Annotated in this window: 69 protein-coding genes and 1 pseudogene (1 of these 70 only partly in view); 19 read left to right on the top strand and 51 right to left on the bottom strand. The window is 38.9% G+C overall.

All coding sequences use genetic code 11. The features are described 5' to 3' along the window. From pdhA to B3394_RS04070, 6 genes are all read left to right on the top strand, one after another. Positions 1–242: the 3' end of a pyruvate dehydrogenase (acetyl-transferring) E1 component subunit alpha gene (gene pdhA / locus B3394_RS04095; RefSeq protein WP_177732290.1), read on the top strand. The gene continues 757 nt to the left of window position 1, outside the view; 242 of the gene's 999 nt are visible here — the last part of the coding sequence; its start codon lies beyond the left edge, outside the window; the stop codon is at positions 240–242. Positions 243–248: 6 nt separating this feature from the next. Further along, on the top strand, positions 249–1,886 hold the full coding sequence (locus B3394_RS04090; RefSeq protein ID WP_286913248.1) for a pyruvate dehydrogenase complex dihydrolipoamide acetyltransferase: 1,638 nt from the start codon (positions 249–251) through the stop codon (positions 1,884–1,886). Between the two features lie 90 nt (positions 1,887–1,976). After that, positions 1,977–2,945, top strand: coding sequence for a M28 family peptidase (locus tag B3394_RS04085; RefSeq protein WP_177732298.1), 969 nt, complete (start codon positions 1,977–1,979; stop codon positions 2,943–2,945). 45 nt (positions 2,946–2,990) lie between these two features. Next, positions 2,991–3,668 carry an SDR family NAD(P)-dependent oxidoreductase gene (locus B3394_RS04080; RefSeq protein WP_286913247.1) on the top strand — a complete coding sequence of 226 codons (678 nt, stop codon included), beginning with the start codon at positions 2,991–2,993 and terminating at the stop codon, positions 3,666–3,668. Positions 3,669–3,703: 35 nt separating this feature from the next. Further along, the gene (locus B3394_RS04075) at positions 3,704–4,303 is read left to right on the top strand and encodes a SprT-like domain-containing protein (protein ID WP_177732304.1); all 600 of its coding nucleotides are present in this window, start codon (positions 3,704–3,706) and stop codon (positions 4,301–4,303) included. A gap of 46 nt (positions 4,304–4,349) precedes the next feature. Beyond that, the gene (locus tag B3394_RS04070; protein WP_273246427.1) at positions 4,350–5,411 is read left to right on the top strand and encodes a mannose-1-phosphate guanylyltransferase; all 1,062 of its coding nucleotides are present in this window, start codon (positions 4,350–4,352) and stop codon (positions 5,409–5,411) included. 22 nt (positions 5,412–5,433) lie between these two features. On the opposite strand, the gene B3394_RS04065 is transcribed toward B3394_RS04070, so the two are convergent. The 7 genes from B3394_RS04065 to gcvP form a co-directional block, all read right to left on the bottom strand. Beyond that, positions 5,434–6,198, bottom strand: coding sequence for an ABC transporter ATP-binding protein (locus B3394_RS04065; protein WP_177732310.1), 765 nt, complete (start codon positions 6,196–6,198; stop codon positions 5,434–5,436). A gap of 2 nt (positions 6,199–6,200) precedes the next feature. Beyond that, entirely contained in the window at positions 6,201–6,944 is a 744-nt protein-coding gene (locus B3394_RS04060; RefSeq protein WP_177732313.1) for an MlaE family ABC transporter permease, read from the bottom strand. A 72-nt stretch (positions 6,945–7,016) separates the two neighbouring features. Continuing rightward, positions 7,017–7,865 carry a glycosyltransferase gene (locus tag B3394_RS04055; RefSeq protein ID WP_286913246.1) on the bottom strand — a complete coding sequence of 283 codons (849 nt, stop codon included), beginning with the start codon at positions 7,863–7,865 and terminating at the stop codon, positions 7,017–7,019. Beyond that, on the bottom strand, positions 7,865–8,389 hold the full coding sequence (locus B3394_RS04050) for a methyltransferase (RefSeq protein ID WP_286913237.1): 525 nt from the start codon (positions 8,387–8,389) through the stop codon (positions 7,865–7,867). The genes B3394_RS04055 and B3394_RS04050 overlap by 1 nt, the downstream gene beginning before the upstream one ends. A gap of 2 nt (positions 8,390–8,391) precedes the next feature. Next, on the bottom strand, positions 8,392–9,450 hold the full coding sequence (locus B3394_RS04045) for a 3-oxoacyl-ACP synthase III family protein (protein ID WP_177732322.1): 1,059 nt from the start codon (positions 9,448–9,450) through the stop codon (positions 8,392–8,394). A gap of 119 nt (positions 9,451–9,569) precedes the next feature. Beyond that, positions 9,570–9,950 (bottom strand): group III truncated hemoglobin, encoded by a 381-nt coding sequence (locus B3394_RS04040; protein ID WP_177732325.1) that lies wholly within the window; start codon positions 9,948–9,950, stop codon positions 9,570–9,572. A 148-nt stretch (positions 9,951–10,098) separates the two neighbouring features. Further along, the gene (gcvP, locus tag B3394_RS04035; protein WP_286913235.1) at positions 10,099–12,948 is read right to left on the bottom strand and encodes an aminomethyl-transferring glycine dehydrogenase; all 2,850 of its coding nucleotides are present in this window, start codon (positions 12,946–12,948) and stop codon (positions 10,099–10,101) included. Between the two features lie 191 nt (positions 12,949–13,139). Between gcvP and B3394_RS04030 the strand changes: the two genes are divergently transcribed. Both B3394_RS04030 and B3394_RS04025 read left to right on the top strand, forming a co-directional pair. After that, positions 13,140–13,955, top strand: a complete 816-nt coding sequence (locus tag B3394_RS04030) for a hypothetical protein (RefSeq protein WP_286913232.1) — start codon at positions 13,140–13,142, stop codon at positions 13,953–13,955. 194 nt (positions 13,956–14,149) lie between these two features. Then, a complete protein-coding gene (locus tag B3394_RS04025) occupies positions 14,150–15,073 on the top strand; it encodes a jacalin-like lectin (protein WP_286913226.1) in 924 nt (307 codons plus the stop codon). A gap of 155 nt (positions 15,074–15,228) precedes the next feature. Here B3394_RS04025 and B3394_RS04020 read toward each other — a convergent pair whose 3' ends face one another. The 26 genes and pseudogenes from B3394_RS04020 to B3394_RS03900 all read right to left on the bottom strand — a co-directional run bounded on the left by B3394_RS04020 (position 15,229) and on the right by B3394_RS03900 (position 31,649). Next, entirely contained in the window at positions 15,229–15,666 is a 438-nt protein-coding gene (locus B3394_RS04020) for a hypothetical protein (protein WP_286913218.1), read from the bottom strand. A gap of 3 nt (positions 15,667–15,669) precedes the next feature. Then, a pseudogene (locus tag B3394_RS04015) lies at positions 15,670–15,990 on the bottom strand (hypothetical protein); the annotation flags it as partial. 158 nt (positions 15,991–16,148) lie between these two features. Continuing rightward, the gene (locus tag B3394_RS04010) at positions 16,149–16,817 is read right to left on the bottom strand and encodes a formyltransferase family protein (protein WP_286913216.1); all 669 of its coding nucleotides are present in this window, start codon (positions 16,815–16,817) and stop codon (positions 16,149–16,151) included. Then, on the bottom strand, positions 16,814–17,296 hold the full coding sequence (locus B3394_RS18135) for a GNAT family N-acetyltransferase (RefSeq protein ID WP_414654254.1): 483 nt from the start codon (positions 17,294–17,296) through the stop codon (positions 16,814–16,816). The genes B3394_RS04010 and B3394_RS18135 overlap by 4 nt, the downstream gene beginning before the upstream one ends. Next, positions 17,242–17,931 carry a hypothetical protein gene (locus B3394_RS04005; RefSeq protein WP_286913213.1) on the bottom strand — a complete coding sequence of 230 codons (690 nt, stop codon included), beginning with the start codon at positions 17,929–17,931 and terminating at the stop codon, positions 17,242–17,244. The genes B3394_RS18135 and B3394_RS04005 overlap by 55 nt, the downstream gene beginning before the upstream one ends. Further along, positions 17,928–18,056 carry a hypothetical protein gene (locus B3394_RS04000; RefSeq protein WP_286913207.1) on the bottom strand — a complete coding sequence of 43 codons (129 nt, stop codon included), beginning with the start codon at positions 18,054–18,056 and terminating at the stop codon, positions 17,928–17,930. The genes B3394_RS04005 and B3394_RS04000 overlap by 4 nt, the downstream gene beginning before the upstream one ends. Positions 18,057–18,254: 198 nt before the next feature. Next, on the bottom strand, positions 18,255–18,770 hold the full coding sequence (locus B3394_RS03995; RefSeq protein ID WP_286913204.1) for a hypothetical protein: 516 nt from the start codon (positions 18,768–18,770) through the stop codon (positions 18,255–18,257). 4 nt (positions 18,771–18,774) lie between these two features. After that, positions 18,775–19,197 carry a hypothetical protein gene (locus tag B3394_RS03990; RefSeq protein WP_286913202.1) on the bottom strand — a complete coding sequence of 141 codons (423 nt, stop codon included), beginning with the start codon at positions 19,195–19,197 and terminating at the stop codon, positions 18,775–18,777. Further along, positions 19,194–20,069, bottom strand: a complete 876-nt coding sequence (locus B3394_RS03985; protein ID WP_286913200.1) for a hypothetical protein — start codon at positions 20,067–20,069, stop codon at positions 19,194–19,196. Before B3394_RS03985 ends, B3394_RS03990 begins: the two co-directional genes overlap by 4 nt. Continuing rightward, positions 20,060–20,266: a hypothetical protein gene (locus B3394_RS03980; protein ID WP_286913194.1), complete on the bottom strand. Its 207-nt coding sequence runs from the start codon at positions 20,264–20,266 to the stop codon at positions 20,060–20,062. Before B3394_RS03980 ends, B3394_RS03985 begins: the two co-directional genes overlap by 10 nt. 302 nt (positions 20,267–20,568) lie before the next feature. After that, positions 20,569–21,480, bottom strand: a complete 912-nt coding sequence (locus B3394_RS03975) for a hypothetical protein (protein WP_286913189.1) — start codon at positions 21,478–21,480, stop codon at positions 20,569–20,571. A gap of 1 nt (position 21,481) precedes the next feature. Continuing rightward, a complete protein-coding gene (locus B3394_RS03970) occupies positions 21,482–21,766 on the bottom strand; it encodes a hypothetical protein (protein ID WP_286913187.1) in 285 nt (94 codons plus the stop codon). Further along, positions 21,744–22,142, bottom strand: a complete 399-nt coding sequence (locus B3394_RS03965; protein WP_286913182.1) for a hypothetical protein — start codon at positions 22,140–22,142, stop codon at positions 21,744–21,746. Before B3394_RS03965 ends, B3394_RS03970 begins: the two co-directional genes overlap by 23 nt. Positions 22,143–22,145: 3 nt before the next feature. Continuing rightward, entirely contained in the window at positions 22,146–22,373 is a 228-nt protein-coding gene (locus tag B3394_RS03960) for a hypothetical protein (RefSeq protein ID WP_286913179.1), read from the bottom strand. Positions 22,374–22,380: 7 nt separating this feature from the next. Then, on the bottom strand, positions 22,381–22,866 hold the full coding sequence (locus B3394_RS03955) for a hypothetical protein (protein ID WP_286913175.1): 486 nt from the start codon (positions 22,864–22,866) through the stop codon (positions 22,381–22,383). Continuing rightward, on the bottom strand, positions 22,866–23,831 hold the full coding sequence (locus tag B3394_RS03950) for a late control protein (RefSeq protein ID WP_286913172.1): 966 nt from the start codon (positions 23,829–23,831) through the stop codon (positions 22,866–22,868). Before B3394_RS03950 ends, B3394_RS03955 begins: the two co-directional genes overlap by 1 nt. Then, positions 23,831–24,430, bottom strand: a complete 600-nt coding sequence (locus B3394_RS03945; RefSeq protein ID WP_286913168.1) for a DUF6046 domain-containing protein — start codon at positions 24,428–24,430, stop codon at positions 23,831–23,833. The genes B3394_RS03950 and B3394_RS03945 overlap by 1 nt, the downstream gene beginning before the upstream one ends. Further along, positions 24,430–26,256, bottom strand: coding sequence for a hypothetical protein (locus tag B3394_RS03940; RefSeq protein WP_286913163.1), 1,827 nt, complete (start codon positions 26,254–26,256; stop codon positions 24,430–24,432). The genes B3394_RS03945 and B3394_RS03940 overlap by 1 nt, the downstream gene beginning before the upstream one ends. Positions 26,257–26,459: 203 nt before the next feature. Next, positions 26,460–26,999 carry a hypothetical protein gene (locus tag B3394_RS03935; RefSeq protein WP_286913160.1) on the bottom strand — a complete coding sequence of 180 codons (540 nt, stop codon included), beginning with the start codon at positions 26,997–26,999 and terminating at the stop codon, positions 26,460–26,462. Positions 27,000–27,060: 61 nt separating this feature from the next. After that, positions 27,061–27,480 (bottom strand): hypothetical protein, encoded by a 420-nt coding sequence (locus B3394_RS03930; RefSeq protein ID WP_286913157.1) that lies wholly within the window; start codon positions 27,478–27,480, stop codon positions 27,061–27,063. 1 nt (position 27,481) lies between these two features. Next, positions 27,482–28,657: a DUF2586 family protein gene (locus B3394_RS03925; protein ID WP_286913156.1), complete on the bottom strand. Its 1,176-nt coding sequence runs from the start codon at positions 28,655–28,657 to the stop codon at positions 27,482–27,484. Beyond that, entirely contained in the window at positions 28,632–29,126 is a 495-nt protein-coding gene (locus tag B3394_RS03920; RefSeq protein ID WP_286913155.1) for a hypothetical protein, read from the bottom strand. The genes B3394_RS03925 and B3394_RS03920 overlap by 26 nt, the downstream gene beginning before the upstream one ends. Before the next feature lie 10 nt (positions 29,127–29,136). Then, positions 29,137–29,547, bottom strand: a complete 411-nt coding sequence (locus B3394_RS03915; protein WP_286913150.1) for an N-acetylmuramoyl-L-alanine amidase — start codon at positions 29,545–29,547, stop codon at positions 29,137–29,139. Next, positions 29,547–29,786, bottom strand: a complete 240-nt coding sequence (locus B3394_RS03910; protein ID WP_286913148.1) for a hypothetical protein — start codon at positions 29,784–29,786, stop codon at positions 29,547–29,549. The genes B3394_RS03915 and B3394_RS03910 overlap by 1 nt, the downstream gene beginning before the upstream one ends. Before the next feature lie 3 nt (positions 29,787–29,789). Beyond that, positions 29,790–30,629, bottom strand: a complete 840-nt coding sequence (locus tag B3394_RS03905; RefSeq protein ID WP_286913146.1) for a hypothetical protein — start codon at positions 30,627–30,629, stop codon at positions 29,790–29,792. Positions 30,630–30,653: 24 nt separating this feature from the next. Beyond that, positions 30,654–31,649 carry a hypothetical protein gene (locus B3394_RS03900; protein WP_286913141.1) on the bottom strand — a complete coding sequence of 332 codons (996 nt, stop codon included), beginning with the start codon at positions 31,647–31,649 and terminating at the stop codon, positions 30,654–30,656. 168 nt (positions 31,650–31,817) lie between these two features. Between B3394_RS03900 and B3394_RS03895 the strand changes: the two genes are divergently transcribed. The 8 genes from B3394_RS03895 to B3394_RS03860 all read left to right on the top strand — a co-directional run bounded on the left by B3394_RS03895 (position 31,818) and on the right by B3394_RS03860 (position 37,632). Beyond that, positions 31,818–32,105: an oxidase gene (locus B3394_RS03895; protein ID WP_286913137.1), complete on the top strand. Its 288-nt coding sequence runs from the start codon at positions 31,818–31,820 to the stop codon at positions 32,103–32,105. Next, positions 32,089–32,580 carry a terminase gpP N-terminus-related DNA-binding protein gene (locus B3394_RS03890; RefSeq protein ID WP_286913134.1) on the top strand — a complete coding sequence of 164 codons (492 nt, stop codon included), beginning with the start codon at positions 32,089–32,091 and terminating at the stop codon, positions 32,578–32,580. Before B3394_RS03895 ends, B3394_RS03890 begins: the two co-directional genes overlap by 17 nt. Further along, a complete protein-coding gene (locus B3394_RS03885) occupies positions 32,573–34,129 on the top strand; it encodes a hypothetical protein (protein ID WP_286913130.1) in 1,557 nt (518 codons plus the stop codon). The genes B3394_RS03890 and B3394_RS03885 overlap by 8 nt, the downstream gene beginning before the upstream one ends. Before the next feature lies 1 nt (position 34,130). Further along, positions 34,131–34,619, top strand: coding sequence for a hypothetical protein (locus tag B3394_RS03880; RefSeq protein ID WP_286913125.1), 489 nt, complete (start codon positions 34,131–34,133; stop codon positions 34,617–34,619). Between the two features lie 4 nt (positions 34,620–34,623). After that, positions 34,624–35,055: a phage protein Gp36 family protein gene (locus tag B3394_RS03875; protein WP_286913124.1), complete on the top strand. Its 432-nt coding sequence runs from the start codon at positions 34,624–34,626 to the stop codon at positions 35,053–35,055. Then, a complete protein-coding gene (locus tag B3394_RS03870) occupies positions 35,056–35,550 on the top strand; it encodes a phage morphogenesis protein (RefSeq protein ID WP_286913122.1) in 495 nt (164 codons plus the stop codon). 4 nt (positions 35,551–35,554) lie between these two features. Further along, on the top strand, positions 35,555–36,829 hold the full coding sequence (locus B3394_RS03865) for a phage portal protein family protein (RefSeq protein ID WP_286913115.1): 1,275 nt from the start codon (positions 35,555–35,557) through the stop codon (positions 36,827–36,829). 89 nt (positions 36,830–36,918) lie between these two features. After that, on the top strand, positions 36,919–37,632 hold the full coding sequence (locus B3394_RS03860) for a phage minor head protein (RefSeq protein WP_286913114.1): 714 nt from the start codon (positions 36,919–36,921) through the stop codon (positions 37,630–37,632). A 321-nt stretch (positions 37,633–37,953) separates the two neighbouring features. Here the strand turns inward: B3394_RS03860 and B3394_RS03855 are convergent, their stop codons facing one another. Then, positions 37,954–38,535 carry a hypothetical protein gene (locus B3394_RS03855; RefSeq protein WP_286913112.1) on the bottom strand — a complete coding sequence of 194 codons (582 nt, stop codon included), beginning with the start codon at positions 38,533–38,535 and terminating at the stop codon, positions 37,954–37,956. Between the two features lie 238 nt (positions 38,536–38,773). Between B3394_RS03855 and B3394_RS03850 the strand changes: the two genes are divergently transcribed. Further along, a complete protein-coding gene (locus tag B3394_RS03850) occupies positions 38,774–40,282 on the top strand; it encodes a hypothetical protein (protein WP_286913105.1) in 1,509 nt (502 codons plus the stop codon). Between the two features lie 34 nt (positions 40,283–40,316). Next, positions 40,317–40,964: a DUF6705 family protein gene (locus tag B3394_RS03845; RefSeq protein ID WP_286913099.1), complete on the top strand. Its 648-nt coding sequence runs from the start codon at positions 40,317–40,319 to the stop codon at positions 40,962–40,964. Between the two features lie 54 nt (positions 40,965–41,018). On the opposite strand, the gene B3394_RS03840 is transcribed toward B3394_RS03845, so the two are convergent. The 11 genes from B3394_RS03840 to B3394_RS03790 form a co-directional block, all read right to left on the bottom strand. After that, entirely contained in the window at positions 41,019–41,465 is a 447-nt protein-coding gene (locus B3394_RS03840) for a hypothetical protein (RefSeq protein ID WP_286913095.1), read from the bottom strand. Continuing rightward, positions 41,462–41,794, bottom strand: a complete 333-nt coding sequence (locus B3394_RS03835; RefSeq protein WP_286913091.1) for a hypothetical protein — start codon at positions 41,792–41,794, stop codon at positions 41,462–41,464. Before B3394_RS03835 ends, B3394_RS03840 begins: the two co-directional genes overlap by 4 nt. Positions 41,795–41,933: 139 nt before the next feature. Then, positions 41,934–42,188: a hypothetical protein gene (locus tag B3394_RS03830; protein ID WP_286913088.1), complete on the bottom strand. Its 255-nt coding sequence runs from the start codon at positions 42,186–42,188 to the stop codon at positions 41,934–41,936. After that, positions 42,189–42,377 (bottom strand): hypothetical protein, encoded by a 189-nt coding sequence (locus B3394_RS03825; RefSeq protein WP_286913084.1) that lies wholly within the window; start codon positions 42,375–42,377, stop codon positions 42,189–42,191. A gap of 28 nt (positions 42,378–42,405) precedes the next feature. Next, on the bottom strand, positions 42,406–42,597 hold the full coding sequence (locus B3394_RS03820) for a hypothetical protein (protein WP_286913081.1): 192 nt from the start codon (positions 42,595–42,597) through the stop codon (positions 42,406–42,408). A gap of 63 nt (positions 42,598–42,660) precedes the next feature. Further along, on the bottom strand, positions 42,661–43,290 hold the full coding sequence (locus B3394_RS03815) for a DUF3164 family protein (RefSeq protein ID WP_286913079.1): 630 nt from the start codon (positions 43,288–43,290) through the stop codon (positions 42,661–42,663). 31 nt (positions 43,291–43,321) lie between these two features. Next, positions 43,322–43,585, bottom strand: a complete 264-nt coding sequence (locus tag B3394_RS03810) for a hypothetical protein (protein WP_286913074.1) — start codon at positions 43,583–43,585, stop codon at positions 43,322–43,324. Between the two features lie 113 nt (positions 43,586–43,698). After that, a complete protein-coding gene (locus B3394_RS03805; protein ID WP_286913070.1) occupies positions 43,699–44,049 on the bottom strand; it encodes a hypothetical protein in 351 nt (116 codons plus the stop codon). Positions 44,050–44,052: 3 nt separating this feature from the next. Continuing rightward, the gene (locus B3394_RS03800) at positions 44,053–44,682 is read right to left on the bottom strand and encodes an AAA family ATPase (RefSeq protein WP_286913066.1); all 630 of its coding nucleotides are present in this window, start codon (positions 44,680–44,682) and stop codon (positions 44,053–44,055) included. Between the two features lie 2 nt (positions 44,683–44,684). Further along, positions 44,685–45,563: an ATP-binding protein gene (locus B3394_RS03795; RefSeq protein ID WP_286913062.1), complete on the bottom strand. Its 879-nt coding sequence runs from the start codon at positions 45,561–45,563 to the stop codon at positions 44,685–44,687. Between the two features lie 11 nt (positions 45,564–45,574). Beyond that, complete coding sequence (locus B3394_RS03790; protein WP_286913060.1) at positions 45,575–47,608, bottom strand: hypothetical protein; 2,034 nt, start codon at positions 47,606–47,608, stop codon at positions 45,575–45,577. 336 nt (positions 47,609–47,944) lie between these two features. Here B3394_RS03790 and B3394_RS03785 point away from each other — a divergent pair, with 336 nt between their 5' ends. Continuing rightward, positions 47,945–48,580, top strand: a complete 636-nt coding sequence (locus tag B3394_RS03785) for a S24 family peptidase (RefSeq protein ID WP_286913057.1) — start codon at positions 47,945–47,947, stop codon at positions 48,578–48,580. Between the two features lie 633 nt (positions 48,581–49,213). On the opposite strand, the gene B3394_RS03780 is transcribed toward B3394_RS03785, so the two are convergent. The 6 genes from B3394_RS03780 to B3394_RS03755 all read right to left on the bottom strand — a co-directional run bounded on the left by B3394_RS03780 (position 49,214) and on the right by B3394_RS03755 (position 54,774). After that, positions 49,214–49,561 carry a hypothetical protein gene (locus B3394_RS03780; protein ID WP_273246421.1) on the bottom strand — a complete coding sequence of 116 codons (348 nt, stop codon included), beginning with the start codon at positions 49,559–49,561 and terminating at the stop codon, positions 49,214–49,216. Further along, the gene (locus B3394_RS03775) at positions 49,491–50,270 is read right to left on the bottom strand and encodes a YqjF family protein (protein ID WP_286913054.1); all 780 of its coding nucleotides are present in this window, start codon (positions 50,268–50,270) and stop codon (positions 49,491–49,493) included. The genes B3394_RS03780 and B3394_RS03775 overlap by 71 nt, the downstream gene beginning before the upstream one ends. A gap of 57 nt (positions 50,271–50,327) precedes the next feature. Then, positions 50,328–50,831, bottom strand: coding sequence for a GbsR/MarR family transcriptional regulator (locus B3394_RS03770; protein WP_273246419.1), 504 nt, complete (start codon positions 50,829–50,831; stop codon positions 50,328–50,330). A 92-nt stretch (positions 50,832–50,923) separates the two neighbouring features. Then, positions 50,924–52,951, bottom strand: coding sequence for a M3 family metallopeptidase (locus B3394_RS03765; protein ID WP_286913052.1), 2,028 nt, complete (start codon positions 52,949–52,951; stop codon positions 50,924–50,926). 158 nt (positions 52,952–53,109) lie between these two features. Further along, complete coding sequence (gene purE / locus B3394_RS03760; RefSeq protein WP_177732355.1) at positions 53,110–53,595, bottom strand: 5-(carboxyamino)imidazole ribonucleotide mutase; 486 nt, start codon at positions 53,593–53,595, stop codon at positions 53,110–53,112. A gap of 21 nt (positions 53,596–53,616) precedes the next feature. Continuing rightward, the gene (locus B3394_RS03755; RefSeq protein WP_286913048.1) at positions 53,617–54,774 is read right to left on the bottom strand and encodes a 5-(carboxyamino)imidazole ribonucleotide synthase; all 1,158 of its coding nucleotides are present in this window, start codon (positions 54,772–54,774) and stop codon (positions 53,617–53,619) included. Positions 54,775–54,858 lie beyond the last annotated feature (84 nt).

Here is a 54,858-nt window from a genome sequence, read left to right as displayed (position 1 = left end):
ACAGAACAAAAGAAGAAGTAGAAGAATACAAAAAAATAGATCCGATTACTCAGGTATTGGATGTGATTAAAGAAAATAACTATGCTACCGAAGCAGAAATCGAAGCGATTGATCAGCGCGTAAAAGACTTGGTTGATGAGTGTGAGAAATTTGCAGAAGAATCGCCATACCCGGACTTAAACGTAATGTATGACGTAGTATATGATCAGGAGAATTACCCATTTTTACCACATAAATTATAATCGATTATGGCAGTAGTTATTACCATGCCACGTTTAAGCGACACCATGACAGAAGGTGTTGTAGCGACCTGGTTAAAGAAAGTAGGAGATGTTGTTAAAGAAGGCGATATTCTTGCTGAGATAGAAACAGACAAAGCGACCATGGAATTTGAATCATTCAATTCCGGTACCTTGTTACATATAGGAATTCATGAAGGAGAATCGGCACCGGTAGATGCATTGCTTGCAATCATCGGAACACCGGGAGAAGACATTTCGGCACTATTGAATGGTGGCGGAAAAGAAGCCACAGCGCCTAAAGAAGAAGCTCCGGCAAAAGCGGAAGAAACCAAAACTTCCGATAAACCACAGGCAGCTGCAGCTATTCCTGCAGGTGTAAAAGTGGTAACCATGCCGCGTTTAAGCGATACCATGACAGACGGAACAGTGGCAACCTGGTTGAAGAAAATCGGGGATACTGTTGCGGAAGGCGATATCCTTGCTGAAATTGAAACGGATAAAGCGACTATGGAGTTTGAATCGTTCAATTCCGGAACACTATTGTATATTGGTGTTGCAGAAGGACAAACAGCTCCGGTAGACAGTATACTGGCAATCATCGGACCTGCGGGAACAGATGTTGCCGGAATTGCAGCCAATTATACTTCTGGAGGAAATGTTGAAGCTCCGGCTGAAGAAAAAGCAGCTGAGGTAAAAACAGAAACAACAGCAGTAGCAGCGGAATCACACGCAGCGGATCACAGCAGAATCTTTGCTTCTCCGTTAGCGAAAAAAGTAGCTCAGGAAAAAGGCGTTAATCTTTCTCAGGTAAAAGGTTCCGGTGAAAACGGACGTATCGTTAAGAAAGACGTTGAAAATTATACACCGCAGCAAACTGCAGCGGCAGCACAGCCACAAAAAGCAGCAGAACAAACAACTGCAGCGGCTGCACCACAGGTGAAACCATTTGTTCCGGCAGGAGAAGTTTATGCAGAAGAAGTGAAAAACTCACAAATGCGTAAAACAATTGCCCGCAGACTGGCCGAATCGAAGTTTACAGCACCACACTATTATTTGACCATTGAAGTCGCTATGGATAATGCCATCGCTTCCCGTGAAATGATCAACGGATTGCCGGAAACGAAAGTTTCGTTCAACGATATGGTTATCAAAGCCTGTGCCATGGCATTGAAAAAACATCCGCAGGTAAATTCACAATGGAAAGATGATGTAACCGTTATCAACCACCATGTGAACATCGGAGTAGCAGTTGCTGTTGAAGACGGATTGGTAGTGCCGGTATTGCGTTTTGCAGACCAGCTGACGTTGTCTCAAATCGGGGCTAATGTAAAAGATGTTGCCGGAAGAGCAAGAAACAAAAAATTACAGCCTGCAGAAATGGAAGGAAGTACATTTACCGTTTCTAACCTGGGAATGTTCGGTATTACTGAATTTACATCAATCATCAACCAGCCGAACTCCGCTATTCTTTCGGTAGGAGCTATTGTTGAAAAACCAGTAGTTCGTAACGGACAGATCGTTGTCGGGAATACAATGAAAGTAACGTTAGCCTGCGATCACAGAACTGTTGACGGAGCTACCGGAGCACAGTTTTTACAAACACTAAGACAATATTTGGAAAATCCGGTGACAATGCTTGCCTGATTCCGGAAATTATCACAATAAATAAAATCCCGTCCTGAATTTCAAGACGGGATTTTTCTTATTTTAGCAAAAGTGTAAAAAATATTTTCAATGAGAAAAATACTCTACTTTTTGCCCTTTTTGTTTTTAGGATGTTCAACATCCAATACTAAAAAAGCGGATGATAAATCGGTTACGGCTGTTAAAACGGCTTATCAGGTACAACAGAAATCGGTTTCCGGTACTTTGGAATACCTGGCTTCAGATGAACTACAGGGACGTGATAGCGGAAGTGAAGGAATCGAAAAAGCGGCGCAGTTTTTAGAAAAGATGCTTAAGGATAATAATATTAAGCCCTATTTTAAAACCTATAGAGATACTCTTGGAAACTTCGACAAACCGGCTTATAACATTGTAGGGGTGATTGAAGGGAATGATCCGAAACTAAAAAAGGAATATGTGATTATCGGGGCGCATTACGATCATATCGGATTGGCACAAAAAGCGATCAATGGCGATAATATTGCAAACGGGGCAAATGATAATGCCTCCGGAACAACGGTAGCTTCCGAAGTCGCTAAATACTTTGCAAAAAATAAAACCAACAAAAGAAGCCTGCTGATTGTTTTTTTCTCGGCAGAAGAGAAAGGATTGCTGGGATCGTATCATTTAGCGAAGAAACTGAAAGCACAAAACTTTAACCTGTATTCCATGCTGAATTTTGAAATGCTTGGCGTACCGATGAAAAGAGATTTTGCTTCGTATATAACCGGATTCGGAAAATCGAATATGGCTAAAAAAATAAATGAATATACCGGAAAGAATACGGTAGGTTTTTTACCGGTTGAATTGCAGTACCGCCTGTTTATGGCATCGGATAATTACCCGTTCTTTGTGGAATTTCATGTGCCGGCACAAACAGTATCGACATTCGATTTTGAAAATTTTGAATATTACCACCATGTTTTTGATGAGTTCAAGCTGATGGATACGGCACACATGGCTGCCTATGCACAGGAAATTATTCCGGCTGTAGAAGGTATGACCAACTCTAAAGAAAAAGAAATCAAATTAAATTAATGCAAAAAAGGAGGTGTTGCAGCATCCTTTTGATTACCATAAAAAATGAAAAATATTATAATAACAGGAACCAGCAGAGGGATAGGATATGAATTAGCCTTGCAGTTTGCCAAAGCCGGACACAATGTTTTAGCTATTTCAAGAAAACAACCGCAGGCGCTATTGGAAAATGAAAAGATTACGTGTTTAAGCGTTGATTTATCAGTAGAGGCAGAACTGGAAAAGGTGAAACAGTTTATCGTGACCTCCTGGAAAACAGTAGACATCATCATTCATAATGCCGGTTCTTTATTATTAAAACCGTTTGCTGAAATTGAAGCTCAGGAATTTGAAAATATCTATAAAGTAAATGTTTTTGGTGTTGCTAACCTGACCAGAATTTGTTTGCCCTATTTGCAAAAAGGAAGCCATGTGGTCACCATAAGCAGTATGGGAGGGATTCAGGGAAGTATGAAATTTGCCGGATTGGCGGCTTACAGTTCCAGTAAAGGAGCGGTGATTACGTTATCGGAATTACTGGCAGAAGAATATAAGGAAAACGGTATTTCGTTTAATGTTCTGGCATTGGGTGCGGTACAAACCGAAATGCTGCAGGAAGCATTCCCGGGTTATGAAGCCCCGGTTTCGGCAACGGAAATGGCGGATTATATCTATAATTTTGCCCTTACCGGGAATAAATATTACAACGGAAAAGTGTTGCAGGTTTCTTCTACAACACCATAATACAACGAGAAGAAAGGTAAAAGCCAGGAAAGAAGATGAAAGAGAAATTAGCTCCCTACATACCGGAACATGCTTTGGACAATATCTTTGAGCTTATTAAGGCAAATCGTGTCCATCTGAAAATTGTGAATGAAAGGGTAACCCGTCATGGCGATTACCGAAAACATCCCGACGGTTACCATCAGATTACCGTAAATGCCAGTTTGAATAAATACCGGTTTTTGATGACATTGATTCATGAGATTGCCCATTTGGTTGCTTTTGAAAAATTTGGCAGAAATATAAAACCGCATGGCGATGAATGGAAGCTTACTTTTCAGCGTTTAATGGTTCCCTATTTGCGTCCGGAGATTTTTCCGGGTCAATTGCTGCCGTTACTGGCAAGACATTTCCGGAATCCGAAAGCGAGCAGCGATACCGATGCAACTTTAGCATTAGCCTTAAAACAATTTGACCCCGCAAACGATAAAAATTATATCTTTGAGATTCCGTATGGAAGTGTTTTTCGTATTCATAATGGCAGGATCTTTAAAAAAGGAGCGCAGCGAATCAAACGTTTTGAATGTATGGAAGTGAGTTCGGGAAGAGTATATCTTTTTAACCCCAATGCAGAAGTAGAATTATTGCCGAACTAAACGAACAGAAAATAAATAAAAGCCACGTGCAAAGTGGTGCTTTACAATGAATAAAAATTATTACGCAATATTAATGGCCGGTGGAGTCGGATCCCGATTCTGGCCAGTCAGTACTGTCGATTTCCCAAAGCAGTTTCACGACATGTTAGGAACCGGGGAAACATTAATTCAAAAGACCTTTAGCAGACTTTCCAGGATAATTCCCGCAGAAAATATTCTGATTTTAACCAATGAGCGTTACAACCAGCTGGTGCTGGAACAATTGCCTCAGGTAAAGCAGGATCAGGTGATTTTAGAGCCTGTAATGCGAAATACGGCACCTTGTATACTGTTTGCTTCTTTAAAAATTCAAAAGCAAAATCCGGACGCCTTAATGGTGGTTGCGCCAAGCGATCACTGGATAGAGGATGAAGAACAATTTATAGCAAACCTGGAGCGGTCGTTTGAATGTTGTAAAAAAGACAATGTGTTGATGACTTTAGGGATTTTGCCGACTTTTCCGAATACCGGTTACGGTTATATCGAGTTTAATAAACTGGATAATAATCCGATAAAAAAAGTCGTTCAGTTTAGAGAAAAACCAAACTATACCACTGCAAAAAGCTTTATTCAAAGCCGAAACTTTTTATGGAATGCCGGAATCTTTATCTGGAGCGTACAGTCCATTATAGAAGCTTTTGATACCTTTTTACCGGAAATGGTAAGTTTGTTTGAAAAAGGAAAAGCCTATTATAATACTCCCCGTGAACAGGAGTTTATCAATGAGCACTATGCTGATGCCGAAAATATCTCGATTGATTATGCGGTATTGGAAAAAGCAAAAAATGTATATGTATTGCCGGCAACGTTCGATTGGAACGATTTGGGTACCTGGGGTTCATTACATGAAAAACTACCGAAAGACGAACAGTTTAATGCGGTTGTAAATGCGACCATGATCTTGGAGAATGCATCCAATAATATTATTCGTACCGAAGGAAAGAAACTGGTTGTAATTAACGGGCTGAGTGACTTTATTATTGTGGATAAAGACGATACGCTGTTGATCTTTCCTAAAGAGAAAGAGCAGGAGATTAAGAAAATCAGTGTCCTGTTGGATAAAAAATAAAAAGAGCCGTATGGCTCTTTTTTTATGATTCTCTGTTTTGTGCTTTTCGTACCTTTTTAAACAGGTTCGAAGAGTATACGAAATCAACAATGGCTTCATTGTCGGTTTTGAAAATTTCTTTTTTGGTTCCTTCCCAGGCTAAGACACCTTCTTTCAGGAAAATGATCTTTTCGCCAATTTCCATAACGGAGTTCATATCGTGGGTGTTGATCACCGTTGTAATATTGTATTCTTCCGTAATTTCCTTAATTAGGTTGTCAATTACAATAGAGGTTTTAGGATCTAACCCGGAGTTGGGCTCATCGCAAAACAGGTATTTCGGATTGTTTACTATTGCACGGGCAATGGCCACACGTTTCTGCATACCTCCGGAAATTTCGGATGGTTTTTTCTTATGGGCATCAATCAGTTTGACACGCTCAATAACAAAATCAACGCGTTCCTGGATTTCTCTCGGACTTTTGTTGGTAAACATTTTTAAAGGGAAACCAACATTCTCTTCTACCGTCATCGAATCAAAAAGCGCACTGCCCTGGAATACCATTCCGATTTCGGTACGCAAATCACGCTTTTCATCGTTGGTAAGATCGGAATAAATTCTGCCGTCAAAGGAAATGGTTCCTTTGTCGGGCGTGTGAATTCCCAGTAAACTTTTTAAAAGTACCGTTTTTCCGGAACCACTCTGTCCAATGATAAGATTGGTTTTTCCGGTTTCAAAAATGGCAGAAATGCCTTTTAGTACTTTGGATTCACCAAATGATTTTTCTATATCTTTTACTTCTATCATTTCTAATTGGTTAAAAGTAATTGTGTTAAAATATAATTGGCCAGAATAATAGCCACACTCGTCCAGACGAATGAAGTTGTACTGGCTTTACCTACTTCAAGAGCACCGCCTTTCATGTAATAGCCATGGAAGGAAGGGATCGTTGCCAGTAAAAGAGCGAAAACAACCGTCTTGATAAAGGCGTAGGTAACGTGAAACGGGTTAAATTCTACCTGTAACCCGGTCATAAACTCGTCACTGGAAGCAAAACCGCCGTAAACACCGGCAATCCAGCCGCCTAATATTCCTAAAAACATACTCAGTCCGATAACGAACGGATATAAGAGTAAAGCAATTACTTTTGGAAAAACAAGGTAGTTCAGGGAGTTTACACCCATTACTTCCAACGCATCAATCTGTTCGGTAACCCGCATTGTTCCAATACTGGAAGTGATAAAAGAACCCATTTTACCGGCCATAATGATGGAGATAAAAGTAGGGGCAAATTCAAGAATCACCGATTGTCTTGTAGCAAAACCAATAAGGTATTTCGGGATTAACGGATTGGTTAAATTTAAAGCCGTTTGTATGGCGACAACACCTCCAACAAAGAATGAGATAAAAGCAACAATTCCAAGAGAACCGATAATCAAATCATCTATTTCTTTAAAAATCAGCTGCTTCATCGCCGACCATTTTGTCGGTTTGTTGAAGACTTCCTTCAACATCAGAAAGTATTTTCCTATTTGAGATAGATATCGAATCATAATGTTTAATAAATCTTGGCTAAAATACCAATAAGTTACGAGTTATGGGGTATGAATAGGGAGTTTTTTGGCTTACAGCAACTTCGATTTCATTTTCTGCAAGCGGTATTTCCGGATAAAACGGCCTTGTTCTGGAGTAACCAGATAAGCCTTTTTATGACGCCATGCTTTGAAAAAACCAACGATATAATCCACGAATAAAAGCGGCTTCTTTTTTAATAAAGCCAGCTTTAAGGAAGCAATGGCAGTAATGAAAAAACCATAACGAAGACTGTAAAAAGCTTCTCCCTGTTTGTAGCGGGCTGTTTTGTTATAGTTGGCTCCGGTAGGTTTTAAATGCTTAACCTTTAAAGTGCTGTTAGTAACAACTTTCCAGTTGTAGAATTTGCACAGCAATTCGTCAACAGTGTCCCATCCCATAGCAGGTTTTAAACCGCCTATTTGATTGAAACACGCTTTTCGGTAGGCTTTAAAAGCCCCGCGGATGTGGTCTTTATCGGTCAGGTTTTCCAATATCCAGTCGCCGTTTTTTTCAATATACGCAAATCCGCCGGCCATGCCAACGCGTTCGTCTTTTTGGAAAGCAGCGATTATGGTTTCAAAATAATTATCGGGCAAAATTAAATCGGCGTCCAGTTTTACAAGAATGTCATAATTGTCGTCAATAACTTCCAGTCCTTTTTGAAATGCCTGGATGACTTTGCTTCCGGGTAAATGAATCGCATCCGATTTTTTTTCAATCACAGAAATCCAGGGATATTTCCGGGATAAATCGTTTACAATTGCTTCGGTATCATCGGTAGAATTGTCATTCACCACCACCACTTTTTCGGGTAGCACTGTCTGCCTGGCTAACGATTGTAAGGTTAAAGCGATATAGGCTGCTTCATTATGTGCCGGTATAATGATATAATACCTCATTATTTTACTTTTTCAGCGTAAACAATGTAATATCTCGGCGTGAAACGGCGGAGTAAAGGGCGGATTCCGATTTGTTTTACCGGATTGGTGAATTTTTGACGGTCCAGTACTTTCCAGCCTGTTTTTTCTAAAAGCCAGTCCAGCTGCCAGTCTTCAAATTCATGGTAATGTCTGTCCCACATATCTGTTTTGCTGCGATAAGCAGGCGAAAACCAAAGGCGTAACGGAATGGAAAGTACCAGTTTATCGGATTGGATGTTTTCCAGTATTGTATACGGATTCAGTAAGTGCTCGAAAATTTCAAAAGCTGTGGTAACGGTGTATTCATTTTGATGTAAAGAAGACTGATCGATGTCCAGGTCTTCCCCTGTGGTATTGGATACGCTATAACCGTTTTCTTTCATGATCTTTGAAAACGGATTTTCTACTCCCAGGTCTAATATCGACTCGGAAGTAGAAATATGTTTTTGAAGGAATTCTAAAGTGTGTTTAAATCTTTTGTTCGGAAATGTTTTTTCGTACATAGTTATAATCGATAAACGAAGGCGTTTATGTTCATTCCTGCGCCTACGGATGCAAAGATAATAACATCTCCTTTATGAAGTTCCTGATTTTCAATTTTTCCTTTTACGAGTAAGTCGTACAGGGTTGGAACCGTCGCAACGCTGGAGTTTCCTAATTTGTGGATGCTCATCGGCATAATGTCTTTGGGTGTCGGTTCCTTGTACAGGCGGAAAAACCGCTGTATGATCGCCTCATCCATTTTTTCATTTGCCTGGTGGATCAGTACTTTTTTAACCTCCGATATCGGAATGCCGCTTTTGTCCAGACATTCTTTCATTGCTTTCGGTACCTGGCTTAAGGCAAACTCATATATTTTACGGCCGTACATTTTAATATAGCGTACATCCGGATCGTGTGTTTTGTTAAAAGAATTTCCGAAATACAGGAAATAGGCTTCATCATAGGTAAAGGAAGCAGTTTCGTGTCCTAAAACACCAACTTCTTCTTCTGTAGCCTCGATAACAGTGGCACCGGCACCATCGGAATAAATCATGCTGTCCCTGTCGTGTATGTCCACCACACGGGATAATGTTTCGGCTCCGATAACCAGGCATCTTTTTGCCATACCGGCTTTTATATAGGCATTTGCCTGAATAACTCCCTCAATCCAGCCCGGACATCCGAAAAGGATATCATAGGCAACACATTTGGGATTTTTAATCTTTAAGCTGTGCTTTACTCTGGAGGATAAGCTGGGTAATATATCCGTTTGAATAGCGCCTTGTTTTACATTTCCAAAATTGTGGGCAAAGATGATGTAGTCTAAGGTTTCGGGATCGATACCGGCATCTTCAATTGCTTTTTGTGCAGCAAAATAGGCAATGTCCGAAGTTAAGAGATTGCTTTCAACATACCGGCGTTCTTCTATACCGGTTATTTCCAGGAATTTTTGAGCAACTACGTCATTTGGATATGGAAAAGGGGAGCCGTCATCGTTTAGAAACTGATGCTTTGCGAAATCCAGATTGGTTACCGTGATATCTGGGATATAACTTCCGGAACCTATTATTTTACTATTCATATGAGGAAACTTTATACTAAGTTATTGATTTTAAATACTCCCTGATAATTAAAAATTTTGTTTAAAATAATTATTACGGAATAACGGTAGAAAAGAGTGTAAAATTATCGAAAGTGAAATTAATTGTTATTTTTTTGAGAAATCTTTATCTGCATTATCGTGGCAATGGAAAGGGCGCGGGTTTTTATAAGTTCTGCGTTTTCTCCTGTAAAGTTTTCGGTGACGGTTTGATCGAAATACTGCAGCCAGGTGTTAAAATGTTCAGTGGTGAGCGATTCTTTTGCATCCAGATCCAAATGGAGCTGTAATACATTTTTTTTATAGCTTCCGGTATGTAAAAGGGTTTGTTCCCAAAAATCGGCCAAATGGGGCAGGTGTGCTTCCAGGTCTATTTTGGCAACTTCTGTGAATATATAGCTGATGCTGTCGTCTGTTAAGAGTTTGTTGTAAAACTTCCGCATTAACAGCAATAGATCTTCTCTGTTATTAATATCATTCATCTTGTAAAGTTATTGAATCATTACAGGAATTAAAATTAATTGACGGTCTTTTTGCGCTATAATGATTATAGCTTACGGTTTCTGAAAATGATTTGGCAGTATAAAAAAAAGCCGCTTTATCAGCGGCTCTTTTCATTTGTATTTATTCTTAGTGTTCCATGTAAGCCTCAATTGGCGCGCAGGAACAAACTAAATTTCTGTCTCCGTAAGCATCGTCTACACGACGAACAGATGGCCAGAATTTATTTTCAGCAATATATTCTAACGGATAAGCTGCTTTCTCTCTTGAATAAGGGAATTCCCAACGATCAGTTGTCAGCATTGCCAGCGTGTGCGGTGCATTTTTCAATACATTGTTTGTATCGTCTGCTGTGGCTGCTTCGATTTCTTTTCTGATGGAAATCATCGCTTCACAGAAACGATCCAATTCTCCTAAATCTTCACTTTCTGTCGGTTCGATCATCAAAGTACCGGCTACCGGGAAAGAAACCGTTGGCGCATGGAAACCATAATCCATTAAACGTTTTGCAATATCGGTAACTTCAATTCCGTTTTGTTTGAAAGAACGGCAGTCCACGATCATTTCGTGAGCAGCACGACCGCATTCTCCGGTGTATAAAATAGGGTAATGCTCTTCCAGACGTGCTTTCATATAGTTAGCGTTCAGGATAGCAAACTGAGTAGCCTGTTTCAGCCCTTCTGCACCTAACATCGTGATATAACCGTAAGAGATCAGACAAACCAAAGCAGAACCGAAAGGAGCTGCTGAAATAGCAGTGATAGCCTGGTTGCCGCCTGTAGCAACTACAGGGTTTGTAGGTAAGAACGGAACTAAATGTTCGGCAACACAAATTGGGCCAACACCTGGTCCACCACCTCCGTGAGGAATCGCGAATGTTTTGTGTAAGTTAAGGTGACAAACGTCTGCACCAATAGTAGCTGGATTGGTTAATCCAACCTGAGCATTCATATTTGCACCATCCATATATACCTGACCACCGTTTTCGTGGATCAGTTTTGTAATTTCAATGATAGAACTTTCGTAAACACCGTGTGTAGATGGATACGTTACCATTAAACAGGATAAATTGTCTTTATGCTGAATGGCTTTTGCTCTTAAATCTTCTACATCGATATTTCCTTCCGGAGTGGTTTTGGTTACAATAATGTCCATTCCTGCCATAGCAGCAGAAGCCGGATTGGTACCGTGTGCGGAAGCCGGGATTAAACAAACATTACGGTGTCCTTCACCTCTTGAAATGTGGTAAGCACGGATTGCCATTAAACCGGCATATTCTCCCTGCGCACCAGAGTTAGGTTGTAATGATGTTCCGGCAAAACCGGTTACCACGTTTAATTGTTGTTCCAGTTTTTTAAGCATGGTTAAATAGCCTTCCGCCTGATATGCCGGAGCAAAAGGGTGGATGCTGTTCCAGTTAGCCATACTTAAGGGTAACATTTCTGCCGCAGCATTTAATTTCATCGTACAAGAACCTAAAGAAATCATGGAATGATTTAACGCTAAGTCTTTACGCTCTAATTTTTTGATATAACGCATTAAAGCCGTTTCAGAATGATGGCTGTTAAATACGTCATGTTGTAAGAAAGAAGACGTTCTGATTAATTTCTCAGGGAAATGCACAGCGTTGTCTAATGTTGTTACCGTGATGGTTTCTTTTCCGGCTGCTTCAGCAAAAATAGCGATTACCAGATTGATGTCGTTTAAAGAAGTGGTTTCATTAAAAGAGATCGAAATAGTATCGGCATCGGCATAGAAGAAGTTAACATCGTTTTTCTCAGCGATTGCTTTCACTTTGGCAGCATCGGCTTTAACAGCGATAGTGTCAAAGAAAGCTGTGTTTAGCTGGCTGATGCCTAATTTTGTTAATGCATTGGCAGTTGTAGCTGCTGCTGCATGAACTTTTTCGGCAATATATTGTAATCCTTTTGGTCCGTGATATACGGCGTACATTCCGGCCATTACAGCTAATAATACCTGAGCGGTACAAATATTAGAAGTCGCTTTTTCACGTTTAATGTGTTGCTCACGTGTCTGTAAAGCCATACGAAGCGCACGGTTTCCGTTAACGTCCTGCGAAACACCGATAATACGTCCCGGCATACTGCGCTTGTATTCTTCTTTAGTTGCGAAGAAAGCTGCGTGAGGTCCTCCGTAACCCATCGGGATACCAAAACGTTGTGAAGTACCCACTACCACATCAGCACCTAATTCTCCCGGAGAAGTCAGTTTTACCAAACTTAAAATATCAGCAGCAACCGCTACTTTAATTTCTTTGGATTTACCCGTGTTAATAAAACCGGCATAATCATAAACCTGTCCGTATTTACCTGGATATTGTAATATCGCTCCGAAGAAATCTTCAGCGAAATCAAATGTTTCGTGATTACCAACAACTAATTCAATACCAATTGGCGTTGAACGTGTTTCTAAAACCGATAAGGTTTGTGGTAAAATTTCTTCTGAAACGAAGAATTTGTTGGCATTATTTTTCTTTTGATCTCTTGTTCTTACATCAAACAACAAAGCCATTGCTTCTGCTGCCGCTGTTCCTTCATCAAGAAGAGAGGCATTTGCAATTTCCATTCCTGTCAATTCAATTACAGTAGTCTGGAAATTCAATAAAGCTTCTAAACGACCCTGGGCAATTTCTGCCTGATACGGCGTATAAGCAGTGTACCATCCCGGGTTTTCGAAAATGTTTCTCTGGATAACCGGAGGAACGATAGCCGGATGATAGCCTAAACCGATATACGATTTGAATACTTTGTTTTTAGCACCCAATTGCTGGATGTGTGTCAGGTATTCGTATTCGGTTAATGCCGGGTCTAATTGTAAATCATTTTTTAAACGGATTCCGTCGGGGAAAGTTTCATAAAGTAGTTGGTCCATGTCCTTAACACCAATGGTCTTGAACATGTGTTGAAGGTCGCTCTCTCTTGGACCTAAATGTCTTAAAGCAAATGCATCTGTTCTCATCAGTTCTTATGTACTGTTTATAGGCGTTTGAAGTATCTGAAATACAAATATGTCAAACGGTAATTAAGTTGTGTATTTAAGCGAACAAAAATAGCTATTAATCTCTTAATAAAGTTCTTTTTTAACGCCATTTTTTACCGAATTTTCAACCAAATACAATAGTTGTTAACATATTGATTATTTTTGTAAGTATGCAACTACTCAAGAAATTACTTGATTTTTATATAAACGGAAGCATTCATGTTGCCTTTGCTGTTTTTGCACTGGTACAAATGACCTTTCATTTTTTTCATATTCCGTATGATAATCCAATGGCAATGTTCGCTTTTCTGGGAACCATTGTGGGCTATAATTTTGTGAAATACGATGCGTTGGCGCGTTCTAAAAAGCTGACAATGAGCAGGCAGCTCAAAGCAATAGTGCTGCTTAGTGTTCTGGCTTTTGCCGGCACAATTTATTATTTCTTTTTGCTGAAAAGGCAAACGCAGCTACTGGCTTTCGGGTTCCTGTTGCTAACATTGCTGTACACACTGCCTTTCTTTCCGAAACTCGGAAATGCAAGAAACTGGGCCGGGGTTAAGATCTATATTGTTGCCTTTTGCTGGGCCGGAATTACACTGTTTCTGCCCATTTTTAATGCCGATCTGCCGCTTTCCCAAGATGTGTTTCTAAAATTCTTCCAGCGTTTTTTACTGGTCATTATCCTGATTATGATTTTTGAGATAATCGACTTAAAAAATGACGACCTTTCTTTAAAAACGGTTCCGCAGCGCCTGGGTGTTTATAGAACAAAAATGCTGAATCTGTTTTTACTCATTCCGTTTTACTGTCTCGAGTTTTTTAAAAGCGATTTTCAGATTATCCAGCTTTGGATTAACCTGATACTGATAGCGGTAATTGCCCTTTTTACCGTTTTTTCAAGTCCGAAGCGTTCGGAATATTATACTTCTTTTTGGGTAGAGAGCATCCCTGTTTTCTGGTGGATTCTCGTTTTGGTTTTTGCTTAGTTGAGGAATATTCTTACTTTTTGTAGGTTTTACTTGTTTTGTTTTTAGCGTATTAATGCGCTGTTGCAGCCATTTTTATCTTGATAAGTTTGGAAGACAATAAAAACGAATAAAGTGAGCCGGTATGCACTTCAACAAAACGGGGCGGAAACTGAAAAGCCTATGAGTAAGTAAAAAAACCAAATCGAAACATTATGGAAGTAGAATTAGTATCAGTATCGGAAGGAATGGTTATCAAAGCCTTTGGCGGCGATGGCGGTTCGGAATTTGCGGCAGATTATATTCAGTCAATTGGAATATATGCCGGGAAAGAGGTAGATTCAATTACAATAAACGGAAAGAAACACGGCGGTGGCGGTGGCGGAGATACCGGAACATTAATTTTAAGTTCTGATGAATATATTTCAGAAATAACCATCCGTTCCGGAGCACGTATCGATAAATTAATGCTGACAACAAACAAAGGAAGAACCATCGGCGGCGGCGGCGGTGGAGGCGGAGAAACCGTTCTTAAAGGAATACGTGTAGTCGCCATTGGCGGTAAATCCGGTTCCAGAGTTGATAAATTGAGAATAACGTATGTTGAAGATTATAAGCCTTCAACGCTGATTGAAAAGAGAGGCCGTTTTATTATCGGTTTTACACCACAGGGAACCGTTCTTAAAGAATATACGGAATCGACATCAAATACTTCCGACAGTTATGAGAACATTACCAGTACCATGCTTAGCCAGCAGTATAATGCCAGTGTTGAAGCCGAGTACTACGCTAAAGTGTCCTTTGCTACCGAAATTAAGTATGAAACAACGCAGTTAACCACTGTTAAAAGAGAACTTTCCACACAGCTTGTTAACCAGCAGTCGAAAGAAATTACAATTGCTCAGGGAATGGTAGGCGTTCTTTTACTGAACGGAAGCGTTATGCAGGGTTCAGACGGCGTGTACTGGATGTTTCCAAACAGCGTGCTGAGTTATGCCGTTATCGCTGTTACAGATTATCAGAATGTACTGGATCATTATGATTTAACAGGAGAGCTGTCTACGCAGATGCCGGAACTGTTGAAATATAAGACCGAAAAGAATGATTACGTTTTTTACCAAAAAGCACCCTTGCGTTAATTGATTTCCAGTTAACAACAGCTGTCATACAGCTACATATCTTAAAACCACGATGTTTATTCGTGGTTTTTGTTTTTAATTAAGGATAAGGATTTGATTCCCGGATGGTTTCTTTCCGGCATCCGTTTGTTGCGGTGTTTCACAGCAACAAACGGTTATGATAACAAGGTGCTTAACTTTAAAACAAGCAAACCGGTAAATACGGAAGCGAACAGCAGAAAAAGGGCATTCATAAAATAACTTCCGATTTTAAAGTGGATTTTCTGAGGGATTTCATACATAGGATAATAGGCAATTTGTGTCGCCACTTTACCCACCCAGTAAGCCGCTATTAAGGCTGTAACAGCAAAAGCCAACCGGGTGTTTTGCTGCAGGTCTTCCCGGAGAAAGATGGTAATGATGCCAAAGGAAAAATTCAGTCCCTGTATATACCTGCCGTATGTTTTGGCAATTTCCTGGTTGAGCGGTTTGAGTTGCTTAACATCGTTGTACCAGTCAAAAACCTGGTGCCGGATATACGGATATATCATAGCGGTAAAAATCTGGCCTGTTCCGGCAGCTATCCATAAGCCGTCTGGTATCTGAAAGTTCATGATTTATGCTTTAAAGATTATTTTTTCCTGCTGTTGTGCCTCTCTTGCTTTTCTTTTACCTCTGAAAAAGAAATATAAATTGATGAATAACATGATGCCGAGATAAATGGCAAAACCACCTATTTTATAGCTCAACAACTCGATCAGGGTTTGATAGGTATTGTCATAAACATCCATTTCCAGGATCATAAGGGCAAAGCCAATGTTTAAAAGATAGAATCCGGTTTCGAATAATTTGTTTGTGGCTTCGGCAATTTCTTCCCGTCCTTTAAAAATGTCCAGCATGTAAATTTTTCCGTTTTTAAATAATGTTTTAGAAACATAATTATAATCGCGAAATCGAAAAGTGATAAATTGTAAATTGGAATGTGCCGTTTTTTGGTAAATAATCGCGTTTTTGATAAATCGCGTTTGAGCGGCAAATATACTTAAAACTTTAAAACCCGTTTAAACATAATTTAAAAGCCCCATATTGGGGCTTTTTAGGTACTTGGAGAGCCGTACTGCTCAATCATTAGTAAATCAGGCTTAAACACGTCTTTAACGTCTGTATTAGGCTCAAAAGTGCTAAATTCTTTCCGCTGCGGCTTCTTTTTAATTATTCCCCGGTGAATGTCTGTAAGAGCTTGCTCTATAAGTTGCAGCCCCATTGCCTGTAGCTCATGTTCCCACAGCAATTTTGCGGCCTTTTTAGGCTCCATAGCGTACGTTTTTGGGTCAATAAAGCAAAAATCCTGATAGGCAATATCGCCTCTGTCGATTCCGTCATTTAACCAAAAAACAGTTCCACCGGTTATTGCGTCGCGCATTCGCACCGCCCATTCAATTGACGAACGCCCACGGTGGCGAGGTAATAAACTAGGGTGGTAACCAATCCACCCGATTTTAGCTTTATACCTTGTCTTACGCCCTATATAGTCGAATGAATGAGCCGTTATTCCTATATCGACGTTATCCGGTAAAGTGTCACCCGTCAAAGTTCCCGCCGGTACATGCTTAATTCCGAAAGTATGAGCGGTTTTAGTTAGATACTTATCGTCTATTGGCGAGCAAACGCCCACAATCTCGATAAAATCTAGCCTATTGCATAACGCAAAGACTTGTTCGCCAAAATATTTTTGACCTGATATAAAAACCTTTAATTTTTTCATTTTCCTAAATATTTGAATGCTTGAATTGCTCTAAAGTGGCCGCCATAACCGCAGCCCTGAATACCGCCTTTTTTTCCTGTTTTTTCAATACTTTTTATGCTTCGCGTCTTATTGGAACCGTATAATTTTGCCCCTGTTTGTTTCCATAATTTGGAGTGGCGTAAATACCCGCATAATTGGGGGTGTGAAGTATGAAAAAAAGTGTGGTACTTATGCCCACACCGACCGTTGCCCTCTAAATGATATTGCATCACCTCATTTAAAAACGCGGTTCCAACTCCCGCGCCTTGCCATTCGGGCATAACAACGAGGCGCGTTGCCCGGTATGCCTTTGCCGTAAACAAAGGCGTAACCGCTAAATGGGCGACAAGCTCACCGTTTACCGTGGCAACAAAATACTCAGCGGCCGGCGGGTGAGGTAAATCTAAATAATAATGCTCTTTAAAATATTTCCAATAAGTGCCGTTTGTCTTCCAAATGTCGAGTTTAATAGCCGGTCGTTTTTGGATTTTTTTTTTACTTCACCGGTTCGGGTATCGTAGACCCAATCCGGTTGCAGCCATTCAACAACATCGTAATGACAGGAAAGCAATACAATTTGTTTGCCGGTATTTCGCCTCCATGATTTAGCAAAAGCTGCCGCCCCAATTTGCGCAATTTGGCGATCTACGACGCTCGTAAATTCGTCAATTACTACTTTGTCCGGGGCGTCACAGATTAACCGGGCTAATCCGGCGCGGTATTGTTCACCGTTAGATAAAGCTCCGAAAGGTCTAAGCCACGCCGGTACATTACCTAGCCCAACGGCGGACAATGCTCCCGTAACTTCATTTAAAGGTTTTTCCGGGGCGATATTTTCAACGATAGGTAAATTATTATCCCAACCCGAATAAAGGTCGTGTATAGCCTCATTTGGCCAAATCTGTTTACCTATTGACGTTTTGCCGGAGCCTGACGAGCCTACAATAAGCCCGATTTGCCAATCTTGCCCCTCAATCGGTAATTCGGCCGTGTGCTTCCATTCGTGGCCATTTTCAGCGTTAAATAATGATTTTACTTTTTGTGCGCGAAAGCTGCTAAAATTTTTAGAGCTGTGGTTTACTTCAATTCTCATACGCTTACCACTTTTAAATCATTAAATCCCATTTCTTTAAGTTTGTCGAAAATTTGTTTTTGTTCGACCTCGTTACCGCATTTCACAATTACGGCGTGTTGTTCTTTGTAATTAAAACTTGCCATTCGTTTTTGATTGATGATTGATTTTTTAAAATTGATGGTTATATTTGCAGCTCCTACGATAATTTATAAAATAGCAAAGCCACAACATTAGAAGACTTATGTCCTCCAACGCTGTGGCTTTGTGCTATAATAAATTACCGTAGGAAGTATTTATTTGTTGGAGGGCTTTTTTCAAATCCCCCTCCCGGATTTTTTCTTTTATTTTCCGCCGTCTGGAATTTCCGGAAACTCGGTAATTTGATCAAAGTGAGTGACCTCAAGATATGCGCCCTCAAAGATGTTTTCAATTGAATCTGAACCGTCAAATCTATTTCTTACTCGAATTTGGTTAGCTTCATAAGTAATTTCTACAGCTTTTCCCTGATGATCAAGATTTGAAATAATCGCGGTTGTGTTGTATTTGTGATAATTTGGAAACATAATTGACCATGAAGTAGAATCGATTTGTTGTACTGTAACTTGACCGATCGTATTTTTTAACTCAAAAATTTCAGGAACACAACCTTGACGGTCAGGGTCAAGTTTTAACAATTTTGCTCTGTAGACTTTTTCGTGTTCCGTGGTTTCGGAGTCGTCAAGGTCTTTTAAGTAGTCAACAATTGCGTTAATTTCATTCGCGAAAAGAACGTACTTCTTTGGGGTATTTGCTACTGCCGCTAATTTTTCAGGGCTGTCTTGCTTAAAACCGATTTCATTAATTGTAATTTCTGCCATTTTATTATAATTTATTAGGGATTAAAAATTCTGCTGTTTTTTGGTACTTTACCGATTTGTATTCTTTTGTTTTAACTTCAAATTCATTTTCTAATGTTTCATAGGGCTCCTCTATTTTTTTTAACACCTCTATTTTACAGCAAATAGAGCACAGCTCATTTAACAATTTGTCTAACTTTATCTGTAATTGATAGTTATTGTATTCTGACTCGTAAACACGCATTTGAGCACAGCTTACCTGGTGTAATTCACCGTCAACAATTTCTAAAGGGCATACGCCAAAAATAAAATCAGGTATTTTATCCTCCGGTAAAACCAGCGGATCATTATCGAGTCCTAAAAAAGTTAACTCATTGAAACAATTTGCCACACTTTCCCATTGAATAAATGGTTTGTGGCCAAGTTCTGTGGCCTTGTAATATATCATAGTGCAATTATTAAATATTCAAATCTTACGTTTTGCTGACCGGAAAATGGCTCATACGCGCCAAGCCTAAATCTTGTGGGTTCATGGCCGGCCGTAAACCAAACTAATAAATCTTGGGAGGCGTTTCCCATAGGTCTAAAAGAATGAAAAGTACCTAACACCATGTAATTACTTGTACCCACGTTAGGAAAATTTATATAAACCGTTGCCGTTGTGTCATTAGGAAAGTCGCCCAAAATCGCCACCCCTTTATGCAAATAATTAAGAATATTTGTGGGCTTATTTTTTATAAAAGATGCACTGGCAGAATTTACGGTATTCCAATCCGGTTGTACATTTTTTTGGGCGCCCTCCTCAATACTGTTTAGCTTCTGTAATAGCGCAAGCGTAAAATTATAATCCGTGTGGACATAAAGCGGGTCTATTACAGTAGCAAACGGCAGTTCAAAACTGGAAAGTTCTTTTATTGTCTTTAGTTTGGTTAATTCAGAAAAGTTAAATAAATCAATTCCGCCTGTTCCACATTTTGCGTAAATTGTTCTATATGCCGGTAAGCTGTCGAGTTGTAGGTCATTGTCGGCGTCAGTGTTGTATAAAACGTTTTCTATTTCCTCAATGATTGTAACCGTGCCCGTAAACGAGCCCCCAACAAAAGGGATTATCTCCCCGTTATACGAAATAAATCCATCGGAAACAGTTACGCCGTGCGAGTTAGAGTTATTAATCGTAACGCCCGTTATAATAGTTTTATCTCCCGCTAAATGGGCAAGCGCGCCGAGAGGTTCGCGAAAGGCGTCTTGCACAAATCGCCATGTTTTGTTCGTACCCGGAAAACCTGATGCCGACACAATCAGTTTATTACCTAAACCCATACAATTAAATAGTTTTTAACATACAATTTATAATAGTCGAGCTGCGCTCTAATTTTAATCAAATAAGCATTTTCCTCTTGGTCATTGCTTGGTTTTAAATCTCCGGGAATCAACACTAAAAAATCTGCACCGTCGCCTATAAATTCGCTTTCTTCCCGGTAATACACCGGCTTATTATCCGGTTCCTCGTAGTGCATAACCGGTTTGTTTTCTTCGGGTTCATAAAACCAAATAGGCTCACGCAAAACGGCGTTAGCGATTATAATTCGCCTGTGGTTGTTATCAAATGCGTCATTTAACACCGCCTGCAAATAACAAATCTGGCTGTTATGGTTTAATTTGTAAAGAGCCTGTTTTCTAAACTCTAAAAACTCGAAATGCAACCATATAATCGGGGTAAAAAAAACCTCTAGTAGCCTTATAAACTTAAATTTTCGTAGAAATACCGGAAGATTAAGTATTATAAAAGTGCGCCAATTTATGTTGTACACGTTATCCATTATTCCGAATAGGGGATATAATTAATTAAAAGCTCATTTTCGTCTAGTTTCATGTATCCGGCGTCGGCTATTCTGATCTGTTGTATTATGCCGACGTTTTGCACATCTGTCGTCAAATAATCATAAATACCGTATTTGGAATAGGCTGCTATTACATCCGCTATTTTTACCCCCGGAACTTCTTTTAATCTATCTTCCAAATGCTGCAAAACCAATTTGCCGTTTTCAAAATCAATCGATTTTAAGTATTGTTTAATTTGATTTATTACCGGTGTTTGGTCGGTTCCGTCCGATCTTGATCCGTCGGCATTTAATACAAGTGCGTCGTAATGAATATTCAAGCGGATTTTTAACAAATCGGCTTCACCGGTTGTTATTTTTACAAGTGTTCCGGCGTCAGCGATATTTTGATTAAAATATACGTCCAATGCGGTAACCTGTTCCGGGGTTAATGGGCTATATTCTCCGTCAACTAATCGTACTACTTTTAATCGCAATGTTCCGTAACCGTTTTGAACTACCCTAATAGATGCCGCATTTGCAACAATACGTGCCCCTGATATTTGGGCATTGGACAAACCCGTTAAATCATAGTAATCAGTTTCCGGAACCAAAGGGACACCAAACATAAAATTGAGGGCTTTTTCGCGATACCATTTTGGGGTATGTATCCTTGATTCGGCAATACGTTTTTCCATTTCTTTTTTGAAAGTGTCCCAATATTGCTCTTGCACAAATTGTGCAAAAGCGATCACCCAAACCCAAAGCCTCCAAATTGCGACTTTACTGGTGCTACTGACGTCGGCTAAAGTTTGTTCCTGGTCTATTAAAACTTCCAAAGGCGAAAGCTCAACCGCCTGTGCTTTTGCGGACAAAATAGTTTGTTGAATTTGTTTTATATCTCTCGCCATTTTATAAACGTGTTGGTAGCTCATAGCATAACACAAATTCCGGCGCCGATTGGCTTTCTAATGTGCTAAAACCGGAAGCCGGTATTATTTTTTTATTTTGGTAAAACTCTACTATATCGTTGGCTTTTGCGGCTTCACTTGGTATGCGTAATACGTCACCCGGCGATAGCATTTCAGTTATTGCGATATTATTTTCTATGGCTATATTAATTATACCCTGAAGCGTCCCGCAATGTTGTAAGGAAAAATCTAAAAGGCTCTGATTATGTAGTAGCGTTTTTTGCATTTCTTAGCTGTTTATTTTCTCTTTTTAGTTCCGCAATTTCCCTTTCTAAGAGCTTAATTTTTCGATCGCGCATTGTTATTTCTGATTCTAAGACCTGTACTTTTCGGTTTGACATTGCCTCGAACTCTTGAAACCTGATTTCATAACGATTTTCTAATTCTTGAAACCGGATTTCGTAACGACTTTTTAGATCGTCGAGAAGCTCTTTATAATAGCCCGACAATTTTATGTCGTTGTCTATTTCTTTTGACTCATTTTCGGCATTCATACCGGTCACCTCGGCTTTTAGCTTTTTTCGGCCAAAGAACCAGCCAATCGCAGCGGCAATTAAAGTCTGTATGAATTCCCCGCCGTATTGTAGAACATAATCTTTCATGCTTTAAGTTATTGTTACGCTGTTTAAGTTACCGGTAACGGTTCCGCCGCCGGATGGGGCAATAAGCCCGCCCGTATAGTTGATTTGTAACTGTTTTATTTCCTCGATAATCGCCTGAGCAATTCGGTCGCTTATTCGGTCTAAAGACGCGTTATGATCAACTTCTTCCGTTTGCTCCGCCTCTAAAGCGGCTTTTATTTTGTTTTTTAATCTGATATGGTTTAAAGCCATTTTAAAATCATTTTAAAAGGTTATTAAATCGATTTTCAAGTTGAGTGAATTGTTCCCTATTAATTAATTTAATAGTCGGACCCGCATTGGTTGTAAACCTCATTGCCTTTATAGCCGCTATCAAATCGGCCATCACTTTTTTTAATGATTCGTTTTCTTTTTTTAGTAAAAAGCCCTCTTGGTCAATTTCAAATTGTACGTTTCCAATTTTTAAATCCAAGCTCTCAATTTCTGAATAAGCTTCTACATAAAGTTGTTTTAAATCTTCGTTTATTGGGCTTACCAGTACGGAGCTTCCAATTTTAGGAAAAAGAAAAAAGGCTTTTCCGGTTCCGTCGATTACAGATGATAGCCTCACTTTTGTATATTCGAGTTCGTCGTCTTTTACCGTACAAACTCCGGCCTCTTTTTGAACCGATATTACCTCGACGGGGAAAGTATCAACGTCTCTTTGCTTCAATTTTCTAAATGCGTCTTGTAATTCTTTCTCCATTATAATCTATTACCTATCGTTATTTTTCGTCGCGCTCCTCCGGTTCCAAATGTGGTAACCACTTTTTTGATAAAATAGTTGCCCTCTCGATTAGGATGTTCGCCGTCCAAAATTTTTGCTTTCATTCCTCTTGTGGCAAACGGAATTAAAAAACTTGTGATGTCGCCCTCGAATCCGTCATATTTTAATTTTTCAATTTCGGCTTTAGCCATTTCTTCCAACTTTTTAGTATCAGAAATTACGGAGGTATGGTACGTTCTTTGCTCCCCGTCAGGGTCGCCCACCTCAATACTTTGCCTTTTGTTATCCTTACCGATGTAGGTGTACTTTATTTTTATTTTCCGATCTTCTTTAGACTTAAATTCGAGATTGTTTTCGACCAGATTATAGTTTAAATCATAAACGACCGTTTGGCCAATGTTAGTAAGTTGTTGTAAGCCACAATATAACTTGCCGGAGTCATCAATAAATACGCTCATTAGTAAGTCCTTTTTGAAACTCTCCAAAACTTGGGCTCCGTTCGCGCCTTTAATAATCCATTTGTCCAGGTGTACCTCCGGAATATTATCGGCCAATTCAACGTTAGTATCTTTGACAACCTCCCGCAAAATCTCTTTCATCGTTGTGCTTTCCCAGCTCTTTGTAATATTCTTTCTACGGAGTAGCCAAAGCGCGTCCTCGCAATGAATTTCTAACGGAATTTTAGGGCTAATTTTTTTTACAAAGCCCGTAAATTCTACACCGGAATATATGCCCTCGTAGGCTAATGTGATTTTAACTTTATCCCCAATCTTAATAGCATCTTCCGTAAATTTTTGCTCATCGTTTTGTCGAACTTTAAAGCGAGTCGGTAATTTAATCACCGCCGTATCGCTCATTTCCTCAACCGATTTTGTAACCTCGATTTCGTGGATTGAGTTAAAAACGTAATCGCCTATTTCTACTTTAGAATCAAGTATGTACATTATGCCAATAAGTTGTTTTTTTCTGTGTCTTTTTCGTTCAAATCTGCGTAAAAATCTTGATCGCTTACGGCGGAAATAGAGTACGTTTGTAACCCCGATTCTCCCACCATTTCGTCAAACTTTGTTTCTAAAATAACAAGTTTCCTAACCCCGAATAATTCAAAAAAGGCGTTCGATTCAACCTCTAAAGCGTCGTTAATGTCGTGCATTTCTTTTAGCATTGCGACCTGATCAGCTGGGTATAAATCCGTATAATTTGGGTTAAAACAAACGCCCTTTATTGAAATTATATCGTCTTCAGCGCAGATGTATTCTTTAACCGTTCCTTTGCGATATTTACCTACTGTGGGCGTCTGTACAATTGTTTTTGATAAACCGATCGAAATTAGCGGCTCATTAGGCAGCTCAAAAATTTGTCCTTTATATGACAACTTTAGTTGCATGAAGTACTTTGCTCCGTTTAACTGTTTGCTGTTAATACCCCGCAAGTCCGGTAAATCAAACTTTTTTTTATTGCTTTTCCACCATTCAGGAAAATTCGGGCCGATATAATCAAAAATCGTACGGGCTGCTATCTCTCGTATATTAAATTCCGCCATTATCCTGTTTGCATTTGGTTTACACTATTCACGGCTCGCAGTAACATTTCCTGTACCTTTTCGCCTAAATTATTTAGCCCTTTTTCTGTACTTTCTACATAAATTTTAGTATCGTCTTGGAGCTTTTCAATGTTGATTGTTATGTGGGTTATTTTTGAACCGCCGGAAACAATAGAATCCTTTTTATCTTTTCCGTCCGTTTTATCCTTACCCAAACCGGCTCCTTTCTGTTTACTTAGGTAGTCATCATAAGCCGCCGTACTTCCGTCTTTTTGGCCAAGCCCGCTAAACTTATCTTTAATCCCTTTAAAATCTTTTTTAATCCCCTCGGTATCTACTTTTATAGCTATTTGGCCGAACTCGTTTTTAGCTTTACCGAAATTATCGTTCATCTTTTGGTAACCGTCGGCGACGGCCTTTTTACGGGCTTCAATGTCGCTATTGAGTTGGGCGAGCATTTTTTGATTTTCCGAGCTGTCGCCCATTCCCACGGCTTCTTTAAACTTGTACCAACCCATTTTAATTTTGTCGATGCCGTTCATTAAAGAGCTAGTTACGTTATTCCAATTTGCGCTGATAAAATTTCCGAATGTTTCCCACAATAGTTTAGCGCCGTTTACTGTATGCCTCCAACTATCTCCCCAACCGCTTGTGTATTTTATCACCATTCCAATTACCATGATCAGGGCTATAATACCAAGTACAATCCATGTTGTAGGATTTACAAGCATCAACGCGTTATAAATCCCGATTGCGTTATTCCAAAGCCACCAAGCGGCGGTTATTATCATAATCTCTCGTGCAAATGGGGAAAGTAACGTAATAACGTTGTTTAGACCAGTCGTAAACCAATCAACAACCAACAAGACGCCCGCCATTATATTACCGAACGTACCTAATATGTCGCTTACTCTTGAAATACCGAATGCAACTCTTATAAATACCTGTAGGGAAACCACAACGGGTTCAATCATTGCCCATAATAACTCAAACCATTTCGATACATACGGCAAGTAAATCGTTAAAAATTCTATTGCCTCACTGACTCCTATTAAAGCGGCGGTGAATAGCCCCGCTGATTCGCCGCCCACGGCCACTAAAAAGCTGTTCCACTGGTCTTCTAAATTTGATATTTTCCCCCCTAATGTTTGTGATATTGCTTCCATTGAGCCCGCGACGCCCGTCATTTCGCCGTATTGGATTAATGCGTTTCGGATGGCCGACTCATTGTTGTTTATTTCTTTTGTAACGCCCTTAAAAGCGAGTGTAACTTTCTCTCCGTTTTTACTGGCCTTTATTCCAAATTCTTTTAGCCTCTCAAACTCCCCGGATTGGGCGTCAAGTATGGCCTCTGTAAGTTGGTCGAAACTTTTACCTTGTGAACTGGCTAAATCACCGAGTTTTGTTAATTCCTGTGTTGTGGGGGCGAATCCCCGGTTCACTAACTTTACAAACGCCCCGGTTAGCTCGTTTAATTGGAAAGGCGTTTTGGCCGCAAAATCAGTAAGCATGTTCAGCGCGGCGGCTCCAATTGCGTCCGATTGAAAAGTATTTGCTAATACAGCGTTGAACTTTTCATATTCGGAGCGCGCCTCGACGACCTTATGTGTAAAGGCAATCATTACACCGACGGCAAAAACACTCGCGAGTAATGATTTTATTCTACTGTAAGTATTAGCCATATTTGAGGCCGCCCGTTGGTTTTGGGATATGGAGTTTGTCAAATTAGCGATCGAGCTACGCACCCCGCCAACGGATTGGGCGACATTTCTTAGAGTGGCCGAAGCCATATCGCGCATTTTTACCACAAATTCGTATGCGTTCATCTTTTAACTTGGTTGGGAGCTTTCCTTTTCGTTTGTTCTTATATAATGGAGGTTTTGTATTTCCTCCGCCCATTCCTCGTCGTCTAAAATGCTTGGGTTTGGGACGTGTAGATAGTACTTTAAGTAGGCGTCATATAGTCTAAAGTTGATATATTCGGCCAACTTAAAGGCTGAGGCGTCATTCTTATCGATGACCGCCTCGTTTAGAGCTTTTTTATTGTCGCTACTTTTTTATTTTGCAATTTTTCGATTGCCTGATAAAGCGGAAAACGGATTTTCGCGTTTTCTTTGTCGTTAAAAGCGTCGTCCTTCTCAACACAAATACGCTCGAATAATTTTTCTTGCGTAACAAAGGCTTTATTCGACGGGTTTTTCTTTTCCGCAATCTTTATGTCATCGCGGCCAATGATCCTAACTTTACATTTTGCCTCGCCAATGGTAATAATTGACGCGTTACCGTCTGGAGTAATTTCGGCGTCGTCATAAATAAAGAATTCTTTTAGCTCTTTTCGCGCTGCAAAGAAATACTCATCAACGGTTTTAATGTCTTCATCACCGCCAATGAATAGAGTATTTAACATAACTTCTCCGAAAGCAATCTCCCCGTCGTTTTGTAACGCGGTAAACGCTCTTTTGAAATCGGCCATTTTTGGCAACCGTAAGTATGCCGTTTTATCTTCTACCGGGAGTAAATAAACCTCCCCGTATTGTTCTTTCCACTCTTGAATTTGTTTTTGTGTCATTTTTAAAATTGTTTAAAAAGCCGTCCGGTTGAACGGCTTGTGTAATTGAATATTTGATAGTTTATTGTTGGGGCTTAAATTCTAGTCCCATGAACGGTAATTCAACTAGCATATTTTTGTCGCCCTGTTTCATACTTTTTTTATACTCTAAAAATTCGCAGGTCTTAATAATGTCTGTTACCGTTGGGTCGGTTGCCGACGCGGCATAAGTCCACACGATGTCAAATTCAATAGAGAGAACATCTTTACCCGGTGCGTCTTGTATCATTGATTCAAGCTCACTTTGCCAAACGGTTAATTTACCCTCAACGCCGACATTTCCCCGTAAAATTTTGTGGCCTTTTTTACCTCGCCCCCTCAATACCTCTTTATCCTGTTTTACGGTACATTCAATGTCCGTAACCCCTTCAATTATTCTGCCTCCAATTGCAATTGTGATGTCATTCCACCCGTATTGCCTGCTGCTATAACTTTCCGCCATTTTAGTCTAATTTTGTAGTGAATCCAATGTTTATAGTGATAAAGTCGCTATAACCAACAGGTAACAACTGTAATTCTATTACGACATTTTCCGTAGTTAGTACGTTCTGTTTTTCGTCAATAAATGCCTTCACGCTTGAGAGCTTACCTTGTTGTACCATGTTTTGACCGATATTACTTTCGATCTTGTTTTGCCAGCCTTTAATAATCGCCGGGTGTACGGTTCCCGATTCTGTTACCGGTATTTCGTCCGACAATTCTTCAATCATGGTATCGTATGCAATTAATACCGCCTCGTCCATAACCATACCACGCGCTTGTGTTTTAAAATCATCTGTCGGGAGGGTGAGCGTTTGATCACCGGTAAACCAGTAGCCGGAGCGATTAGCAAACCCACGTAAAAAGATGTAATTCTTTTTTGCAATAGCGTCCCAAGTAGTGTCTAAAGTTTCGACCGGTTCCCCGTTAGTAAAATATGCGGTAAGCGTTTCAACCGCCCCGTCTTTTACCCTTGAAACTTTCCTTTGGCTTGGGATTACGGCCGACCTCCCCAAATACATCCCAATAGACGCATCTTTGGAGCCGTCATTATTGGCCAGTAAAATAGATACCCTGTTAAATTCAGTCGTTGCGTAGTCTTTTAGATCGGCGACAACCCCCGAAAACTTATTACCGGAAATGATTGTTCTAACCGGGTAATATCTTTGGGCGAAGTCATCCGCTAAAGCCTGAGTTTTCGGTACGGCCAAATGCACGTCTTCGTCTAATCCGTCGGTTATGGTTTCTCCGGATCCGGGTTTTTTGACAAATCCTAAAATCCTGATTTTCCCTTTTGCGTCGGATAACAGTTTTTTTGCATAGGAATTTGTTAAATCCGCCATTTCAGTTAATGTTACGGCGGCAGGAACAACCATAAACCACAACTCCGCACCTTTTTTCGCTTGTTCATAAAATGCCGCGATATGCTTATGCGCAAAAGAGTTGGTTCCTGTAGCTTCTATACCTAAATTTTCGGCTTCCTCAAGCGAAAAAATTTGATAAGAGATACCGGTAGTTACTTTATTTGTTCCCGATATAGTAGCACCGGTTAAAATGATCCCCGGTATTTTTAGGATTTCAGCCGTGGCAAGTCCTAAACCGTTTTTTGAGATGTTAAATTTTATGTTTGGTAAACTCATACGATTTTAAAAAATTAAGTAAATAACCGGCCACAAAGCCGATAAAAAACGCGGCAAAAACATGGAATAGTGAAAGCCCCGATTTGCTGTTAATATTTGTGTCGCTTTTGTTGTGTTGGCTAAAGGTTTCTCTTTGAAGCTCTTTTTTTATTTTGGCAACAATAGCCAAGCTGTCACACGTTGCAGTCGCCTGTAATGTGTCGCCAACAATCTTAATTTTAACTTTTGCCTGGCCGTTGGTTTGCGTATATATTTTTGGCTTTAAAATGTCTTTTAAATCGCCTTTAAATCCTATTTCACTGACGGGGATTTTAAGGCTCGTTTCGGCCTTTGGGGCAAAAATTGTAGTGTCTTTATACGTTACGGTTCTCTCGTTTGTAGACTTTGTTTCGTTTTCTGTTTTTTGAATTTCCTGCCGCATTGTCCGGCAGGAAATCATTAAACAACTAAAACAAAACACTAATAACATGAGTGCTTTTTTAAACATCTTTATACTCGTTTTTTGCGTTAAAACTTGGACACGCTTTTGCCACATTTGGAAAATCTCGGTGGCCTTGTATTACCGCATTTGGAAATTTCTTTTTTAACTCTTTTAAAAGCTTTAATAAGCTCTCTTTCTGTTTTGGAGTCCTGTTATCCATTGGCGCTCCTTTGGCGTCAATTCCACCTAAATAGGCTACATTGATAGTTTCACTATTATAGTTTTTTACGCCGTTTGATACTTGCTCAATGGGTAACAATTGGACTGCGTCACCGTTAGGTAGGATAATAAAATGATAGCCGGGCATCTTCCAACCTAAATTGTTTCTCCAGTAATTCTGTATGCTACTGATTGTCGTTGTTTGGGGGGTTGCTGTGCAATGCACGGCTATAAATTTTATTTTTCTCATTATTCTTCGGTGTCTTCTTCGGTTTCTACTTCAATATAGTTTGGGTTTTTATGGCACTTTGCCGGTTCTTCGCCTAATGTTTTGGCGTGGTCATTAGCAAATTTTAGGTTTGTAAATAGAAAATCGTCAGGAGTTGTATATACTTGTTTTGCTTTCGGATTCTCAGTAAAAAACGTGGTTACTTTTTCTTTAAGTGCCCCCGTAACTTCGGGGGCATTTTCTTTTTTTTTCTGTGCCATACTTTATAGGATTGCGCCTAAATATTTAGGGTTATTAGCTCGAATATTCCCCACTAAGGCTCGTTGGGCAAATGAAATCTCGTCTGCTTGAGAACTTGCCGCGCCTAACGTTGCATACATTTTGGTATCCCCGAAACATCTAAATACCTCGTCTGAACACCATGTAAAAGAGGCTTTTTTGTCCCCGGCTTCTTTTACAGAGCCATAAGGTTTTTTAGCTCCCGCGGATGTATAAAGTGGATTTTTAGAATATCTCCACAGCTTAAACCCGTAGATTTCCTTTGTCTGCAAAATTTCTTTATACAGAGTTTTGTTTTCCTTTTTGATACGCGCCATGTGTTCGGCGGTTAAGCAGATATTTAGATTCTCTGTTAAATCTAAATCCGCGTAGAACGCCTCTAAATCGATAATTGCGTCAATTACTGATGCGCTAGTATCTAAATTTGTAATTTTATTGTAGGCGTTATTTGTTGCGGGCGACCAGGAATACGCAGCTCTAACACCAATATTTTTAGCTAATGATGTTTTGTGGCGTTTGATTACTGACTGACGCTTTGGATAGGATAACTCAATTTCCTGTAATTCTCGGTGTCGGGTTCTTGACGTAGAGTATGTTTTAAGTACTACCTCGTTAGGAATATCCGTAATTGTTTGAAGCGGTAAATCGTCTTCGCTCCCCTCGAAGTAGTCTTCGTGAACATCCGGTTCAATCCCGGCCTCCGCCAAGTGTAATGTATTGTTTTCAACATACTCGGATTTATCCACAGATGCAAAAACGAAACTGGTATCAGGTACTGGGTTCTCTTGGAGGTCACCAGTCCACACTTCTTTTTGTAATGACATTTTTTATTTTTTAATGATTATTGATTATTTTTTTTCGACATGTCTAACACCTTTGGAATAATCTTTTGCCAGTTGTTCATATTTGGCCGGTTCCTCGTCTCTGATTTTTCCTAATTTTACGGTATCATATTTTTGTAAGTAGTCGAAAGTTTCTTCGACCGGTGTTGCGGTGCTATCGCCTTTTTTACCTAGTACAACCTCCTTAATAACTTGACTCGTGGCCGACTGGACTCCGGTTGCTTCTTTATCCGATATTAATTTTGTTAGGATTGCTTTTTGCCCCTCGTGGTCGCCGTTAAATGCTTTAATTTGGGAGGCGGTTAGGCTTTCCGGGATTAACCCTAGCGTTACGGCTTTACCCACTAATTCGGTTGCCTCGGCCGTTTTGATTCCGTTTAATTGCGTTTCTAATTCCGATACTTTTCGGTCGGATTCCTGTTTGGATAATCGTAACTGTTGTACTTCCCCTAACACCTTATCTTCGTGGCTATCTGCGGGTAAGGATAATGCTAATGCAATTGTTTTTAATTGTGACATATTTAGATTGTTTGAATTAACCTCTTTAAGTTTTATCGGTGCGCCACCTCTTGATAATCTGATTGCGCCGTCATTGCCGCCAATATCGACGATTGAAATCTCGACCAGCTTGCAAGCCGTTACGGTTTCGTAAACCTGTCCCGGCATCATTAAGTCCGGTTCTGATGACGTTGATTTTACGTCGGCGTACATTGAGGCCATACGGATATACCCTCGCTCAACTTTTCCGGCAATTGCGGCGGCAAATTCGTCGCCCATATCGAATTCAATTGTAGCAACTAAGTCTGTCCCTTTTTTCCAAAGTTTTACGCATTTCCCTATTACGGCCGTTCCTTTTTTATCGTCTTTTTTATCGAATTCTCTTTCGTGCATAAATAAGACAACCGGATTACGCATGTATTGTTTGTAATCAATTCCGTCAGTTAAAACCCGATAGTAGTACTCATTAACATTTTCGGTATTTATGATAAAATCGTAAGTCATTTACGGTCTGTTTTTGTTTTGATTTCTGAGGCAAAATTGAGTGGTTTTGAGGGCAAAAAAAAATCGCTTTCCAACGCTTGTACCCTTTAAATACAAGGGTTGTACTGTTTTTACACAACCCTTGAAATTGAAATTTTATAGTAGAAATTGAAAGCCGAATTTTGCTCTATGACAGATATAATTTTAGACGATAAAGGCGATTTAAGTTTCAAAAATGGAGACATCGAAATCGGGTATTCCGATAACCAGCACCAAGAGCATATATTACTTGCCAACAAAGGCGAGTACCGCGAGTTTCCGGAGCTTGGTGTCGGAATTGTTCAAATGCTAGACGACGACGACTACATGAGCGTACTTATCGAGGCTAAAAAAAATCTCGAATACGACGGCATGAAAATCAGTAACATAAAATTTGAAGAAAACGGAAACTTAACTATTGATGGAAAGTACAAATAAGAATAAAGGCGGGCGCTTAACCGCAGTTGAACGCGACTATAAGAAAAGCCAGGGGAAAGACTTGTATATAAAAGGATTTTCGATAACTAACATTTCTGAGATTATAGGGGTTGGTATTAAAACACTTTCCGGGTGGCGGGATAGTGACGATTGGGAGAAAGAAAAAGAGTTGAATAATATTAGGCCGTCAGAAATAAAGCGTATGATATTGGAGTATGTACGTGATTTAAAAAACGGTGAAACGCCACTATATAAAGCTGATGACCTTTCTAAAATTTCCGCGGCTTTCGACAGGCTAAATGATAGCCGTAAAAAAGCGGTCTATACTATGGAAAGTTTTGACGGTTTTTGCCAATTTATGATGGTACAAGCCGGTAATAATACCGGCAAAAAACGCGAGACTCATATAGACCTTTTAAAAACCGTTAGGCCATACTTTGATAAATATATAACGGAGCTTTTACAAAATGACTAAGACGGAGTTAAAGGATGCTAAAGAGCGTTATTTCCAACAGTCTAAAGTGATTCAATTATTGTCCTATCAATCATTGTTTAAGGAAAGCTCTCAGGAACAAGAAGACAGAATTAAACGACTTTTAAAACCCGAAAACTATTTGGAGTTTTTCGAGTATTACTATGGCGTAAATTCCGGTTTAGCTTTGGCCGATGCCCCATGTGCCAAATTTCATTTGGATAGTTATTTAAAAGTATTTAAAAACCCTTTAATAAAGCAGCAAAGACGTTGGTTTCGTGGCGCGGCTAAATCTATTCATACCATTGTCGGGAACCTTTCACATTTAAAACAGAACGGCGAGGTTAACTTCGGGTTGGTTATTGGTAGAACTGAGGGGCACTCAAAATTATTGCTATCCGATTTACAGCTCCATTTAGAGAGCAACGAACGGTTTATAAAAGACTTCGGTATGCAAATGCAATACGGCTCTTGGGCGGACGGTCAATTTGAAACCAACGACAAAAAATTCTTTATGGCGTTAGGTCTTAATCAGCCCTTTAGAGGGTTACGTAATAATGCCGATCGGCCGGACTGGGCGGCAATGGATGACTTGGAAGACAGAAAGCAAGCTAAAAATATTGAGCTTACAAAAGAGAATGTACAAAAACTTACCGGAGATTTAGGCAAGGCGGGACAAAAAGGAAGATTCCGACAAATAATGTGTAACAATTACATTGTAAAAGACGGTATAGTTGACGGGTATGCGGAAAAATATAAGGGCTCTAAAAATTTAGATATTTCCACGGTCAATTTGTGCGACAAAGATTTTAATCCGTCATGGCCGGAACGTTATACGAAACAGGAGTGTATCGATATTGTTAATGATACTGATTATCACACGAGCCAAAGAGAAGACTTTAACAACCCGGTTGAGGAGGGTAAACGAATTAAAGCCGAGTGGATTCACTATAAAAAAACGCACGGTAACCAAATACACAACGGACTTATTAGCCATTGGGATTTATCTTATTCGGATGAAGGGGATTATAAATCCGGTGCGGTTGTTTCAATAGACAAAGGGAGGGCGCACGTACTTAATATTTTTAATAGGCAAACGGCTCGACCTATTGCCATGAATATGCATTATGAATGGCAAAAAGAATTCAACCAAAAGGGGATGTCGATTATTTCTTTTTATGACGCGACAGCCTCACAAAAAGTTGTTTATGAACCGGATTGGTTAATTGCTTGTGAAGAAAATAACGCCGTTGACATTCCTTTCCCCGATCACGCGTCGGGGGACAAACATGACCGTATTGATGCAACTTTAACGAGTGCGTTTATGCGGGGGCTTATCACATTTGACGAAAAACTAAAGGGTACTCCCGATATGGAAAAAGCAATTGACCACATCTTATCCTTTGAAAAAGGGTGTAAAACTCCTGATGATATTTTAGATGTATTGGAAACCTGTGTAAGAAAAGGCCGCCTTTTATTCGGTTATTCAAAAAAAGAAGAAAATACCGGTAAACCTAAAATCGGTAAACGCAAAACAAAACGTAGAGTATAGCATGACACCACGTAAAGAACTATTTATAAAAATTCAAAAAGCATTGGCCGATAATATCCCCGAATTGGAGCTTGTGGACTTACAGCGGAAACAGTTTTCAAATCCCGAAAAGGGTTATCCTACTTATTGGACGGCGGCATTAATCAGTATCTCAAAAATTGATTGGGAGACTATGGTAGAAAATAAACAAGAGGGCGCCTGTACCGTTGAAATTACGCTTTATTGTAAAGACGGTTGGCTTGATCAGCATTTTGGAACCGGTGACGCCGAACACGGTTTAATTGAGGTTGACTTAATCGACAAAATAGTGGAAAATCTACAATTTTTAGAGGGTGACTATTTTCGAGTATTAGAATTGAGCGACGAAAGCTCCGGCGATGAAAGCGACGAAATTATGACCTACACGCTCACATTTACAACAAATATTTACAGGAGAATTAACCCTAAATATAAACGGGTTTCATTAACTATAAATCAACCAAATAATTAAAACTATGTTTTTAGATAAGTCAGAATTAAAAACCGTTTCGACAGAGGAAATTATTAATAGAATCATTAGTAACGATGATGCTATTATAGTAGATATAATCGATGAAAGTATTGATTTAATGGCGGGGTACTTATACCAATATTACGACACGGAAGCTATTTTTTCGGCTACCGGAGAAAATCGAAATAAAACGATTTTAAAGCACTTAAAAGGGGTTGTTATACACGAAATATACATTCGTAGAACAAAGGCATTTAACGAGGTGGCAAAAACGCGCTATGACGAGGCAATGCTATGGCTTGAAAAGATTTCAGAGGGAAAAATAAAGCCGCCGTTACCAATACGAATACTTGATACCGACGGGGACGGTATTCCTGACACCGAAGCCACTTTTATGAAAGTTGGCGGAAGAAAAAATTATCAAAATCATTTTTAGATGTCAGATTTAGCCGAGTTGCAAAACCTTTTAAATAAGGCCGCAAAACAAATACCGGAAAAAGCGCTACAAATTATCGGTGTTGAGGGTATTAAATTTATTGAGAAAAACTTTAGGGATGGGGCTTTTACGGATACAAGTACCCGTAAATGGGAAGAAAGAAAAACCGAGGACAATCAGGGACAAGATATTACTCGGTATAGGACTAATCGTGTGGGTAGAGCCGGTAGGCTTAACAGATATGGGAGTAAAATTCAAGATCGTGCGTTATTAGTCGGTTACGGAACCGGAGGAGATAAATTAAAAAACTCTTTTAGGTATCGTATAAATCGCGGCAGTAGAGCCGTTCAATTTTATACATATAAGAAATACGCCCAACGACATAATGAGGGCTTAGACGGTATGCCAAGACGCCAATTTATGGGGAAATCGGCTTATTATAATCAGCAGATTTTTAAAAAGCTAAAAAAGGAAACGGACAAACTATTAAGATAATTCTATGCACAATAAATTAAAAAACGCAAGACAAAAGACCGCGATTAAGGCGGCCAAAAATACTGTTAAACTATCCGGTAATGCTGTAGGAAAGAAAGTAAGCCTTTCCGGCGCAGACGCGCACAATATCGAAAAAGTTACGAGCTTAATGGTTGACGTTATCCGCCGACAAAAAAGACTTTGGCGTAAAGAAATAACGGACTGGCAAGCCGCGAGATATGCTTATTATAACTCCCAAATACCAAGAAACTATCAAATGCAGGAAGTTTACGACGATATCGAACTAGACGGGCATTTAACGGGTATTAGCGAAGACCGGACATTAAGCTGTACAAATGAAACTTACGTCTTTGGAGTTGACAAAATTAAAGACGATGAGCTAACCAAATATATTGAAGACCAGGAATGGTTTGATTATTTAATTGAAGCGGCGCACAAATCAATATACCGGGGTGAAACGTTTATATGGATCAAGGATTTTGAAAAGGGGAATATAAAAGAAGTCGAGGTAATAGATCGTAGCCTTTTTGTTCCCGGACAAAAAATTTTACTATACGACATTAATAGTAATAAAGGCCTTGATGTCTCAGAAATAGACGATATTTTGTTATACGCTAAACTTTATAACAATATTGGTTTATTTGAAAAAGCGGCCGTATATGCAATTCTAAAACGGCATTCGTGGGGAAGTTGGGACGAATTTGAAGAACTTTTCGGAATTCCAATCAGAATTGCAAAAATTGCCTCGCAATCCGAAAAAGTAAAAAATGAGGTAGCCGGGTGGCTTGAGGAAATGGGCTCCGCGCCGTATGCCGTTTTTCCAATGGGTACGGAGGTCGATATAAAAGAAAATAGTAAGACTGATGCATTTAACGTCTTCTTTCAAAAAATTAAAGCCTTAGACGCCGAATTATCAAAATTAGTGTTACACCAAACTATGACAACCGAAAACGGGTCAAGTAAGGCACAAGGAACAGTTCACGAAAACACGCTGAATAGGCTTATCAAAAGCGATAAAAAGAAAATGCTATCATTTCTTAACAAAAGACTTGTTCCGGCTATGCGTAAATTAGGGTATGTAATCCCCGAAAACGCTAAAATTATGATTGAAAAACTTAAAGACCCGAACGAACAAATTACAATTGACGGCCAATTACTCTCAAACGGTTATATCCTTAAAAAAGATTACATCGAGGGGACTTATGGCGTAGAAATTGAGTACATGCCCACACCCGGAGCCGTTAATAATGAAAAGACGGACACGGCAAAAAAGCACTAAGCCTACTTAAATTAAATTATCGAAGTCAATGCTGCGGTTCTAATCCGGAGCCAATTAAATTAAACAAAGATGATTTTTTAAGTAGGCTAATGGATGACTATTTAAGGCAATTGTTTGATGACCGAATAGTATCAAAAGAGAACAGGAAGAAATTATTTCAATATTACTATCAGGAATTTTCAAAAGCCGTTGACGTTGGTTATAGCCCTGATTTAGAAATGTACGACCCCGCAATCGGACACTCTCTAAAATATAGTATGGCCGAGTTTTCCGCATTTAAGGAAACCAGTTTTAAAAAGCAATTAGAGGCCGCACTAACAAAGAACGGGGAAATAGTTAGCTGGGGAGAATTTAAAAAAGCGGCAGAGGAGCTAAACATCGACTACAATATGCGTTGGCTTAAAACTGAGTATCACCAAACAATCGCAACGGCCAATATGGTCGAGAAATGGAAAGATTTTGAGGCAGACGCAGACCTATATCCTAACCTAAAATTTGTGACTGTGGGGGATGCAAGAGTAAGAGAACTACATAAGGTATTAGACGGGTTAATTTTACCTATAACACACGATTTTTGGAAAACTCATGTACCGCCGTTAGATTTTGGTTGTCGATGCACGATTGAGCAAACGGATGAAGACGCAAGCGAGAAAATACCGGATTTAAAAGTTAAACCGGCTTTTGAAAATAACGCCGCATTAAGTGGAAAGATATTTGACGAAATACCCTATATAAATGGCCTTAGTGATTCAGAAATTGAAGAAACTAAAAATAATATAGATGACTTTTTAAAGGACGTTTAAAAAACAAAAGCCCCATAAAGGGGCTTTTGTTTTAAATGATATTTAATAGCTTTTTAAAAAAGGTTTAATTGCGAGGCTTTTCTCGTTTCTCTTGATGCATCTCTATAAATACCCTCGTAGTTTATAATTGCGTCGACTGTGCGGCTTGATAAAAACACTTTTTTTGCAACTTCATCAATTACCGCGTCGATACGCCATTTAGGGTTTTTAGCCTGTAAATCGTAAAACATTTTACGTACAACGGTGTTTCGTTCGTTAAGTCTTTCTGTCCGAGTCATAAGACAAAGATAAATAAGAGTTTTCAGACTAACAAAACGAATTTTATTCTTGTACTTTCTCTGCAATCAATTTATTAAAATACTCTTTGAAATCTTCTATATTTTTATAAGTGGAGTTACTGACCGTTATAAAAGGCACTCCCTTATTAAAATAGAATTTCGCCACATCTTGCCCGGTTCGTAGTGAAACATCGGACTTCCCGGAGGGTTTCTCAAAATTTATTGAAGTTTGCCAAAACTCAACAAAAAAACTAATCAGCCTCTCTTTGGAACCGGTTATTTTAAGCGACTTTATGGTATATATGTCATTTACTTTTCCAACGTTATATGTGAAAATCAAATTTTTGCTACCGGAAAAAGACAAACGGTCTGTATATTCAATTTTATAGGTTCCCCCGCTGTGTAGTAGTTTTGAATCATCGGTATTTGTAACCGTCATATTTAGCCTATAATTCATAAACTCACTTATATTGTTAGTAATATAATTCATATCAAAATATGTTATTTGGCTTGTAAAATGATACGGGTCTTTTACAACATTTTTTGCTGGGTAAAATGGTGAGACCTCTTGTGCTTGTATCATACACCCAATTAGAATGGCGAGTAACGTAATGATATTTTTCATGTTTAATAATTAATTTTTACAAATCTAATATTTTTAAATACTGCAACTTTATGGATTTCCGTAAAAAAATAATGAAGGCTTCTAATAACTTTGCTATCGCCATAAACGCGTACAAAACACAATAATTAAAATACGTATTAATACGTATTTTTAGTACTAAATGTGAAGTTTTACGGAAATCCGTATTTTAAAAAAAAATAAAATTATATTCTTTGCGAGATCAAATTATGTATTAAATATGAACAATAGAAAATTACGAAACCGTTTTCCCGTGTTTGTTTTTATGCTGATCGCGCTTTTTGGCTGTGAGCTTGAGCAAGATGCAATACAAAAAAACAGCTATCAGGAAAAGGTAAAGATTAGGCATAGTACTTTCGATGCGCTATTAAAAGAACAAAATTTTGTTAACGCATTTTCAAAGTTAAGTAAAGGCAAAAATAAGGGCACACAATCAAAAACAGTCATGGAGGCCGAATATGGTTTTAGTATTGTCCCTAATACGGCGAATGTTATAGAAAGTGGACACAGCACTTCTTACACCTTTAAAATAACCCGGCAAATTAACAACCCTGAATATTTCGAAAACTTAGTTATTAATAGAGACAGTTTGAGTGAAATAACCGCATATATTTTAAAGTACATCCCGTCAAAACCATTAAGTCCAAGTGGCATACATCAATCTTTCCATTTTGAGGGAGGTGTTAGTATTACTCCTATTGTATATAACGGGTCGGAAATAAGCAAAACAACTATCTGTATAACGGCTCAAATATTAATGTGTAATCAGGCATGGAGCTCAACAAACACCGGCGTACACGTTGCGACTAATGATTGTCAAGACCAAAACCATTTATTTTACTCTCCCGTTACGACCTGTTACACTACTAATGGAAATATTGGTGGCGGTGGTGACGGTGATCCGGGGGTAACTGTTCCTATTGGTGACGATGGCGGCGGCGGCGGCGGCGGCGGTGGTGACGCGTCAACTGGAGGGGGTGCTCCCCCTAATAATTGCCCGCGATGTCCAATTTTTGTTACGGCTCCTATTGAAGAAATAGACCCCGTAACTCCAACTCCGCCTACGCCATGTAACCATTTAAAAAATTTAACCGCATCCCCGGCCGTAAAAAGTTCTTTTAAAACCTTAGACGGTCGCAAGAGCCAAGACGGTGAATGGGGGTTCGGCTTTCAGACCTATAATAGTACTTCGAATTCTATTATGCCACCAAATGTCATTGAGGCCACATACAATGACCCTAACAAATTGAATATGGAAAAAGCAATTGGAGGAAACTATATCGGCGCGTCCCATACGCACCCTCACATTTCCTACGGTTATTTTCCTATGTATAGTTATGACGATCTACTATATTTAATGAAAGTAGCGGTTAAGCACAATAATGGCGGACAGCCTAAGGACTGGACAAAATACGTATTAACTTTGACAACCTATGACGGTATATTTGCAATTAAAATAAAAGACCCTAATAAATTTTTTACGGCTATGGGGCAAAAAGGGGACGCCATAAAGGAGCGTATTCAAGATGATTATCGCGCGCTCTCTACCGGGGCGTCTATGGATACGTTCAAAAAAACATTTCTTAAAATCTTAGCGGATTTTGATTTAGGAGCCGGTTTATACGAGGGAAGTGTCGATTTGAGTTCGGGAGACTTAGCAAATACTAATTTTAATTGGGGCGAATTATCTCAAAGCAAAGGAAAAATTGTTAACACACCGTGCCCTTAATAAAAAAAAATTGTATCTTTTAAAAATGAAAAAAATGAAAAAAATCATATATAGTACAATAGCAAGTATGGCCACTTTTTATGGGTGTGCCCAAAGCCCAGTAATTGATAGATTTGGGGGCACATCTGCTGACAAAGTTGAAAATGCGTATTACAAGGACGTTAATGGCCTATTGAATCAATACGTTGGAACTTGGATTTATTCTAACGGAAATAAGACGTTTAAAGTTGTTTTTGCTAAAAAACCGATGATGTATGTGTCCAGTTTTAAAAATTATTACGAGGACTATTTAGCCGGAGAATTTCAATATATAGAAAATGGAGTTGAAAAGGTTAACACATTAGCTAATTTAAGTAATTCTTATTCAAATATTAGGGATTATAATTTGTATTCGGTGGCTATGATGAAAAAGGATTCATACCCTTTATGCCCGGAATGTGGGGAGAATGAAAAGCGGCTGTTAATGTTTTTTAATGAGCCCTCGCGTAGAAATATTTGGAGCGGGATAAGTAATAATTTTGTGATCAGAAGATTTGTAGAGAATGGCCAAGAAAAACTTAAAGTACAATTTGTATATACCGGAAACGGCCTTGAAACATTAAACTCGTTTGACGGTGAATCCACAAATATAAATACTTTTAATGTCCCATACGGCGAATACATTTTGACTAAGCAGCCTTAACGTTATATAATTTAACGATACAAAAAAAGCCAAGTAATTTACTTGGCTTTTTTTTCAATTATCCCACCAACGCTGATTTATAAAAACTTCTGCGTATGGGTAAGGAGTTCCCTCCTTTGTTTTAAGTTTTTTGTATTCGGGTAGTTTCATTAGTAATTTAATCTTTTCGGCGTCTTTTAGCTTTTCCCACCGTTCACGTGCTATTTTCTTTTTGGATAAAGCATTATACGGATAATTAGGCCAAAAAGCTGTATCAAACCCTAAATCAAGTTCAGATTTAATAATCTCGAAATTTTCTTTTAATTTTTCCCGCCAAGCATCAATTAGCATCTGTTGGCCGGGAAAGTGACCGGTCTTGAAAAGCCAGTTATACTGTTTTAAGGATAACTCACCGTCTAACACTTCAAAACTTCTAAAAGTGCCGTTTAAACCGTATTTAAAAACCCAAATATACCCGTCTTCTTTACTTCTTACTGTATAAGTGGTTAATGGTTCCGTCATACTAATTTTTGGTGTAATTCATTTGTCAATTTATTTAATATTACTCGGGTGTAATCATCTTTAAGTAATGGCCAAAGCTCCCGCAAGATATTTAACAAACCGTGTGCCTCAAAGTATTTTAAGGTTACTTTTCGTTTTTCCTCACTGAATAAGGTATGGTTTTTTACTTCTTTCTTTTTTAAGGTTTGGAACTTATCCCAAACCTCAAAAGCAATCGATCTTGTTAGTTTATCTTCGGGTTTTGTGCAAGGCTGTAGACACTCCAGTAATTCAAGCATTTTACACACGGCCATTATTTGGTCAACTGTTAATTGCAGCGCTATTTTCATATACATTCTATTTTAGGTTCGCTTAATATTTGCCCACATGATTTACATACTAACACCGTTGTTTCACAGTTTACACAGGATTCAACTACTCGCAAATACTTATCATTATGGGGGCAATCAATCTCGATATTGTCTCCCATTAACTATGGCGTTTAGCGTTCATAATTTCTAAAGCGGATATTATTTTACTCACCTCCAAAGAGCTCATTTTTTTAAGGGGTTTCCTTACCGGTGATTTATCTGATTTAAGCCAATTACTAAGTCTATCTAAATCCGCAATTTCGCCATAACGATCATTTTCAACGCCCCAACCTTTTTGAATACACAATGAAAGTATATACTTATGCTGTTTGTTTTTTGGGTTGAAAATAGCCCAATTATCCTTTTTTATCATCTAAGAAATAAGTTTAATTGTGTGGGCGTTTACCCTTATAAATTTTGCCCCCGAAGCTATTTTCTGTGATTCTATCTTCTTTGCCTTTTCCAAAATGGTGGCGGCTTGTTTTTTTTCGTACTTCAGTTCGTCGTGAATTGACAAGTGCTTTGTCATAGCTCCACTTGGTTTTACTTTTCTTGTTGCCATGTTTTTTTAATTGATTATTCTTTATTTTTTAAAAAATTGGATTTTGAGAGAGCCCGTAGAACTCGTTATTGCCGCATTTAGGGCATACGTTCTCTCTCCATCCGTCGCCGATTTCTTTCTCCGTTTTTTCGGCAGTAGTTCCAATCCATTTGCATTTTTTATTTGTGCATTCATAAGCCTTTGGGGATTCACCCGATTTAACGTATTTTCTATTTTTCATTTTGAGAAACTTTAATGTTTAGTAATAATTAATAGCAGTATAAAATGGCGGCTAACGTGAATGTTATATATTAGAAAATTGTAAATTTATTGTTTGCCATTGGCCGTTCTCATCGCGTTTTTCGAAATTTATATAGTCCTTTGAATGCGAGTATTGATAGCTTTCTTTTAATAGTTCAATTCCGCGTTTCCAATTATTATCATTAAACCGATTTTCCATAGCGTATAATTTTTGTACTAAATGAATATCCAATTCCCCTTTTTTTCTTTCCAATAAGGACATGATTAAATCTCTTGTGTCCTGGTCATCCGCGAACTTTGAGTTTACAAAGTCAATTATGTGCTTTTCGGCTTGGTGGGATCGCTCGTCAAACGTAGCCTTTCCCTGTCTTTTATAAGTTACCCTCATGCCCTCGTGCTCAATTCTAAAGTTGCCTTTCCCGTCTGCATGCCTTGAGCTATATTCCTGTAAAATTGCGTAAACGGTTTGCATATCGTCGAAAGCATCTTTTTTGAAACCAGCCAACATAAGGCTTAACCTGTAGGCCTTTGCTACAAGCCTCAATACTGTTTCAGCCTTTAAATCTTCGTAGACTTTCTTATGATTTAATTTTTCGATTCTCTCGCTCTCTCTCGCCTCTTTTAATTCTGCCTCTAATTGGGCAACTGATTTTTTTTGTTTCTGTGCTTCCATAGTTCTAATAGTTTATTTTTTTGTTTGCTCCTTAGGAGCCCAATTCTATATTTTTAATTATTGCTACAATCTTTTTGTTTAGTTCCTCCGGTACTTGTAATCTGCGAACATCTTTTTGGTCTAATTCTCCAGTAAAAAAGTTTTGCGAGTCGAATAAGGAGCCCCTCTCTTGGTTAATTAAAATCCTTTCGCAAACGGTTAATTCGTTTTCTAATGTATCGTATTGTAAGGCCGTAAAAAGGGTGTCTAAACGTTCGGCTATATAAATAGGCGAGTAATACTCAAATGCTTTCATTTTCTAACTGGATTAAATTCTCTCTTAATTTTCTTAAATCGGTTTCGATCAAAGTACGGTTCGGGTGGTTGTGGTTATGCTCAAGCCAATATTCAAGCTCCCGGATTTTATTTTTAATTTGCTGTGGTGTCATTGCTGATTGTAATTGGTTTTTTAGCGTTATTAATTAATACTTTAGGGTATCTCTTAAAAATTATTTCGGAAACGCCGTAAAAGAGTTTCATTGCAACACTTGGTTTTATTCCTGAAAAGCCGTCGTAAGACTGCATTATTGTTAAAAACTCCTTTTCACACTTAGAAAATTCAGTATTGAAGTAATTACAGACGGGTCTATTGGCCACTATTTTTTGTAAATCATTATGGCTGTTTATTGCAAATTCGGTACACCATGCTAAGTAAATGTCCGATACGATTGACTCGTATTGCTCCGGCGTTATATTAAGCCTTACTAAAATTGGGTTCATTCGTTAATTGTTTATGATTTGACTTCCGTGATATAACATTGCCGTTTTTTCGTCAACTACTATTGTTCCGCCGGGACATCGCCCGGAAACAAAAGCGGTTAGTCCTACTACTCGAATTATGATTTTTGCCAACTTTTTACACAATTTTGCGGTAGAGGTGTACGGCTCTTTGTTGTCCTCATGCGCTAAAAAAATAAAAGTTGTATTTGGAAATTCGTCTTTAAGAGTGTATAACTGCCCGTTTTTCAATTCGTTTACATAGACTGTAATATTGTCCACAATTACGATTTTAGGGCTTTGCCGTTTATTTAGTTTAGCCTTTAGGTTTTCTAAATCTATATACTCAATAAACTTTAGTTTTTTAATCTTTGGGTCTAACTTTGCCCGCTCGGCGTTTGCTTGAAATTCTTTTCCGGTTCCCTCTTCGGCGGATACATAAAGGACGCTTTCAAATTTTGTTAAGTACTCGGCCAGTTTTAACGTAAAAAATGTCTTTCCGTTTTTTTCGTTACCATAAATTAGCCAAAACCCGCCTTTAGCTATAACCCCCAACACTAGAAGCCAAATTCCGTCAAATTCAAAGTTTTTATATTTCTTTTCTAATAGTGATTTTGTCGATATTGCTCGCGCCATAATTATGCTCCAATCTTTATAAGGGTTTCTAAATATCTAAGAGTTGCCTCTTTGTTTATACATTTATTAATAAGTGGTTTTACTTTTGTTTGGTCTTCTACGTTAGCACTTGCAACAGCTCCGATCAGTTCTGAATAAAAAGCCTGTCTATCCATTTTGCCGTTAGGAACGAGCTTAATAAATTCGTCTGAGAACCGAGAGAATATTTCAGCGTAACCGACTTTCTTACCGGAAATGCCTCGCTCTACTTTAGAGCGTAACCCATCTGCGCCAATCATATACCAACCACAAGCCCCGTCCGTTCCGTTCCATAATTCTTTTACTTCTAAAAAAGCGCCGTATTCTAAATCTCCGGCCTCATCAAGTATAACAAGGGGCTTTTCAAGAGTTGTCAAGTAATATTTTAAGTTTGCTTTTACTTCGATATATTTTCCGCCGTTATCGATTCCAACCGTTTTTGCAATTAATCGAATAAATTGCTGTTTAGTCTTAGCCTGTGAGCAATCCACATAAAAAGTGTTTTTCATTGTTCGGCTGATATGCTTTGCACAGGCCGTTTTGCCGATCCCGCAGTCATCAACTAATATCATGGATTTACTAAATTCTTTGCAGAAGTGTAAACTGTCTTCCATATTGTTATAAACTGATGTACGCGTAATCTTCCATTTATCGTCATAAACTTTTACCTGCAATTCTCGGCCAAGAGCTATCCAAGAGGTGTCGGACAACAGCCTGTTAGTCTCTCCTTTTTTTAGCCTTGAATAAATAGCGGGCTTTATGCCTTTTGATTTTGCGTAGTCTGAATCAGAGCCTCCGTAATTTTCTCTTTGTTCGAAAAGGGCTTTAATTACTTTCTGTTTAAATTCGTTTGTAAGGTTCATATTTCTTTGGGTTAAATATTAAAAGTTGATCGCCATGCGCTAGGTGTACTTTTGTTACCGATATACGTATATTCGTCTTCTATCTCGTCATGGAAAACTTCCGCCGGTTCCTCTCTCAATTCAAAGCGTTTAAGGTTTGGAATTTTGAAGCCGTTGTTAAGCGTCTTCGGGGTATTGTCGATAATGTTTATATTTTCAATACTATTTCTTTGTCTCTTGGCAAAAGCCTCGACAGATGCAACGTAAGCGCTTTGTAAAATTTGTGCCTCTTTATCTGCGTCGGTTCTATTCATTGAAGCCCTGTTATATCTTGGCATTTCCATAGCTTCGCAAATAAGCCGGTCTTTATGGTAAACGTGGGCTTTAAGCACTGAGCCGTCATTTGCGTCTAACCAATAAACATCAACTTCTTTACCCTCGATAACTTTCATTTGTTGTATTAAAGCCTCGCCAGTAAGTATTTTCCCGTTCTCGGCTATTGCTCTTTTTCTCCCCTGTAATTTAATGTACCCTAAATGACATGACGTTTCCGTTTTATGCCCTAAAACCGGTAGTATTGCCGTCCAATTTGTTGGCTTTAAATTAGGGGCTTGGTTCATTGTGAAATATTCCCAACGTGTTACTTCGCCGTTTTCCGGGTGTGGCATATTATTCGAAAGCTCAATATCTTTTAACCGCTCATTAACTAAAGTGTCATAAGGAATAACGAGCTTTTTATCGGTTCGTTTTTGCAACGCCTCGGACTTTGCATGTGGCCGGGCTAACCATCCTAAGTTTTCCTTTTCTACGTTATTCCTGAGAGTGCCAAATGCTCTTTCAATATATTTACCTCGTGCGTTATTTGCCTCTATTCTCACGGCGTCAAACATTGCTCCGGGACGTAGTAAATTATCTTTGAAACTGCTATTTAGGGAGCTTTCACATTCTAGCTCATACGGCAGGCAAAAACCCCATTCAGTATAATTTCTGATCATTTGGCGGTAGAACTCTACTATTAATCCCTCCTTTGATTTCCCGTAAACAAATGTTGTAAAACAACGACTTGCGACATCTAAACCTAAATAAAACCACATTCGATCACCGTTTTCGTTATAAACAAATGGGGGTTGTCGGTCATCAATTGAAATAAGCTCGCCTGAGAGCGTTGGCAAATCTAATTGGTGGTGCGGTTTATACAGTCCCATATATTTTTGTCTGTCGCCACTTCTAGCATGGTGCGTGGCAATTCTATTTTCCCATTTATTGATATAATTTATTATTGTAGATTGGGAAAGCGGTTTAAATTCTTTAGGGTTATATATTTCGCCTGTGTCCTCGTTAAATACTTCCGCGTATCCGTTTAGAAATGCCTCATAATTGCGCGCAACCTCTGTTGGTGTGGGTTTATGTGCCTGATTCTTAAAAAGCGCATTAAAAACCATTTCAACGTGTTCATCTACTTTGCGGGCATTTTGTTTTCCGGTTCCGTTCGGGTCTTTAATCAATGAATAATATTTATTTTCTTTAAAGTCCTTTAAAGCCGCTTTAAATCTCTTTGAGGTAGGTAAAGTGTGTTCCGTTTGATACTTTGCTCTAAGCGTATTTTGGAAACTCTCAACATCAAAAATTAATGTTTCCGTTATGCCTCTAAGTGAGCCTTTCATTCTAATACGTTCCTCCATTCGTTTTTGTTCTAGTTTTATCGTTGCTTGCATAACACTTGCGTTTATGATGTACCGCTCCTGTTCATCCCCCTTTAAATTTTTTCCACTTCTCTTAAATTCGCCGTAATAGCGTACGGCATCGGCATCGAATTGGAAAAAAATTTCAAGTGGGTGATTAACTTTTCGCGGGTCGCCAATTGCCTCCTGTATTTCCGGTTTTAGGGTGTCAAAGTTTATTAACAGCTTTCTACCATTACCGCCGATTTGTAGGCGCTTAACTCCAAAAGGTTTGTCTTTGTATCTATACAACTCAACTTGTAAAGATTTTAGAGATTTCCAAAAACGCGGTACAAGCTCATCCGCTTCAACGGCAATCTCAGTATGTGAAAATTGAAATGGCATAGTTTTTTAATCTTTTGATTGTTACTACTAGATTTAATTGGCTTTTTTGAAATTTTCAAAAGTTTTACGTAAATCCGTTTTTAAGTCCTGATAATCCTTACGAATTTTGTCGGCCGTAATGCTATTACGCGTACCGCTCAGGCATTGCCTTATATACTGGGCTGTAAGGCTGTGCTTTTCAACTAATGCCGAAATAATTTCGGGGCTATAAGTGTATTTTTTGTTTTTTCTGATACCTTTGTCCATTGCTTAAATAGTTTCTTATTGTGCAGCAAAAGTATAGAGTATATTCTATATAAACAAATAAAATTGAGTATATAATCTAAAAATTATAGAATGATTGTCGATAGAATTTTACAATTCATTGAATATAAAACAATTAGTAAAAATAAATTTTACACAAAAACTGGTCTTTCTAATGGGTTCTTAGACAAGGTTAAGGATATTGGCGCGTCAAAAATAGAGCAAATACTCAACGCGTATCCGGAGATTTGTCCGGAATGGCTTGTTCTTGGAAGTGGAAATATGCTTAAAAGTGAGCCTATTATTGCAATTCCTAATAATGGTATTGTTGCCGGCATTCCTTTGGTTAATGTTACGGCTATGGGCGGTTTTGGCAATTCTAGTTTTTCTATAAGTGATCAGGACGTAAAGGATTATTACGTTATTCCTAAATTCAAAACCAAAAAAATTGATTTTATGATTGAAGTTGAGGGGAGTAGCATGTACCCGAAGTATAGTAGCGGGGATGTTGTCGCCTGTAGAGTGATAAACGAAAAAAACTTCATTCAATGGAATAAAACACACGTTGTTGCCACAAAGGGGCAAGGAATTATAATAAAACGAATTAAAAAGGGCGGCGATGATTCCCTGTTAATGATTTCAGATAATAAAGATTATGAACCTTTCGAGGTTCCAGTGGAAGAAATAGACGGTATGGCTCTTGTTGTTGGTGTTATAAGACTAGAGTAATTATATTATTTACTGTTTTTGTCTTCCCATACCAATAAAACAACACGCAAATAGCTGATATGCAGTGCTTTTATGTGTATTTTTTTTGTTATACTATTGTAACTATCATCGTTGAGTTAAATGTTTTTATGAAGAAAAGGGCATTATATTGATATTAGTTGGTTGAAAACAGGATAAAAAAAACCTGTTACTGTTAACCCAACTGTTAACCCAACTGTTAACCTAAGCAACTAAACCGGTTTTATCGAGTCAATCTATTTGTAATAAAAAAAGCCCGTAAAAAAGGGCTGTTTTTAATGCGTTTTAATCGCTTAACTGCTTAATAATGGTAGTATTTAGCAGTTATTAGCGCAAAATGGAAATTAAAGCCGTTTAAATGGAAATTAAAGGCTATTTAACCGGTAATTAAATCCCCATTAACGGTAATTAATTGCACAATTTGAATTAATTGATAAAAAGGGTTTTTCGCCCCTAATTAACTGAATTTTAAGGGGTTTTTAGGGTTTTTTATAAATACTATATATTACATTTTAATTAATAGCCCATATAATAGGTCAGAAATAGTGCTATGGGTAAATAAATGGCATAACCGATAATTGTTTTGGTAGTTTCCATAATTGTAAATGTTTGATGTTATTGAATTAATGCTTGAACGTAATTTTTGATTGCAAAAATGTTGATATAGTGTAAAGCCGCTAAGGTGAAAATGATAGCGGATGTTTTCAGGGCAACACTTTCAAAGAGCATTTCCAGAGAGGTTATTTTCTCCCAGTTGAGCAGTGTCATCGCGCAGTAACCAATGTTGATGAGGTAATAACCGGTTAACAGTACTTTATTGATCTGCTGGCATAATTCCTTGTGGTTGGGTAAAAGGGTTGCCACAAAAATGTTTCCGTTCTGATAGCAGATTTTACCAATCCTGACGATGATGAAGATCATGATCGCCAGAAAGAACAGGTAGGCGGGAATGTTGTAGTTCATGGTTCAGCTTCTTTTTGTTTTTTACAGTTATATCAGAACCTTCAACAAAGAATACGGATTCCGGTTGCTGGTTTGTTAGTGCTTTGAAAGCAGTACCGTAATTGCTCTCGAAGTCAACATTAATGCGGTAGTTTTTTACCGGGTAATAATGCCATCTGGGATGCGTCACTTCATATTCGAACGTTACTTCTTTGGTGTATCGGGTATAGCCAAAATAATGTTCGGTAATAAAATCGATTTCAGTATCCGGATCAATTTCACTGCGAAAATCATAAGCGTTTACCGCTATAGTATTCCATTTGGATTTGTTTTGCCATTCGTAGGAAACCGTGCGGATTTCGGCGTCAAGTTTGTTGGTGTGTTTAATCGGAGCAGTACTGTAATGCTCTTTATAAAGCGAATTGGCGATTAGTGTTATGGCTTTTTTAGGAACAATTTCCTTGATAAAAACCACACCCCGTTTCCATTGCCCGTCTTCAAAACGCTTTACATAGAAACGCAGGTTGATCTCATCAAAATGAACATGATACGGAACCCGGATCCCTAAAACCCTGGTATTTCTGAACTGAAAGCCGATTAGGCTGATATAGTGTTTGTTGTTCCAGGAATCCAGTTCGGTTCCGGCGGGCAGATACTGTTGTAATACATCCGGATCGATGGTGTAATTAGCTATAATCAGGTTTTTCCATTGTGCAGTTAAGAAGTTCATAATTTATTGTATTTATTAAACTTTCAGAAAAAAATGAAACATTTATTTAAATTTTTTTTACTTCATGATTTTGAGAACCAGTTTGGTTAACCAGTTGTCTTTATATTCGGTGATTTTGTCCAGTACATTATCGGCTTTTAAAACAAAGTCATGCAACTTGGTTGTCTGTTCCACAAAGTGTCTGGCTTCGGCAGATTGGGTATCTTCTATAGAGGAAACCTCTTTTAAAATTTTTAACGCAGGCTTCAGTTCCCTTTTGCTTCTTTCCTGGGAAATTTTTACCGCCAGTTCGTCCAGATCTTTTTCGGCAGTGAAAAACTCTTTACGCTCGCCGGCTTTGTATTCTTTGTATACAATTCCCCAATCAATCAGCCCTCTGAGGTTCATACTGGCATTACCTCTGGAAATCATTAATTCTTCCATAATGTCTTCCATAGAAAGCGGTTCGGAAGCAACCATCAGCAAAGCATGAATCTGAGCCATTGTTTTGTTAATGCCCCACTGAGAGCCTAAGGCGCCCCATGTTTGTACAAATTTATTTTTTGCTTCGTTGAATTCCATGAGACAAATGTATAACTAAATTTCTAAACTTTCAAAAATAATTGAAAGTTTGTTTAAAAAAATAACCCGAAATCATATCGGGTTATTGTAAATTATAGTAATCCGGCTCTTTTTAACAGGGCTTCCGGTTTTGGTTCCTGTCCTCTGAAATTTTTATACAATGTCATCGGATGGTCCGTTCCGCCTTGCGACAGGATATTGTCTTTGAATTTTTGGGCAACTTCACGGTTGAAAATTCCCTGTTCCTGGAAATAAGCAAATGCATCGGCATCCAGTACTTCAGCCCATTTGTAGCTGTAATACCCGGAAGAATATCCGCCCTGGAAGATGTGCGAAAAGGCAGTACTCATGACATTTTCGGCTACGTCCGGATATAACTTTGTGGAAGCAAACTGTTCGTTTTCAAAAGCTTTGATGTTTGTAACAGCCGATGGATCCTGACCGTGCCATCCCATGTCTAATAAACCGAAGCTTAGCTGACGCAGGGTTGCCATTCCTTCCAGAAAGCTGGCGCTTTCCTTTATTTTTTCAACATATTCCATCGGGATAATAGCGCCGGTCTGGTAATGTCTGGCAAATAAAGCCAAAGCTTCCGGTTCGTAACACCAGTTTTCCATTACCTGACTTGGTAATTCCACGAAATCCCAGAAAACACTGGTTCCGGAAAGACTCGGGTAGGTAGTGTTGGCTAACATTCCGTGTAGGGCATGTCCGAATTCATGGAATAAAGTTGTCACTTCGTTAAACGTCAGTAATGATGGCTTGGTTTCGGTTGGTTTTGTAAAATTACAAACGATGGACACATGCGGCCGTTCATTTTTTCCGTTTTGTATGTATTGCGGCTTGAAGGAAGTCATCCATGCTCCGTTGCGTTTTCCTTTTCTCGGGAAGAAATCGGCATAAAATACCGCTACTAAATTTCCTTCAAAATCGGTTACCTCAAATGTCTGTACTTCTTCATGGTATTTGTCAATATCGGATACTTCTTTAAAAGTGATGCCAAATAATTTTCCGGCCACTTCAAAAGCACCGTTCAGGACGTTTTCCAATTGGAAATACGGTTTTAATTTTTCGTCATCCAGATTGAAAAGCTCCTGTTTTAATTTTTCAGCATAATAAGCGCCGTCCCATTTTTCCAGGTGGTCAATGGCATCCAGTTGTTTGGCAAAATTGGTTAACTGCGCAAATTCTTTTTCGGCAGCCGGTTTTGCTTTTGTGAGTAAGTCGGTCAGGAACGTTTTTACTTTTGCCGGATTTTGAGCCATTCTTTCTTCTAGAACAAAATGGGCATGTGTTTCATAACCCAGTAAATTGGCTCTTTCGTGTCTTAGATTGGCAATACGGATCACGATTTCCTGATTGTCATACGGATTGTTCTGGAAACCTTTGCTGCCAAAAGCGATTGCAATTTGTCTGCGCAGTTCCCGGTTGTTGGCATAGGTTACAAACGGCAGGTAACTCGGATGGTCTAATGTAAAGATCCAGCCTTCTTTGTCGTGGCTTTTTGCAAGGGCATGTGCCGCTTCTATCGTTCCTTCCGGTAAACCTTTTAAATCACTTTCGCTGGTAATGTGCAGCTCGTAATTGTTGGTTTCTGCCAGTACGTTTTCACCGAATGTAAGCGATAGTTTGGCTAATTCGGTATCGATTTCCCGTAAACGTGTTTTTTTGTCTTCTGCCAATAAAGCACCGTTTCTGGAAAATCCTTTATATTTTTTAGTTAAAAGCGTATGTTGTTCTGTGGTAAGATTCAGGCTGTCAATTTGTGCATAAACGGCTTTTACTCTATCGAATAAAGCGACATTTAACGTAATGTCATTGCTGAAAGCTGTTAAAAGCGGCGATACTTCCTGTGCAATTTTCTGCATTTCGTCACTTGTTTCTGCCGAGTTCAGGTTAAAGAAAACAGACGATAAACGGTCCAGTGTTTCACCGGCATAATCCAGAGCTGCAATAGTATTTTCAAACGTTGCCGGTTCCGGGTTATTGGTAATGCTGTTTATCTCTTCACGGGCAAGTGCAATACTTTCGGTAAAAGCAGCGGCATAATCGGCTGTTTTTATTTTTGAGAAAGGCGCAGTATTGTGTTTTGTATTGAATTTTTCTGTTAAAATGCTCATATATAGTTTGTTGTTGTTTTTAAACGTGTTATTTTTGTAAAACATATTCCAATTGCAAATAACCCTTTTTTAATCCAAATCAAAACTGAACAAAAAAAATGACTGGTACTTTTGTATCGGTTTTGCCCCAAAGAAGCTCTGACCACAAGAGCTTTTTTTTATTTGTTTAGATTCTCAGATGCCTTTAGAACGGCTTGTTTTAAACCTTCTTTATAACCGGAAATTTTGTCCTGTATGTTTTTATCATGACTGCCGATAATTTGCGCGGCTAAGATTCCGGCATTTTTGGCACCGTTTAAAGCTACGGTTGCCACCGGAACACCGCCCGGCATTTGCAGAATGGATAAAACGCTGTCCCAGCCATCAATAGAATTGCTGGATTTAACCGGTACGCCAATTACGGGTAGCGGCGACATGGAAGCAACCATTCCCGGTAAGTGCGCAGCACCTCCGGCACCGGCTATAATTACGGCGATACCTCTTTTATGGGCATGGGTGCTGAAATCAAAAAGTTTTTCCGGTGTGCGGTGTGCCGACACGATATCGACTTCCGTTTCAATTCCGAATTCTTTTAAAATATCGATGGCATCCTGCATTACCGGCATATCCGAAATGCTTCCCATTATAATGGCTACTTTACTCATTGGTGTGTGTTGTTTTTTTGTCTATTGCTGACTAATTACTTTTATCGTGTTTTTTACTTCCTCGGCAATTTTCCGGGCCTTGGCAATGTCTTCATTAACGATCGTTACGTGGCCCATTTTCCGGAACGGACGGGTTTCTCGTTTTCCGTAAATATGCGGAGTTACACCGTCAATCGCTAATATTTTGTCAATATTCTTGTAAACTACCGGGCCGGAAAACCCTTCTTCGCCTACTAAATTAACCATAATTCCGGCTGCTTTGCTGTCGGTATTGCCTAATGGCAGGTCCAAAATAGCGCGGATGTGCTGTTCAAATTGGGAAGTATAGCTGGCTTCAATGGAGTAGTGACCGGAATTGTGCGGTCTTGGCGCTACTTCATTGACCAATATGTCGTCGTTTTTGGTCTGGAACATTTCTACAGCAAGTAAGCCTACATGGTTGAATTTTTCCGAAACCTGTAAAGCGATTTCCCGGGCTTTACGGGCAACTTCTTCCTCAATGCGCGCCGGGCAGATCACATATTCCACCTGGTTGGCTTCCGGATGAAATTCCATTTCCACAACAGGATAGGTTTTGATTGCTCCCGAAGGATTGCGGGTGACAATCACTGCCAGTTCATTTTTAAAAGGGACCATTTGTTCGGCAATACATTCCGTATCGGGCAAATCGAGAACATCCATAGTAGAACGGATGATCTTTACTCCGTTGCCATCATAGCCAAACTGGGCACTTTTCCATACGAAAGGCAATTCAAGTTCGTCGTTTTCCAATGCCTTTGCCAGTGCATTCTTGTCTACAAAACGCTGGTGTGGTGAGGTCGGAATACCATTGGCGAAGTAAAAATCTTTCTGTCTTCCTTTATTTTGGATCAGGCGCAGTGTTTTTGGAGAAGGATAAACTTTTAGTCCCTCTGTTTCCAATTGATCTAAAGCGTCCAGATTGACATTCTCAATTTCGATGGTGAGCAGGTCAACCAACTGGCCAAATTTGTAAACCGTATCGAAGTCCATCAGGTCACCCTGGAAAAACCGGGTAGCTCCAAATTGGCATGGTGCTTCCGGACTCGGGTCCAATACATAGGTTTGAATATCGAATTTCCGGGTTTCAGACAAAAGCATTTTGCCTAATTGTCCGCCACCTAAAATTCCTAATTTAAAATCGGAAGAAAAATAATTCATTGTGTTGTTGTTTGTTGTGCAAAGATACTTATCAAAAGATAAAACACAATTGATAATTTTTGTTTTTGATCCGGATACTATTTT

It is taken from the genome of Flavobacterium sp. UBA4197 (assembly GCF_002379575.1).
Classification (GTDB): domain Bacteria; phylum Bacteroidota; class Bacteroidia; order Flavobacteriales; family Flavobacteriaceae; genus Flavobacterium; species Flavobacterium inviolabile.
This window is presented reverse-complemented; position numbering and strand designations above follow the sequence as displayed.

Excerpts from the sequence above, each read along its gene's own strand:
- gcvP (WP_286913235.1), bottom strand. The coding sequence starts at position 12,948 with ATGAGAACAGATGCATTTGCTTTAAGACATTTAGGTCCAAGAGAGAGC.
- B3394_RS04065 (WP_177732310.1), bottom strand. The coding sequence starts at position 6,198 with ATGATAGAAGTAAAAGATATAGAAAAATCATTTGGTGAATCCAAAGTA.
- B3394_RS03995 (WP_286913204.1), bottom strand. The coding sequence starts at position 18,770 with ATGGCAGAAATTACAATTAATGAAATCGGTTTTAAGCAAGACAGCCCT.
- B3394_RS03780 (WP_273246421.1), bottom strand. The coding sequence starts at position 49,561 with ATGAACTACAACATTCCCGCCTACCTGTTCTTTCTGGCGATCATGATC.
- B3394_RS04000 (WP_286913207.1), bottom strand. The coding sequence starts at position 18,056 with ATGGCAAGTTTTAATTACAAAGAACAACACGCCGTAATTGTGAAATGC.
- B3394_RS04080 (WP_286913247.1), top strand. The coding sequence starts at position 2,991 with ATGAAAAATATTATAATAACAGGAACCAGCAGAGGGATAGGATATGAA.
- B3394_RS03770 (WP_273246419.1), bottom strand. The coding sequence starts at position 50,831 with ATGGAATTCAACGAAGCAAAAAATAAATTTGTACAAACATGGGGCGCC.
- B3394_RS03940 (WP_286913163.1), bottom strand. The coding sequence starts at position 26,256 with ATGAACGCATACGAATTTGTGGTAAAAATGCGCGATATGGCTTCGGCC.
- B3394_RS03930 (WP_286913157.1), bottom strand. The coding sequence starts at position 27,480 with ATGGCGGAAAGTTATAGCAGCAGGCAATACGGGTGGAATGACATCACA.
- B3394_RS03875 (WP_286913124.1), top strand. The coding sequence starts at position 34,624 with ATGTTTTTAGATAAGTCAGAATTAAAAACCGTTTCGACAGAGGAAATT.
- purE (WP_177732355.1), bottom strand. The coding sequence starts at position 53,595 with ATGAGTAAAGTAGCCATTATAATGGGAAGCATTTCGGATATGCCGGTA.
- B3394_RS03975 (WP_286913189.1), bottom strand. The coding sequence starts at position 21,480 with ATGGCGAGAGATATAAAACAAATTCAACAAACTATTTTGTCCGCAAAA.
- B3394_RS04075 (WP_177732304.1), top strand. The coding sequence starts at position 3,704 with ATGAAAGAGAAATTAGCTCCCTACATACCGGAACATGCTTTGGACAAT.
- B3394_RS03805 (WP_286913070.1), bottom strand. The coding sequence starts at position 44,049 with ATGAACCCAATTTTAGTAAGGCTTAATATAACGCCGGAGCAATACGAG.
- B3394_RS03915 (WP_286913150.1), bottom strand. The coding sequence starts at position 29,547 with ATGAGAAAAATAAAATTTATAGCCGTGCATTGCACAGCAACCCCCCAA.
- B3394_RS04090 (WP_286913248.1), top strand. The coding sequence starts at position 249 with ATGGCAGTAGTTATTACCATGCCACGTTTAAGCGACACCATGACAGAA.
- B3394_RS04050 (WP_286913237.1), bottom strand. The coding sequence starts at position 8,389 with ATGTACGAAAAAACATTTCCGAACAAAAGATTTAAACACACTTTAGAA.
- B3394_RS03835 (WP_286913091.1), bottom strand. The coding sequence starts at position 41,794 with ATGAAAATAGCGCTGCAATTAACAGTTGACCAAATAATGGCCGTGTGT.
- B3394_RS04055 (WP_286913246.1), bottom strand. The coding sequence starts at position 7,865 with ATGAGGTATTATATCATTATACCGGCACATAATGAAGCAGCCTATATC.
- B3394_RS03855 (WP_286913112.1), bottom strand. The coding sequence starts at position 38,535 with ATGAAAAATATCATTACGTTACTCGCCATTCTAATTGGGTGTATGATA.
- B3394_RS04010 (WP_286913216.1), bottom strand. The coding sequence starts at position 16,817 with ATGAAAAAATTAAAGGTTTTTATATCAGGTCAAAAATATTTTGGCGAA.
- B3394_RS03955 (WP_286913175.1), bottom strand. The coding sequence starts at position 22,866 with ATGGAGAAAGAATTACAAGACGCATTTAGAAAATTGAAGCAAAGAGAC.
- B3394_RS03970 (WP_286913187.1), bottom strand. The coding sequence starts at position 21,766 with ATGCAAAAAACGCTACTACATAATCAGAGCCTTTTAGATTTTTCCTTA.
- B3394_RS03775 (WP_286913054.1), bottom strand. The coding sequence starts at position 50,270 with ATGAACTTCTTAACTGCACAATGGAAAAACCTGATTATAGCTAATTAC.
- B3394_RS03960 (WP_286913179.1), bottom strand. The coding sequence starts at position 22,373 with ATGGCTTTAAACCATATCAGATTAAAAAACAAAATAAAAGCCGCTTTA.
- B3394_RS04025 (WP_286913226.1), top strand. The coding sequence starts at position 14,150 with ATGGAAGTAGAATTAGTATCAGTATCGGAAGGAATGGTTATCAAAGCC.
- B3394_RS03795 (WP_286913062.1), bottom strand. The coding sequence starts at position 45,563 with ATGAACCTTACAAACGAATTTAAACAGAAAGTAATTAAAGCCCTTTTC.
- B3394_RS04040 (WP_177732325.1), bottom strand. The coding sequence starts at position 9,950 with ATGAATGATATTAATAACAGAGAAGATCTATTGCTGTTAATGCGGAAG.
- B3394_RS03865 (WP_286913115.1), top strand. The coding sequence starts at position 35,555 with ATGCACAATAAATTAAAAAACGCAAGACAAAAGACCGCGATTAAGGCG.
- B3394_RS03950 (WP_286913172.1), bottom strand. The coding sequence starts at position 23,831 with ATGTACATACTTGATTCTAAAGTAGAAATAGGCGATTACGTTTTTAAC.
- B3394_RS03900 (WP_286913141.1), bottom strand. The coding sequence starts at position 31,649 with ATGACTTACGATTTTATCATAAATACCGAAAATGTTAATGAGTACTAC.
- B3394_RS03840 (WP_286913095.1), bottom strand. The coding sequence starts at position 41,465 with ATGACGGAACCATTAACCACTTATACAGTAAGAAGTAAAGAAGACGGG.
- B3394_RS03800 (WP_286913066.1), bottom strand. The coding sequence starts at position 44,682 with ATGGCGCGAGCAATATCGACAAAATCACTATTAGAAAAGAAATATAAA.
- B3394_RS03755 (WP_286913048.1), bottom strand. The coding sequence starts at position 54,774 with ATGAATTATTTTTCTTCCGATTTTAAATTAGGAATTTTAGGTGGCGGA.
- B3394_RS03965 (WP_286913182.1), bottom strand. The coding sequence starts at position 22,142 with ATGAAAGATTATGTTCTACAATACGGCGGGGAATTCATACAGACTTTA.
- B3394_RS03830 (WP_286913088.1), bottom strand. The coding sequence starts at position 42,188 with ATGATAAAAAAGGATAATTGGGCTATTTTCAACCCAAAAAACAAACAG.
- B3394_RS04070 (WP_273246427.1), top strand. The coding sequence starts at position 4,350 with ATGAATAAAAATTATTACGCAATATTAATGGCCGGTGGAGTCGGATCC.
- B3394_RS03910 (WP_286913148.1), bottom strand. The coding sequence starts at position 29,786 with ATGGCACAGAAAAAAAAAGAAAATGCCCCCGAAGTTACGGGGGCACTT.
- B3394_RS03810 (WP_286913074.1), bottom strand. The coding sequence starts at position 43,585 with ATGAAAGCATTTGAGTATTACTCGCCTATTTATATAGCCGAACGTTTA.
- B3394_RS03885 (WP_286913130.1), top strand. The coding sequence starts at position 32,573 with ATGACTAAGACGGAGTTAAAGGATGCTAAAGAGCGTTATTTCCAACAG.
- B3394_RS03895 (WP_286913137.1), top strand. The coding sequence starts at position 31,818 with ATGACAGATATAATTTTAGACGATAAAGGCGATTTAAGTTTCAAAAAT.
- B3394_RS04045 (WP_177732322.1), bottom strand. The coding sequence starts at position 9,450 with ATGAATAGTAAAATAATAGGTTCCGGAAGTTATATCCCAGATATCACG.
- B3394_RS04030 (WP_286913232.1), top strand. The coding sequence starts at position 13,140 with ATGCAACTACTCAAGAAATTACTTGATTTTTATATAAACGGAAGCATT.
- B3394_RS03945 (WP_286913168.1), bottom strand. The coding sequence starts at position 24,430 with ATGGCGGAATTTAATATACGAGAGATAGCAGCCCGTACGATTTTTGAT.
- B3394_RS03825 (WP_286913084.1), bottom strand. The coding sequence starts at position 42,377 with ATGGCAACAAGAAAAGTAAAACCAAGTGGAGCTATGACAAAGCACTTG.
- B3394_RS03985 (WP_286913200.1), bottom strand. The coding sequence starts at position 20,069 with ATGGGTTTAGGTAATAAACTGATTGTGTCGGCATCAGGTTTTCCGGGT.
- B3394_RS03870 (WP_286913122.1), top strand. The coding sequence starts at position 35,056 with ATGTCAGATTTAGCCGAGTTGCAAAACCTTTTAAATAAGGCCGCAAAA.
- B3394_RS03850 (WP_286913105.1), top strand. The coding sequence starts at position 38,774 with ATGAACAATAGAAAATTACGAAACCGTTTTCCCGTGTTTGTTTTTATG.
- B3394_RS03815 (WP_286913079.1), bottom strand. The coding sequence starts at position 43,290 with ATGGAAGCACAGAAACAAAAAAAATCAGTTGCCCAATTAGAGGCAGAA.
- B3394_RS03880 (WP_286913125.1), top strand. The coding sequence starts at position 34,131 with ATGACACCACGTAAAGAACTATTTATAAAAATTCAAAAAGCATTGGCC.
- B3394_RS03785 (WP_286913057.1), top strand. The coding sequence starts at position 47,945 with ATGATTGTCGATAGAATTTTACAATTCATTGAATATAAAACAATTAGT.
- B3394_RS03790 (WP_286913060.1), bottom strand. The coding sequence starts at position 47,608 with ATGCCATTTCAATTTTCACATACTGAGATTGCCGTTGAAGCGGATGAG.
- B3394_RS04060 (WP_177732313.1), bottom strand. The coding sequence starts at position 6,944 with ATGATTCGATATCTATCTCAAATAGGAAAATACTTTCTGATGTTGAAG.
- B3394_RS04085 (WP_177732298.1), top strand. The coding sequence starts at position 1,977 with ATGAGAAAAATACTCTACTTTTTGCCCTTTTTGTTTTTAGGATGTTCA.
- B3394_RS03845 (WP_286913099.1), top strand. The coding sequence starts at position 40,317 with ATGAAAAAAATCATATATAGTACAATAGCAAGTATGGCCACTTTTTAT.
- B3394_RS03935 (WP_286913160.1), bottom strand. The coding sequence starts at position 26,999 with ATGACACAAAAACAAATTCAAGAGTGGAAAGAACAATACGGGGAGGTT.
- B3394_RS04005 (WP_286913213.1), bottom strand. The coding sequence starts at position 17,931 with ATGAGAATTGAAGTAAACCACAGCTCTAAAAATTTTAGCAGCTTTCGC.
- B3394_RS03820 (WP_286913081.1), bottom strand. The coding sequence starts at position 42,597 with ATGAAAAATAGAAAATACGTTAAATCGGGTGAATCCCCAAAGGCTTAT.
- B3394_RS03905 (WP_286913146.1), bottom strand. The coding sequence starts at position 30,629 with ATGTCATTACAAAAAGAAGTGTGGACTGGTGACCTCCAAGAGAACCCA.
- B3394_RS03765 (WP_286913052.1), bottom strand. The coding sequence starts at position 52,951 with ATGAGCATTTTAACAGAAAAATTCAATACAAAACACAATACTGCGCCT.
- B3394_RS03890 (WP_286913134.1), top strand. The coding sequence starts at position 32,089 with ATGGAAAGTACAAATAAGAATAAAGGCGGGCGCTTAACCGCAGTTGAA.
- B3394_RS03990 (WP_286913202.1), bottom strand. The coding sequence starts at position 19,197 with ATGATATATTACAAGGCCACAGAACTTGGCCACAAACCATTTATTCAA.
- B3394_RS03860 (WP_286913114.1), top strand. The coding sequence starts at position 36,919 with ATGGATGACTATTTAAGGCAATTGTTTGATGACCGAATAGTATCAAAA.
- B3394_RS03920 (WP_286913155.1), bottom strand. The coding sequence starts at position 29,126 with ATGTTATTAGTGTTTTGTTTTAGTTGTTTAATGATTTCCTGCCGGACA.
- B3394_RS04020 (WP_286913218.1), bottom strand. The coding sequence starts at position 15,666 with ATGAACTTTCAGATACCAGACGGCTTATGGATAGCTGCCGGAACAGGC.
- B3394_RS03980 (WP_286913194.1), bottom strand. The coding sequence starts at position 20,266 with ATGCACTACGAGGAACCGGATAATAAGCCGGTGTATTACCGGGAAGAA.
- B3394_RS03925 (WP_286913156.1), bottom strand. The coding sequence starts at position 28,657 with ATGAGTTTACCAAACATAAAATTTAACATCTCAAAAAACGGTTTAGGA.